General features: G+C 49.5%; 50 protein-coding genes and 2 tRNA genes (2 of these 52 cut by a window edge). 22 read left to right on the forward strand and 30 right to left on the reverse strand.

Annotated features, from left to right (window positions below; all coding sequences use genetic code 11):
* Window positions 1-817: the 5' portion of a hypothetical protein gene (locus M3P05_RS08325; RefSeq protein ID WP_249699062.1), read on the reverse strand. The gene continues 548 nt to the left of window position 1, outside the view; 817 of the gene's 1,365 nt are visible here — the first part of the coding sequence; its start codon is at window positions 815-817; the stop codon falls past the left edge of the window.
* Window positions 818-850: 33 nt separating this feature from the next.
* Between M3P05_RS08325 and M3P05_RS08330 the strand changes: the two genes are divergently transcribed.
* A complete protein-coding gene (locus M3P05_RS08330; RefSeq protein ID WP_249699063.1) occupies window positions 851-1,030 on the forward strand; it encodes a hypothetical protein in 180 nt (59 codons plus the stop codon).
* 1,477 nt (window positions 1,031-2,507) lie between these two features.
* On the opposite strand, the gene M3P05_RS08335 is transcribed toward M3P05_RS08330, so the two are convergent.
* Window positions 2,508-2,783, reverse strand: coding sequence for a hypothetical protein (locus M3P05_RS08335; RefSeq protein WP_249699064.1), 276 nt, complete (start codon window positions 2,781-2,783; stop codon window positions 2,508-2,510).
* A gap of 47 nt (window positions 2,784-2,830) precedes the next feature.
* On the opposite strand from M3P05_RS08335, the gene M3P05_RS08340 reads away from it, so the two are divergent.
* The 3 genes from M3P05_RS08340 (at window position 2,831) to hldE (ending at window position 7,822) form a co-directional block, all read left to right on the forward strand.
* Entirely contained in the window at window positions 2,831-4,198 is a 1,368-nt protein-coding gene (locus tag M3P05_RS08340) for a hypothetical protein (protein ID WP_249699065.1), read from the forward strand.
* Between the two features lie 232 nt (window positions 4,199-4,430).
* The gene (gene msbA / locus M3P05_RS08345; RefSeq protein ID WP_249699066.1) at window positions 4,431-6,260 is read left to right on the forward strand and encodes a lipid A export permease/ATP-binding protein MsbA; all 1,830 of its coding nucleotides are present in this window, start codon (window positions 4,431-4,433) and stop codon (window positions 6,258-6,260) included.
* Window positions 6,261-6,385: 125 nt separating this feature from the next.
* Complete coding sequence (hldE, locus tag M3P05_RS08350) at window positions 6,386-7,822, forward strand: bifunctional D-glycero-beta-D-manno-heptose-7-phosphate kinase/D-glycero-beta-D-manno-heptose 1-phosphate adenylyltransferase HldE (protein WP_249699067.1); 1,437 nt, start codon at window positions 6,386-6,388, stop codon at window positions 7,820-7,822.
* A 56-nt stretch (window positions 7,823-7,878) separates the two neighbouring features.
* On the opposite strand, the gene M3P05_RS08355 is transcribed toward hldE, so the two are convergent.
* Window positions 7,879-9,603 carry an AMP-binding protein gene (locus M3P05_RS08355; protein WP_249699068.1) on the reverse strand — a complete coding sequence of 575 codons (1,725 nt, stop codon included), beginning with the start codon at window positions 9,601-9,603 and terminating at the stop codon, window positions 7,879-7,881.
* A gap of 265 nt (window positions 9,604-9,868) precedes the next feature.
* On the opposite strand from M3P05_RS08355, the gene M3P05_RS08360 reads away from it, so the two are divergent.
* A complete protein-coding gene (locus M3P05_RS08360) occupies window positions 9,869-10,204 on the forward strand; it encodes a hypothetical protein (protein ID WP_249699069.1) in 336 nt (111 codons plus the stop codon).
* Window positions 10,205-10,228: 24 nt separating this feature from the next.
* Here the strand turns inward: M3P05_RS08360 and M3P05_RS08365 are convergent, their stop codons facing one another.
* A complete protein-coding gene (locus M3P05_RS08365; RefSeq protein ID WP_249699070.1) occupies window positions 10,229-10,744 on the reverse strand; it encodes a glycine cleavage system protein R in 516 nt (171 codons plus the stop codon).
* Window positions 10,745-11,063: 319 nt separating this feature from the next.
* Here M3P05_RS08365 and M3P05_RS08370 point away from each other — a divergent pair, with 319 nt between their 5' ends.
* On the forward strand, window positions 11,064-12,257 hold the full coding sequence (locus M3P05_RS08370; protein WP_249699071.1) for a class I SAM-dependent rRNA methyltransferase: 1,194 nt from the start codon (window positions 11,064-11,066) through the stop codon (window positions 12,255-12,257).
* A 126-nt stretch (window positions 12,258-12,383) separates the two neighbouring features.
* Here the strand turns inward: M3P05_RS08370 and M3P05_RS08375 are convergent, their stop codons facing one another.
* Window positions 12,384-12,695: a hypothetical protein gene (locus M3P05_RS08375; protein WP_249699072.1), complete on the reverse strand. Its 312-nt coding sequence runs from the start codon at window positions 12,693-12,695 to the stop codon at window positions 12,384-12,386.
* A gap of 405 nt (window positions 12,696-13,100) precedes the next feature.
* Between M3P05_RS08375 and M3P05_RS08380 the strand changes: the two genes are divergently transcribed.
* Window positions 13,101-14,102, forward strand: coding sequence for an AraC family transcriptional regulator (locus M3P05_RS08380; protein ID WP_249699075.1), 1,002 nt, complete (start codon window positions 13,101-13,103; stop codon window positions 14,100-14,102).
* Between the two features lie 12 nt (window positions 14,103-14,114).
* On the opposite strand, the gene M3P05_RS08385 is transcribed toward M3P05_RS08380, so the two are convergent.
* Window positions 14,115-15,257 carry an acyl-CoA dehydrogenase family protein gene (locus M3P05_RS08385; RefSeq protein ID WP_249699077.1) on the reverse strand — a complete coding sequence of 381 codons (1,143 nt, stop codon included), beginning with the start codon at window positions 15,255-15,257 and terminating at the stop codon, window positions 14,115-14,117.
* A 174-nt stretch (window positions 15,258-15,431) separates the two neighbouring features.
* Between M3P05_RS08385 and M3P05_RS08390 the strand changes: the two genes are divergently transcribed.
* Both M3P05_RS08390 and M3P05_RS08395 read left to right on the forward strand, forming a co-directional pair.
* The gene (locus M3P05_RS08390; RefSeq protein WP_249699078.1) at window positions 15,432-16,349 is read left to right on the forward strand and encodes a Dyp-type peroxidase; all 918 of its coding nucleotides are present in this window, start codon (window positions 15,432-15,434) and stop codon (window positions 16,347-16,349) included.
* A 67-nt stretch (window positions 16,350-16,416) separates the two neighbouring features.
* Window positions 16,417-16,731: an MGMT family protein gene (locus M3P05_RS08395; protein ID WP_249699080.1), complete on the forward strand. Its 315-nt coding sequence runs from the start codon at window positions 16,417-16,419 to the stop codon at window positions 16,729-16,731.
* On the opposite strand, the gene M3P05_RS08400 is transcribed toward M3P05_RS08395, so the two are convergent.
* The 3 genes from M3P05_RS08400 to M3P05_RS08410 all read right to left on the reverse strand — a co-directional run bounded on the left by M3P05_RS08400 (window position 16,713) and on the right by M3P05_RS08410 (window position 19,135).
* On the reverse strand, window positions 16,713-18,272 hold the full coding sequence (locus M3P05_RS08400) for an AmpG family muropeptide MFS transporter (RefSeq protein WP_249699082.1): 1,560 nt from the start codon (window positions 18,270-18,272) through the stop codon (window positions 16,713-16,715). The two genes, M3P05_RS08395 and M3P05_RS08400, sit on opposite strands and share 19 nt — an antisense overlap.
* 84 nt (window positions 18,273-18,356) lie before the next feature.
* Window positions 18,357-18,839 carry a YajQ family cyclic di-GMP-binding protein gene (locus tag M3P05_RS08405; protein ID WP_249699084.1) on the reverse strand — a complete coding sequence of 161 codons (483 nt, stop codon included), beginning with the start codon at window positions 18,837-18,839 and terminating at the stop codon, window positions 18,357-18,359.
* Window positions 18,840-18,925: 86 nt separating this feature from the next.
* On the reverse strand, window positions 18,926-19,135 hold the full coding sequence (locus M3P05_RS08410; protein ID WP_249699086.1) for a dodecin: 210 nt from the start codon (window positions 19,133-19,135) through the stop codon (window positions 18,926-18,928).
* 170 nt (window positions 19,136-19,305) lie between these two features.
* Between M3P05_RS08410 and glk the strand changes: the two genes are divergently transcribed.
* The 6 genes from glk (at window position 19,306) to M3P05_RS08440 (ending at window position 26,998) form a co-directional block, all read left to right on the forward strand.
* Window positions 19,306-20,259 (forward strand): glucokinase, encoded by a 954-nt coding sequence (glk, locus tag M3P05_RS08415; protein ID WP_249699087.1) that lies wholly within the window; start codon window positions 19,306-19,308, stop codon window positions 20,257-20,259.
* 51 nt (window positions 20,260-20,310) lie between these two features.
* Entirely contained in the window at window positions 20,311-21,225 is a 915-nt protein-coding gene (locus M3P05_RS08420; RefSeq protein ID WP_249699088.1) for a ketopantoate reductase family protein, read from the forward strand.
* A gap of 63 nt (window positions 21,226-21,288) precedes the next feature.
* The gene (locus M3P05_RS08425) at window positions 21,289-23,316 is read left to right on the forward strand and encodes an ATP-binding protein (protein WP_249699089.1); all 2,028 of its coding nucleotides are present in this window, start codon (window positions 21,289-21,291) and stop codon (window positions 23,314-23,316) included.
* Between the two features lie 39 nt (window positions 23,317-23,355).
* The gene (nadC, locus tag M3P05_RS08430; protein WP_249699090.1) at window positions 23,356-24,207 is read left to right on the forward strand and encodes a carboxylating nicotinate-nucleotide diphosphorylase; all 852 of its coding nucleotides are present in this window, start codon (window positions 23,356-23,358) and stop codon (window positions 24,205-24,207) included.
* A 19-nt stretch (window positions 24,208-24,226) separates the two neighbouring features.
* On the forward strand, window positions 24,227-25,249 hold the full coding sequence (gene galE / locus M3P05_RS08435) for a UDP-glucose 4-epimerase GalE (RefSeq protein ID WP_249699092.1): 1,023 nt from the start codon (window positions 24,227-24,229) through the stop codon (window positions 25,247-25,249).
* Between the two features lie 78 nt (window positions 25,250-25,327).
* Window positions 25,328-26,998 carry a hypothetical protein gene (locus tag M3P05_RS08440; protein ID WP_249699093.1) on the forward strand — a complete coding sequence of 557 codons (1,671 nt, stop codon included), beginning with the start codon at window positions 25,328-25,330 and terminating at the stop codon, window positions 26,996-26,998.
* Between the two features lie 91 nt (window positions 26,999-27,089).
* On the opposite strand, the gene M3P05_RS08445 is transcribed toward M3P05_RS08440, so the two are convergent.
* Window positions 27,090-27,566 carry a pilin gene (locus M3P05_RS08445; RefSeq protein ID WP_249699094.1) on the reverse strand — a complete coding sequence of 159 codons (477 nt, stop codon included), beginning with the start codon at window positions 27,564-27,566 and terminating at the stop codon, window positions 27,090-27,092.
* Window positions 27,567-28,026: 460 nt separating this feature from the next.
* Between M3P05_RS08445 and pilB the strand changes: the two genes are divergently transcribed.
* Both pilB and M3P05_RS08455 read left to right on the forward strand, forming a co-directional pair.
* Window positions 28,027-29,727: a type IV-A pilus assembly ATPase PilB gene (gene pilB / locus M3P05_RS08450; protein ID WP_249699096.1), complete on the forward strand. Its 1,701-nt coding sequence runs from the start codon at window positions 28,027-28,029 to the stop codon at window positions 29,725-29,727.
* Window positions 29,728-29,804: 77 nt separating this feature from the next.
* On the forward strand, window positions 29,805-30,923 hold the full coding sequence (locus M3P05_RS08455; RefSeq protein WP_249699097.1) for a hypothetical protein: 1,119 nt from the start codon (window positions 29,805-29,807) through the stop codon (window positions 30,921-30,923).
* Between the two features lie 22 nt (window positions 30,924-30,945).
* On the opposite strand, the gene M3P05_RS08460 is transcribed toward M3P05_RS08455, so the two are convergent.
* The 3 genes from M3P05_RS08460 to tsaD all read right to left on the reverse strand — a co-directional run bounded on the left by M3P05_RS08460 (window position 30,946) and on the right by tsaD (window position 32,891).
* Complete coding sequence (locus tag M3P05_RS08460; protein ID WP_249699098.1) at window positions 30,946-31,425, reverse strand: 2-amino-4-hydroxy-6-hydroxymethyldihydropteridine diphosphokinase; 480 nt, start codon at window positions 31,423-31,425, stop codon at window positions 30,946-30,948.
* Window positions 31,422-31,793 (reverse strand): dihydroneopterin aldolase, encoded by a 372-nt coding sequence (folB, locus tag M3P05_RS08465; protein ID WP_249699099.1) that lies wholly within the window; start codon window positions 31,791-31,793, stop codon window positions 31,422-31,424. The genes M3P05_RS08460 and folB overlap by 4 nt, the downstream gene beginning before the upstream one ends.
* 75 nt (window positions 31,794-31,868) lie before the next feature.
* Window positions 31,869-32,891: a tRNA (adenosine(37)-N6)-threonylcarbamoyltransferase complex transferase subunit TsaD gene (gene tsaD / locus M3P05_RS08470; protein ID WP_249699100.1), complete on the reverse strand. Its 1,023-nt coding sequence runs from the start codon at window positions 32,889-32,891 to the stop codon at window positions 31,869-31,871.
* A 335-nt stretch (window positions 32,892-33,226) separates the two neighbouring features.
* Here tsaD and rpsU point away from each other — a divergent pair, with 335 nt between their 5' ends.
* From rpsU to rpoD, 4 genes are all read left to right on the forward strand, one after another.
* Window positions 33,227-33,442 carry a 30S ribosomal protein S21 gene (gene rpsU / locus M3P05_RS08475; protein ID WP_249699101.1) on the forward strand — a complete coding sequence of 72 codons (216 nt, stop codon included), beginning with the start codon at window positions 33,227-33,229 and terminating at the stop codon, window positions 33,440-33,442.
* Between the two features lie 114 nt (window positions 33,443-33,556).
* The gene (locus M3P05_RS08480; protein WP_249699102.1) at window positions 33,557-34,009 is read left to right on the forward strand and encodes a GatB/YqeY domain-containing protein; all 453 of its coding nucleotides are present in this window, start codon (window positions 33,557-33,559) and stop codon (window positions 34,007-34,009) included.
* 148 nt (window positions 34,010-34,157) lie between these two features.
* Window positions 34,158-36,059, forward strand: a complete 1,902-nt coding sequence (gene dnaG / locus M3P05_RS08485; protein ID WP_249699103.1) for a DNA primase — start codon at window positions 34,158-34,160, stop codon at window positions 36,057-36,059.
* A 269-nt stretch (window positions 36,060-36,328) separates the two neighbouring features.
* Window positions 36,329-38,164 carry an RNA polymerase sigma factor RpoD gene (gene rpoD, locus M3P05_RS08490; protein ID WP_249699104.1) on the forward strand — a complete coding sequence of 612 codons (1,836 nt, stop codon included), beginning with the start codon at window positions 36,329-36,331 and terminating at the stop codon, window positions 38,162-38,164.
* Between the two features lie 404 nt (window positions 38,165-38,568).
* Here rpoD and pnp read toward each other — a convergent pair whose 3' ends face one another.
* The 15 genes from pnp to rlmE all read right to left on the reverse strand — a co-directional run bounded on the left by pnp (window position 38,569) and on the right by rlmE (window position 55,130).
* A complete protein-coding gene (pnp, locus tag M3P05_RS08495; protein WP_249699105.1) occupies window positions 38,569-40,668 on the reverse strand; it encodes a polyribonucleotide nucleotidyltransferase in 2,100 nt (699 codons plus the stop codon).
* A gap of 379 nt (window positions 40,669-41,047) precedes the next feature.
* On the reverse strand, window positions 41,048-41,317 hold the full coding sequence (gene rpsO / locus M3P05_RS08500) for a 30S ribosomal protein S15 (RefSeq protein ID WP_249699106.1): 270 nt from the start codon (window positions 41,315-41,317) through the stop codon (window positions 41,048-41,050).
* 260 nt (window positions 41,318-41,577) lie between these two features.
* Window positions 41,578-42,516 carry a tRNA pseudouridine(55) synthase TruB gene (truB, locus tag M3P05_RS08505; protein WP_249699108.1) on the reverse strand — a complete coding sequence of 313 codons (939 nt, stop codon included), beginning with the start codon at window positions 42,514-42,516 and terminating at the stop codon, window positions 41,578-41,580.
* A gap of 9 nt (window positions 42,517-42,525) precedes the next feature.
* Entirely contained in the window at window positions 42,526-42,921 is a 396-nt protein-coding gene (gene rbfA / locus M3P05_RS08510) for a 30S ribosome-binding factor RbfA (protein WP_249699109.1), read from the reverse strand.
* A 133-nt stretch (window positions 42,922-43,054) separates the two neighbouring features.
* Window positions 43,055-45,703 carry a translation initiation factor IF-2 gene (infB, locus tag M3P05_RS08515; RefSeq protein WP_249699110.1) on the reverse strand — a complete coding sequence of 883 codons (2,649 nt, stop codon included), beginning with the start codon at window positions 45,701-45,703 and terminating at the stop codon, window positions 43,055-43,057.
* A gap of 26 nt (window positions 45,704-45,729) precedes the next feature.
* Window positions 45,730-47,220: a transcription termination factor NusA gene (gene nusA / locus M3P05_RS08520; protein ID WP_249699112.1), complete on the reverse strand. Its 1,491-nt coding sequence runs from the start codon at window positions 47,218-47,220 to the stop codon at window positions 45,730-45,732.
* A 90-nt stretch (window positions 47,221-47,310) separates the two neighbouring features.
* Window positions 47,311-47,766 (reverse strand): ribosome maturation factor RimP, encoded by a 456-nt coding sequence (gene rimP, locus M3P05_RS08525; RefSeq protein ID WP_249699156.1) that lies wholly within the window; start codon window positions 47,764-47,766, stop codon window positions 47,311-47,313.
* A gap of 353 nt (window positions 47,767-48,119) precedes the next feature.
* Window positions 48,120-48,196, reverse strand: a tRNA-Met gene (locus M3P05_RS08530).
* Window positions 48,197-48,320: 124 nt separating this feature from the next.
* Window positions 48,321-48,406: transfer RNA gene (locus tag M3P05_RS08535), tRNA-Leu, on the reverse strand.
* Window positions 48,407-48,457: 51 nt separating this feature from the next.
* Window positions 48,458-48,922, reverse strand: coding sequence for a preprotein translocase subunit SecG (gene secG / locus M3P05_RS08540; protein WP_249699113.1), 465 nt, complete (start codon window positions 48,920-48,922; stop codon window positions 48,458-48,460).
* Window positions 48,923-48,925: 3 nt separating this feature from the next.
* Window positions 48,926-49,681, reverse strand: a complete 756-nt coding sequence (gene tpiA, locus M3P05_RS08545; protein ID WP_249699114.1) for a triose-phosphate isomerase — start codon at window positions 49,679-49,681, stop codon at window positions 48,926-48,928.
* A gap of 115 nt (window positions 49,682-49,796) precedes the next feature.
* Complete coding sequence (glmM, locus tag M3P05_RS08550; RefSeq protein ID WP_249699115.1) at window positions 49,797-51,134, reverse strand: phosphoglucosamine mutase; 1,338 nt, start codon at window positions 51,132-51,134, stop codon at window positions 49,797-49,799.
* A 122-nt stretch (window positions 51,135-51,256) separates the two neighbouring features.
* Window positions 51,257-52,111, reverse strand: a complete 855-nt coding sequence (gene folP, locus M3P05_RS08555; protein WP_249699116.1) for a dihydropteroate synthase — start codon at window positions 52,109-52,111, stop codon at window positions 51,257-51,259.
* A 121-nt stretch (window positions 52,112-52,232) separates the two neighbouring features.
* A complete protein-coding gene (gene ftsH / locus M3P05_RS08560) occupies window positions 52,233-54,209 on the reverse strand; it encodes an ATP-dependent zinc metalloprotease FtsH (RefSeq protein WP_249699117.1) in 1,977 nt (658 codons plus the stop codon).
* Window positions 54,210-54,509: 300 nt separating this feature from the next.
* Window positions 54,510-55,130: a 23S rRNA (uridine(2552)-2'-O)-methyltransferase RlmE gene (rlmE, locus tag M3P05_RS08565; RefSeq protein WP_249699118.1), complete on the reverse strand. Its 621-nt coding sequence runs from the start codon at window positions 55,128-55,130 to the stop codon at window positions 54,510-54,512.
* A gap of 188 nt (window positions 55,131-55,318) precedes the next feature.
* On the opposite strand from rlmE, the gene M3P05_RS08570 reads away from it, so the two are divergent.
* Window positions 55,319-55,627 carry a YhbY family RNA-binding protein gene (locus tag M3P05_RS08570; RefSeq protein WP_249699119.1) on the forward strand — a complete coding sequence of 103 codons (309 nt, stop codon included), beginning with the start codon at window positions 55,319-55,321 and terminating at the stop codon, window positions 55,625-55,627.
* A 97-nt stretch (window positions 55,628-55,724) separates the two neighbouring features.
* Here the strand turns inward: M3P05_RS08570 and greA are convergent, their stop codons facing one another.
* Window positions 55,725-56,201, reverse strand: a complete 477-nt coding sequence (gene greA, locus M3P05_RS08575) for a transcription elongation factor GreA (protein WP_249699126.1) — start codon at window positions 56,199-56,201, stop codon at window positions 55,725-55,727.
* Between the two features lie 24 nt (window positions 56,202-56,225).
* Window positions 56,226-57,671: the end of a carbamoyl-phosphate synthase large subunit gene (gene carB, locus M3P05_RS08580; RefSeq protein ID WP_249699127.1), read on the reverse strand. 1,773 nt of this gene lie beyond the right edge of the window; only the last 1,446 of its 3,219 coding nucleotides appear in the window; the start codon falls outside the window, past its right edge — the gene reads right to left on this strand; its stop codon occupies window positions 56,226-56,228.

Consider the following 57,671-nt stretch of genomic DNA (forward strand, 5'->3'; position numbering starts at 1 on the left):
GCATAGTTCTCCAGGCGTTTTCAGGCTTCCGGACATCAAAATGAGTAAAAACGCTGTTCATCAACTGTTCGATCTTCTCCGGCTCAATGTGCCGAAGATCTTTCTGAAATTCTTGCTGGCGGTAAGGCATGTGCAGCCGCACATCAAACTCATCACCACCATCCGGGATTTCCACAACGGAAGCCGAGTAGCTACTGACAGTCTGATCAGTCCCCATTGGCGGTGTGCGCATTAACGCTGCCAAGAAGGCGAATTGCCCATTATCCAACTCGGTTTTTACGAAGGACAACTTCGCAGCCAGGCAACCTTTATAAACATCGTGAAGCTTGTTTTTTTGAAAAGCTCTGGACAGCAGCATGTACCCTTTTCCATTCAATGGCTCTCCTTTGACTTTTGCAATATCGTCCGCATCCAGTCCTGAGCTTACAACAAGCCTATCAGCCGACATGTTGAGCTCTTTGCCCAGATAGAGCATTTGCTGATTAAGCTCCCGCTCTTCCAGCTTAATAACAAGATCATTCTCCCGTACCCGCTGCGCATTCTTCTTGTCGCCAACTTCATCCAGAAGATTGGCAAGGTAGTGGGAGGAGGAACCGTCTGCCACCTTGTCGCCTATAAGCCGGAGTAATAGATAAGATTTTTCTGATTCGCTATGGTTCTGGTTTTTCATCACACTGTCTATTTCTGACTCATCAACATTGGCGTAGAGAGCGGCCAATTTCATTGTCTGAGGAGAGGCTCGACGAGAAAGCATATCTAAATCCCCGATATCCAGAGTGTATTCAACCCCGCCCTGCTGCTTTTTTTGCCCTTGCATGGTGTGAATCACCAGCCTGGAGTTATTCCTGTCATGACTATCGTAATAGTGCATTATCAGAAGAAGATCTCCCGGGGGCAGCCCTTCCTTCTGGGAACTGTTGAGCACGACAGAATGCTCTCCTGTGCGAATGGCCGGATGGCTGAATTCAATGCTGTCTTCGCGGATATTCTCAACTTTAAAACCCATAACCAGCCCATGCCCAGCGGTTGACAAAGTGTAGCCATCCTGCTCCAGAGAACACGGCTGCCTGCCTTCGGGTTCAGCAGACTCGAGGGACATACCTACCTGCCCATCCTGCATTTCATTAATGCTCAGGTTTTCCATAAGCGATGTTATGTCACCGGCCGAGCTGTGAGCCCCGTCCGCAGGAAAACACCTCTCATTCTGGTACACCAGTGAGTGCTGCATTTCTGTTTTGCCGATATCGTCAATGGGAGACAAAACCATGACTTGTAATGTACCCGTTAAGTCTGATGCCATGGGTGAGCCGGATACCTGCTCCTCCGCACGGCTTTTGAGCTCAATATATCTTTGCGGCATTGTACTCAGGGGTTCGATCAGCAATGTATTCATCTGTTGACCGTCGCCTTCAGTGAGCTTAAACCCTTTATAATGCCGGGATGATGTTGGAACTTGACCTTCAAAACCTTCACATGTGTAGATAACCTCATCAGACGAATTCGATGCTTTTATCTTGACCACTATTCCTGCCAGCACGTTCGGGCATAACAGCATGGTGAGCAGCGCCACAAAAAAAAATCTGGCCAATTTCCCGGCAGGTATAAGCCTGTTGCTATTTATCACCTGTCTACTCCCGCAGTGAATACGATGCGTCGTTTATTGTGGCTGGGCCGCTGTGGGCCGCTGTAATGCAGTCAGCCTTCTTCGAGTCAACCTTCCAACGGTGTATCAGGTATTAGCTGGTCAATGTATTTTCAGCAAGTTCTGAAAAAATATATTTACAACAAAGCACAGACTAAAATTGTTTCTACACTAACTCCCCCTTTGTGGTTTCAGTTCAGTCAGTGGGAGGGAAAAATGGTACAAACGAAAAGCATCAGTCAATCGATAGTCATCCGCAGGATAAGGCAACTCAGGATTTGCTTTTTGCTGCTGTGGCTCGGCTTTGCCGGGAGCGCAATATCCGGCCAAAAAGTAGAGGGCGTAGATATAGCGACTCTCAGGGAGCATTTAACAAGACAACATATTCAAGATGCCCTGTTACCAAGAATCGCAAAAAATTCGAAATTAAATGAGGTTGATTTTCGAAGATTCTTGGAAAGCTGTAAGTTCTTTCAAGCGCGAACGAGAAACCCAGAAATGCTCATAATCATAAAGAAAGGAAATTTTCGTAATAAACTCGACAGGGGAGAAACCTTCAAAAACTTCATGGTACAGACACTCCGTTTGGAGATTGATGCCCTGGTAGAAGTTTTTCAGTTTTTGCTAAATGATGAGGCATTCAGACCGTTAGGGCTGGAATTAAAGGATTCTCTGGAAAAGTCTTTAGCGCAGAATAATTTCGACGATAACGAAAGCCATGTTCCAAGCCCAGCCCCCTCCGATGATGAATCCGACGAGATGGACTTGAAAGAACCTAGTTACCCCACCGCCCCCCCACCTCCTGAGGCACATCCAGCTCAGTCTAAACCCCAACCACCAGTGCCTTTACCACCACAGCCAGGAACTAGCCCATCATACCATCCCCAGGCCGGGCATCCCTATCCCCAGGCAGGGTATCCCCCACAACATCAAACAGGGTATCCCCCACAACATCAACCAGGGTATCCCCCACAACATCAAACAGGGTATCCCCCACAACATCAACCAGGGTATCCCCCACAACATCAACCAGGGTATCCCCCACAACATCAACCAGGGTATCCCCCACAACATCAAACAGGGTATCCCCGGCCTGGACACTTCCTGGCAGATACTTCCCATTCTCCCCAGCTATGGCCACCAACTTACCCTCCTAATCAATTCCCAGAGTACACACGCGCCCCCGTTGTGCCACCACTCGCAACAAACAGTGGTTCTTTATTTGACAGCGGGTTGAATAGACTAAAGGATATACAAGAGAGACGAAACGCAATAGATTTTGATCAGCAGCAGTTATTTTCATCCTTGGGTCACTCCGTCTCTGATAATCTTGAGACTTACCGCCTCTCATTACGGCCACTTGTAAAATCTTTATTCTCTCAGGCTAATGAGAATACAAAATGGCTGACTATAGGGATCGCATGGCTGCATGTGGGTGGAAATTATTCTGAGTTTTTTCAATTAATGAGCAGCACTCCAGCAAGGCGTCGCCACACTTTCCTGGGGATATGTACAGATGACAAACGAGTTGATGTACTGCTGAAATATATTGACCTATTGTACTTGGGGAGAGATGCTTCTCACCCACCAAAATTGGACGGCTTTGACCAACGAGTACATGCCATGATGCAAAATGAAGGCATTGATCTAACACGTTTAAGACAACTAGTTGAAAAAGAATACAAAACAAAACCGGAATATTTCAAAGTTCAGCCTGCCATCAAATCCTTTTTCGAGAATCCAAAAAATACACCTTTTTTTGAAGATGTTCAGATTAGTAACATACATCAATTAGTGGAAAAACTTGAGCATATGGGCCAAACCACGAACCCGCATACGAACTTTGAACTGGGTATTGATGAGAGTGATATTAGTGATTTTGCTAGTTTGATTACTGCATTAAAATATGCAATGCGAAGAACCAGTAACAGTCCGCTGTTTGGGATGCTTTTAAAAATTCTTTCAAAATCACAAGCCAACCCTGAGCTACAAGGAGGAGAAATAGGGTTTATTGGTTTATTGCAATTGTCAATACCAGGCAGCTCTGACCATGTTTATGAAAATGAAATGAAAGATGCAGTTTTGCGTGCACTGGAGCACGAAGACACACCTGATGCAGTCATTTACGCGGTTGTTTCTGTGACGAATGGTGCACTCATGCCTGACTTATCCCAACGATATGCCATGTCCGGTGCCACATCTGGAGCCTCAAAACTAACAGCCCCTGCTATCTTTACCCCTGTTAATTTAGGAGGCGGATATTGGACGGTTAATCTATTTGGTGACCCAAAAAAGAAAACATTTGCAGCCCAACAATTATATAATATATGGAGAAATGTTGCCCGGCTTAGCAAGCTCGAAGAGCATCTTATTTCTGAGTGTGATAGGTTAAATACTACAGTAGGAGGCTCTGAGGGAATTATGAAAATGATGTCTGCAGTCAGGGATGCGTGTGTGTCAGACGAAGATGCTGAACAAGTTTTATTGGGGGCTGTACTAGAGACACGCAGCGCGGGCATTGCCCAAAGAATATGGAAGAGTGAAGCTAAGAAATAAATCTGCCCTGCCTGTACAAATGCACCGTTACCGCACAGTTCAGCGATGTCTCTTTTGCCAAGTGACATCGCTGAACTGTGCGGTAACGTTCAGAGCTGCCCTTCCCACCTCAAGCGTTTCCTAAACACGCTACCGTTTATTTCATTCCTAACCTGGCGATATGTTATTATTGAGCGCTTACCCTGATTTGCATGATCGTTCTTAATTACCAATTTTCAGCAGGTTTCGATGTATGACCGAACAATCCCGCGCCGCTGACAGCGGTCTGGCGATTTACCTGCGCCTATTGGGCTATGTTCGTCCTTATTGGCCCTTTTTCGCGCTCAGCCTTCTGGGCTACATTATTTTTGCTGCCAGCCAGCCCATGTTTCCCAAGCTGGTTGACTACTTTACCACCGCTCTGATCGGTGATTCCCTGGAACCTGTAACAATCTGGGGGCTGGGTGAGGTTTCGCCATCCAGACTGGTTTTTCTGGTTCCTCTCGGAATGGTATTTATTGCCGTTTTCAGGGGGATAGGCTCTTTTATGGGGAATTATTACCTGGCCAGAGTCTCCCTCGGTGTGGTTCATGACCTTCGGGTACAGCTGTTTAACAGCATGCTGATATTGCCAAACCGCTTCTTTGACGAGAACAATTCCGGCCACCTGATCTCCCGAATTACCTATAATGTTGGCGGTGTAACCACAGCGGCGACCGATGCTATTAAAGTTGTGGTCCGGGAAGGCCTGACAGTTATTGCCGTTCTGGGTTACCTGTTCTGGACCAACTGGAAACTGACCCTGCTGTTTATCGCCATTATTCCTGTGATTGCCGGCGTGGTTACCATCACCAGTAAGCGCTTTAAGAAGTTGAGCAAAAAAATCCAGAACACGATGGGTGATGTTACCCATATTGCCTCTGAGACCATTACCAGCCATAGAGTAGTGCGCAGCTTTGGTGGTGAAAGTTATGAGAAAGGCCGCTTTTTCGCTGCCAGCACCGACAACACCCAGAAAGGCCTGAAAATGGTCAAGGTTGGTGCTGTCATGACACCGACCCTGCAGCTGATTATTCTCTGCGCCATGGCGGCACTGATGTATTCCGTGCTGTATCTCCAAAGTACCGGGGCAACTGCTAACACTCCCGGCCAGCTGGTTGGCTTTCTGACCGCTGCAGGCCTGCTGCCCAAACCTCTGCGTCAGCTCAGTGAAGTTATCCCCAATATCCAGAAAGGTATTGTGGCCGCCTGGTCTGTCTTTGAGCTGGTTGATGAGCAGCCAGAACAGGATCTGGGCACCAAAGAAGTTGAACGGGCCCAAGGTGCCCTGGAGTTCAAGAACCTCTCCTTTACTTATCCAGGAGCGGATAAACCGGCCCTGAAGAATATCAACTTCACCGCTAAGCCCGGCGAGGTTATTGCGCTGGTTGGGCGCTCCGGCAGTGGCAAAACCACCCTGGCCAGCCTGCTCCCACGTTTTTATAACCATAATGAAGGCGATATCCTTCTGGATGGCATACCGATCCAGGATTACAGGCTGCCTAACCTGCGTAAACAGATTGCCCTGGTCAACCAGCAGATAGCCCTCTTCAACGACACCGTGGCCAACAATATCGCCTATGGTGACCTACGGGATACTGACAAGGAAGATATTCGCCTGGCAGCTCGCGCGGCTTATGCGATGGAGTTTATTGAAAACCTGCCGGAAGGCTTCAGCACTCTGGTTGGCGAAAATGGCGTTCTGCTTTCCGGCGGTCAAAGACAACGCCTGGCTATTGCCCGGGCCATTCTGAAAGATGCCCCACTACTGATTCTTGATGAGGCGACATCTGCTCTGGATACTGAATCTGAACGTCACATTCAGGCAGCGCTGGACGGTATTATGAAAAGCCGTACCACTCTTGTTATCGCTCACCGTCTCTCAACCATTGAGAATGCTGACCGCATTCTGGTTATGGACAAAGGTCAGATTATTGAGTCTGGCAGCCATGATGAGCTGCTGGAGAAAGATGGTGCCTACGCCCGCTTGTACCGTATGCAGTTTCAGGAACAGGCCAAACTGGCATCCGAGGAAGTGGTTTAAACCACTTCCTCCATTCAGTTTATCTTTTTAAGAGAAACGACATCAGATTAACTGACCCCAGATAAACAAGGGGTGTCGTTTTAAAATCAATACAAGGCGCTATTTCAAAGTAAATAGAGAATAGAATGAAACTCACTCTGCCCCGTTTTGATAAAGCCCGCGTTGTTGTAGCTGGCGACGTTATGCTGGATCGCTACTGGCATGGCCCAACCCGTCGTATATCGCCGGAAGCACCAGTTCCCGTAGTGCGAGTGACTGGCTCTGAAGACCGCCCAGGTGGTGCAGGCAATGTCTCCCTGAATATCACATCTCTGGGAGCACCCGTCTGGCTGCTCGGAGCAACCGGTGATGATGAAGCCGCCGACAGCCTGACCAACAGTCTGGAAAGTGCCGGCGTCTTCTGTGACTTTATCCGCCATGAACAAGCCCCGACCATCACCAAACTGCGGGTTATCAGTCAGCATCAGCAACTGATGCGTCTGGATTTCGAAGAATCCTTTTCAGAGTCTTTCCAGGAACAGATTCCTGAGCACCTTGAGAAGCTGCTGGATAACGCAGATGCTCTGGTTCTGTCAGATTACGGCAAGGGAACACTGTCGGATCTGCAGTCCCTTGTTAAGCTGGCACGTTCCCGCAACATTCCGGTTCTTGCCGATCCCAAAGGTGCTGATTTTGAGAAGTACCGTGGTGCAACAGTTATCACTCCCAACCTCAGTGAGTTTGAAACCATTGTAGGCCCCTGCCCTGATGAAAAGACTCTGGTTGAGAAAGGCCAGAAGCTGCGCAGAGACCTGGAGCTGGATGCTCTGCTGATCACCCGCAGCGAAAATGGCATGACCCTGCTGCGCGAAGATGAAACCGAACTGCACTTCCCGGCCCAGGCTCGTGAAGTTTTCGATGTAACCGGTGCGGGCGATACGGTTATTGCTGTTCTTGCAGCCGCCATTGCCAGCGGCATGCCTATGCCTGAAGCGACAGCTCTGGCCAATATCGCAGCCGGTATTGTTGTTGGCAAACTGGGTACTGCGACTGTCAGCCTGCCTGAACTGCGTCGTGCAGTCAGCTCTGTTCATGGTGTTGAGCGTGGCGCAATGACTCGTGAACAGCTGGAAACCGTCATTGAAGAAGCAAAGAGTCATGGCGAACGCATTGTCTTTACCAATGGCTGTTTTGATATCCTGCATGCTGGTCATGTTGGCTACCTTGAAGAGGCGCGTAAGCTGGGTGATCGCCTGATTGTTGCTATTAACAGCGATGAATCAGTAACCCGTCTGAAAGGTGAAGGCCGCCCGATCAATTCTGTCGAGCGTCGTATGGCTGTACTGGCAGGTCTGGAATCCGTGGATTGGGTTGTACCTTTCCATGAAGACACTCCGGAAACCCTGCTGGAGATGTTTAAGCCGGACATTCTGGTAAAAGGCGGTGACTACACCATTGATCAGGTGGTTGGTGCTCCTATCGTTCATGAGCATGGCGGCGAGGTTGCTGTTCTGGAATTTTTGGATAACTGTTCGACAACAGCAATTGTTCGTAAAATTCGTAAAGAGAACGTGACAGCCTGATTCATAGCGAATAAAACAAAGGAGCCTGGCGGCTCCTTTGTTTTATTGCATCCTTTCTAAGATGCAGCTTTAACACCTTCCTGACTAAGTCGATACTCTTCCTTAAGTTCCTTCCTCAGAATTTTACCGACAGGCGTGACTGGCAGCTCATCACGGAAAACAACTTTACGTGGCACCTTGTAAGCTGTCATATGCTCACGACACCAGGCAATCACCTCATCTTCTGTCAGCGATGAGTCCGTCGGAATAATATACAACCTTGGGGCTTCACCGGTTTTTGGATCAGGTACGCCAATACAGGCACAGTTCACAACCTTGGAATGTCCGGAAACAATGCTTTCGATTTCGTTGGGATAAACATTAAAACCGGATACCAAAATCATGTCTTTTATTCGATCAACAATGCGAATAAAGCCGTCGTCTTCAACTTTTGCGACATCGCCGGTTTTCAACCAGCCATCTTCACTGATCACTTCGGCTGTTGCTTCAGCACGGCCCCAGTAACCTTTCATAACCTGAACGCCACGAACACAGAGTTCACCGGTTTCTCCCTGGGCAACTGCATTTCCTTCATCATCAACCAGTTTGATATCTGTAGAAGGGACTGGCAAACCTGCTGTTCCCGGTTGGGCCTGTGGGCCCATCGGGTTAACACTTACGACGGGGGAACACTCAGTCAATCCATATCCTTCTGTTACCCGGCAGCCTGTGACTTCTTCCCAGCGCTTGGCTACATCATCCTGAAGTGCGGTTCCTCCAGAAAGTGTGACTTTCAGATGACTGAAATCCAGCTTATGGAACTCAGGATTCTCCATAAGACTGACAAACAAGGTGTTAAGCCCTGCAAAGAAAGTAAAGTCCCATGATTTTATCGCCTTGATAAAAAGGTTACTGTCTCTGGGGTTGGCTATCAGGACACTGTGCTGCCCCTGATATGGGAAGAACATCAGGTTCATAATAAACGCGTATATATGATAGAGCGGCAGCGGGGCAATGGCGATTTCCTCACCCGCCTTGAGCCACAACTCTCCATCATCACGCGTCTGTCCAAGAGATGAACTTATCTGTGACATATTGCCCACCAGATTGCCATGAGTCAGCATGGCCCCCTTGGCTACACCCGTTGTGCCTCCCGTATACTGCAGTATGGCAATATCCTCTGAAGTACGGGAAACAGGGGTATAGCCAGAAGTTTTAGCGCCCATTTCCAGTGTTTTGCGAAAAGAAATCGCAGTTGGCAGGCTATAGGGAACCACCAGTTTCTTCACATACTTCACAAGGCTGTTAATGATCCAGCGCTTGGGCGCAGGCAGCACATCAGCCAATGCCGTACGAATCAGATATTTTACCGGCGTATCACAGACAACCTCTTCAACCATATGGCCGAAGTTATCCAGAAACAGAATCGCCCGCGCCCCGGAATCATTCAGCTGATGCTTCAGTTCACGGGCTGTATAGAGCGGGTTGGTATTTACGATAACAAGGCCGGCACGCAGTGCACCGTATGCAACAATGGGATACTGAAGCAGGTTTGGAAGCTGGATAGCAATGCGATCACCAGGCTTCAGATCGGTATGACTCTGAATCCAGGCCGCAAAGTTTGCACTTTGAATATCAATATCACGGTATGTCAGGGTATGACCTATACCGGTGAAGGCAGGGCGATCAGCAAACTGGCTAACAGCTTCATCGATCAGTTCAATCAAAGAGCCGTAATCCAAAGTCGGAGCCTGTGAAGGCACTCCCGAGGGACGCTTATCATCCCAGAAAGATGGATTCATACTGATACCTGTTTGTTATTTTTGTAATCGGGTTCAATACAATAAACCGTTGCCATGAGCAGATTCCGAATACCAGGCCTCAAACCACGATGCATCGTAATTCACTCATTACCGGCAACAAGCCACTGCATTATGACCGCTTAATACATATGCTGGCAATTATTGGCATTTTTAGTAGCAATACGGCCGAAAATATAGAAACGACTTAATCACTTATCAAGCACAATAAATCCAAGCAAAAAGAACTCTTTACAGAGTGGAAAACATGGGGCAATCTGCACATGTCTTATCAGTATCGGCATTAGCGAAGTTGGACATAGATTATCGGCTTGTAGCCTGCCAGGAGCGTTTCCGGCAAGTATCCCATCACATCAATATCCAGCAGCTTGTGGAAGATTTTAATCGCCTGCGCACAACTGCAAACCTCAACGGTATCGAAGCACGTTCCGAGACAATCAGTTTTATTGCTGATCAGCTGGACGTTCTCTCCGTTGTTGAAGACCTGGACAGCGGACTTGATGAGTCAAAGCAAATGCTGGCAGGGCTCATTAATGAACTCTACGACCTGAAGCTCGAACCCGATACCGCCCTGGCTGGATAAATCAGCCAAGGGAAATATGGCAGTCTACCCCGGACTGATATCCAGTATCAGTTCGGGAGAGAGTGACTCAATTCTCTCCCTTACAGTATCCACATCGGTACCATCTGGTGCGTAAAGGTGTGCCTGAATAGACTGAAGGTGCTCACCTGTATAAGGGGCGGGTATGGTATCCGTATGAATTTCACTGATTCGTATATGCTGTTCGCCCAGAAGCCGTGACACATCAGTGACCAGCTCAGGGGCCTCATCAGCGATTAAGTTCATCAGCAGATGACTTTCATGATCAGGAAGCGCAGCGGGATCCATCCTATCAAACTGAACTTTCACGCCATTGTTCTTCATAGACGTCAAATCACTTGTAAGCCCTTTAAGCTCTTCAGGTGACACGCTGATAAACATGATACTGGCAAAGCGCCCCCCCATATGTGCCATATGGCTGGACAGCGAACGGGCTTTATGTTGAGAAACAGTCCGGGCCAGAACATCCTCCATTCCGGGCAGGTCGGGGCCAGTGACTGTCAGTAATAAATTATTCGTCATCGATCAATACTCTGAACGGCTCAACAGATCAGCCAAAGTATGGACCCTGATGGCAGGAATCGCGGGAATATTTTCTTTAACTTCGGGACATTTTTTCTCAGCCTCTTATAATACCGCCCCCTTAGAGCCTATTCATAATCTTATCGCAGGCTGCAAATGCCGAATAAAAACACCTGTTTCTTCGCTTTTGCTCGTTACATAGAACCACTATGCGCCTCGTAAAACCAAAGAAACAGGCATTTTTCTCGTCATTTTCGCTATCTGCGAAAGATTATGAAAAGGCTCTTAACGCTATAGCAGCCACACTGCGGAAGAAATCATGAACCTGACAACCCTCAGCCTGAAAAAAAATGCCGAACGTCGCCTCAAGGCAGGCCACCTCTGGATTTACAGTAATGAAGTCGATACATCCAAGACTCCCTTGAGTGGCTTCGAGGCAGGCCAGCAGGCTGTTGTAGAAACAGCATCAGGTAAAGCCGTTGGTATCGCTTACATAAACCCCAACACCCTGATCTGTGGACGACTGGTCAGCCGCAACACCAAGCATGCCCTGACCCAGTCACTTCTGGTTCATCGCATCAAGATTGCCCTTAGCCTGCGTGAGCGCCTCTATGATCAGCCCTGCTACCGTCTCTGTTATGGTGACAGTGACAATCTGCCCGGCCTGGTCATCGATCGTTTCCATGATTACCTGGTAGTACAGATCGGTACTGCGGGTATGGAAGCCATGCGCGAAGACATAATCGCCGCACTTGTTAAGGTTCTTAAACCAGCAGGTATCCTGTTCCGCAACACCGGAGGCGTTCGTTCTCTGGAGAATCTGCCTGAATATATTGAAGCCGTTTATGGTGAAGTGCCCGATGAGCTGCCACTTATTGAGAACGGTACCAACTTCCTGGCTCCAGTAAGAGATGGCCAGAAAACCGGTTGGTTCTATGACCACCGCCCAGCCCGCGCCTTCCTGAACGGCATGGTCAAAGGACAGAGAGTTCTGGACGTATTCAGCTATGTTGGCGGCTGGGGCGTTCAGGCTGCCAACCATGGTGCCAGTGAAGTATTCTGTGTCGACAGCTCAGCTCTTGCGCTTGACTATGTGCATAAAAATGCCGAGCTGAATGGTGTCGCTGATAAAGTTGCCACCCTTGAGGGCGATGCGTTCTCCGCGCTGAAAGAGCTGCATACCGCGCAGGAGAAGTTTGATGTTGTTGTTATGGATCCTCCTGCCTTTATCAAGCGCAAGAAAGATATCAAGAATGGAGAGCAGGCTTACCGCCGGGTGAATGAAATGGCCATGCGTTTGTTGAAGAATGATGGCATTCTGGTCAGCGGTTCCTGCTCCATGCATCTACAGCGAGATAACCTGCTGGATATCCTGCGTGCATCAGCCCGTCATATCGACCGTGAGATGCAGCTGTTTGCTGAGTGCCATCAGGGCGCGGATCATCCGATTCATCCATCCATTCCTGAGACGGCTTATATTAAAGCGATGTTTGGCCGGATTCTTCGAGTGTAAAAAACAGAATAATGTCGTCTGTCACAAACTGATCAAAGTGAACGACATATTTATTGCATAAGAAAAGCCCCGCTATTTGCGGGGCTTTCGGATTGATGTTGAATAACTTCAATTCACCATTTGGCATCAAGCAGACTTGGGCAGCTCCCCCTTGCTGACCAAAGCACCAGTCAGGTCATAGACCTTGCATTCTGATGACTTCATCCACCCCTGCCTGTAGGCACGGTCAAGCTTTGGCACCCCAAAGCTTAAATCCTTTTTCACTCTACGGGATTCAACACCCAACTGATAAGCCGCTTGCTCAGCTCGCTGAGCCCAACCAAGACTTTTACTGTAGCTATTGTCCATCCTTGACATAACGCCAGCAGCATACATGGTCAAAATATCTTCAATTCGCTCTTCCATGGCATTCATCACTGATGTTTCACCCGCAATCATGAAGCAAGACCTCCAAAAAAAACCACTTAATAAAGTGTTGATTTGATAAGCAGACACACCTTTCTTCTTCTAATCAAAAGTTTGCATGTCTGTGTGATTATTTATACCGGTATGAATTTTTCAATGCTTGTCTGTAAGTGGACAGTGGCTTGATCAAAACTCTACTTTTTATCCACAGCCATGTCTCTCCATATATAAGTACTTTTCACTACTTATTTTGTTAACTTCTGTTCCAATACCGGTAAAATGGTGGTTTAATTTCACACGTTACATTCATCAGTTGTATCAGACAAGAAGTTGCCGTGGGAGTTCACGGTCAGAAAGTATGTCATATAAATGCTGCATCCTTTTACCAAGAAGATACAGCGCTGACACACATTGTCACCAGGGACCTGGAGCACACTGATGTTCAAAACCATGGATACGGATAATCATCCATCCGCTGATTCTCTGGATGTCTGGCAGAGATTCCTGAACCACCTTCAACCTGTTTCCCTCCAGCAGTTAACCGGTACCAACCCGGAAAATTTCAGGGGGCGACTTCGACTTGCTCATCTGGGTGATTTAAGGGTCAGTATTCTCCATGCCACAGAGCACTGCCTGAAAAACGAGCCCCCGGCTGTCTCAAGCAAACCTCGAAAAGAATATGCACTGATTCTGCCAATGAGCGGGAACATGATTATTCGTCAGGGTCGGGATGATATACCTTTAATTCGGGATAACATTATTCTGGTTAACCTCAGTTACCCCGTAGAAACGGTTTATCTGACGCCAGCCACCTGCATGCAAATCATGATTCCTGAGGCCCGTCTGCGTCATCTCACCAAACTGCTGCCAGACAGCAAACCCTGTTCACTTGAGAGCGAAAAAGGCTTGGGGCTGATTTTGCGTAACCAGTGCCTGGGGCTTATCAATGGTCTGACTGATATAAGCAACGAGAAGTACTGCCACGCCCTTGGCGAGATGCTTATCAATATGCTCAGCCTGGTAATTAACAGCGCAGCCTCCTCAGGTCACAAGAAATCCCCGGAACTGAAAAGGCTGGCGGACATTCTTACCGCCATAGACCGGCAGCTGGAAGACCCGAATATCAGTACTGATACAGTGGCTAATGCAGCCCATATATCAAGAGCTTACCTGTTCAAGCTTCTCAAGCGGCATCACACCAGCTTTCGCCAGGAGGTGCTCAGCCGCAGGCTGGAGAGAGCTAAAACCCTGCTCCATGACCCGGCTCTTGCCCATCTGCCGGTGTCAAACATCGCCTGGCGCCTTGGGTTCAATAGCCACAGTCACTTCAGCCGAAGCTTCCAAAAGGCTTCAGGAGTAAGCCCTACCGACTTCCGCAAACTTTCCACCGATAAGAAGAGCGAGGTCCGCAACCAGAACCTGGAACTGGACCTTTCCTGATATACTCAGATTTCACAGCCCCATCTGCTTGGAAATAATCTCATTCATAATCTCTCGGGTGCCCCCACCGAGAGATAGAATGCGATTATCACGATAAAGCCGCTCAACCATACACTCCTGCATAAAGCCCATCCCACCAAACAGCTGAACAGCCTGATAGGTCAGTTTATCACTGCAATCTGTTGCGAAATTCTTGGCCATGGATACTTCCCGGATCACGCTCTTGCCCTTGTTCATGGCATCGGCCACCTGGTAGGTCAGAGCTTCACTGGCCTGAAGCATGGTCGCCATATCGGCAAGCTTATGGCGGGTCACCTGGAACTTGGCGACCGGACGACCAAAGGCTTCACGTTCACGCACATAGGCCAGTGACTGTTCCAAAGCCAAACGAGCAGTCATGTTCGCCATAATCGAAAGCATCAGGCGCTCACTCTGGAAGTTGCCCATGATGGCCGCGAATCCCTGATTCTCTCCACCAATCAGGTTTTCAGCTGGAACCATACAGTCATCAAAGAAAAGCTCGGCTGTATCAGAACAGCGCCAGCCCATCTTTTTGAACTTCTTGCCAACTGAGAAACCAGGGGTGCCCTTTTCAACCATAATCAGGCTGATTCCACCAAAACCTTCACCACCGGTTCGAACGCCTACCGTGTAAAAGTCAGCCCGGCAACCACTGGTAATAAACGTTTTGGAACCATTCAGCCGATAACGATCCCCTTCCCTGACAGCCCTGGTCTGCAGATTGGCAACATCTGAACCGCCACCGGGTTCAGTAATGGCGAGAGCTGCAACTTTCTCTCCCCTTAGCACAGGAGGAACAACCTTTTCTTTCAAAGCCTGAGAGCCAAGGCGAACAATGGGCGGTATCCCAATATCATGGGAACCCAGACCAGCAGCCAGACCACCGGAACCGGCACGCATAATCTCTTCGGAAAAAACAACACGGTGAAACTGATCGCCACCATTTCCACCCAGCTCTTCGGGATAGCCAATACCCAGAAAACCTGCGTCACCTGCCTTCTTGTACAGTTCCAGAGGAAACTCTTCAGCCTCTTCCCATTCATCAATATAAGGAAGAACATCCCGCTCAACAAACCGGCGAACAGATTCCCGCAGCAGGCGATGAGTGTCGTCAAAAAACTGATCAGTGAGCATAAGCGCATACCATTATTGTTTTTATGATGATGCAAGACTAAACAAGCGCTTGCTTGGTTGGCAAGTTTTTCCTGACAGCAAAAATCAGTGATTTTTTTCTTAGTCGTTTATTCTGTACAACCTGATCCCAGTCGCTTATTAAAAACGTGATACTCGAATAATATGGACAACAAAATGAGCACACCGCAGTCAGGCATACTCCCGGAAGCTAACACTGATGCCACTTTTCTTGTGCTGCTTCTCCAGAATGATCAGAAAAGTCTTCAAACTGCCCGACAGTTTTCAGGCAGCTTTCCATCACTGGTTGATGGGTTAGCTGCCAAATATCCCGACAGCAAACTGTCTGCAACCCTGAGTTTCGGAAGCCGGGCCTGGAAGATGCTGTTCAAAGATCAGTCTTATCCACAGGAACTTGCTCCATTCAAATCACAGCGTGATGGAGAGCGTCTGGCACCTGGTACCCCTGGAGACATTCTTGTTCATATCCGCTCCGACCGGAAAGATATTAACTTCGAGCTAAGCCGAATGGTTATGGCCAAACTTGAAGACAGCGCTCTGCTGGAAGAAGAGGTTTCAGGCTTCCGATATCTGGAATCTCGCGATATAACCGGGTTTGTGGACGGAACAGAAAACCCTGAAAGAGATAACCGAGCTGCTGTTGCCCTGGTTCCAGAAGGCCAACCACTGGCTGGAGGCAGTTATATTCAGTGTCAGCGGTACATACACAATATGCCTGCCTGGGAAAGCTGCCCTGTCCATCATCAGGAGCAGGTCATTGGTCGCAGCAAACAGGACAATGTTGAGTTTTCCAGTGAAGAAAAGGCTCCCATTGCTCATATCAAACGGGTCAGTCTGAAAGAAGATGGCAAGAGCCTGGAAATCCTTCGTCACAGCATGCCTTACGGTGACAGTCAGGAACACGGCTTATTCTTCATTTCCTACTGCCATGCAGCCCGCCACTTTGATCTGATGCTGGAGGAGATGATTCATGCTGATGGTGACGGGCATTATGACCATCTCATGAACTTTACCCAGGCTGTAACAGGTAATGCGTTCTTTGCTCCAAGTCGCGACTTTCTTGAAACGCTTTAGGGGCGTTATGAAAGTACCTGCGAAAGACTGTTACTATAAAGCAGAATTTTTGGCAGGATCAAAGTGAGTGGAAGACCTCAAGGCTAACCAAAAAATCTGGCTGGTCGTCAGTCAGATACCGGAAGGCAAAGTTGCAACATATGGCCAGATTGCAGATATGGCCAAGATGCCAAGGCGGGCAAGGCTGGTCGGTAATGTCCTGAGCCAGCTTCCCGCTGGCTCAACACTCCCCTGGCACAGGGTTATTAATGCCAAGGGAGAGTTATCCTTCCCAAATGGAACCCCTCGCTACCAGAAGCAGAAAGAACTTCTGGAAAGCGAAGGCGTTGTTTTTATCAATGCCAGGATAAGCCTTTCAACCTATCAATGGGAAGGCGAGTGAAGCGTACGTTTACCGACGTATGTCACCAGCAGCAATACAGGTAAACCAATCACAGCTGTCATAATAAAGAAGGCCGGATAACCCATACCATCAACCATGGAACCGGAATATCCGGCCAGCAGCTTCGGCAACAGCGTCATCAGGGAAGCGAATATCGCGTACTGCATAGCGGTAAAGGCGCGATTGGTCAGGCCTGACAGATATGCAATAAAGGCAGCTGAAGCCAGACCACTACTCAGGTTATCAGCAGCAATCACACCTGCCAGCATCCAGGACTCAGGCTCGGAAACAGCCAGAAGGGCGAACAGCAGGTTACTGACAGCCGACAGGAAAGCACCCAGCCAGAGTATTTTGATCACACCATAGCGGATCGCCATGACCCCGCCCAGGAAACCGCCACCAATTGTCATCAGCAGGCCAAATGTTTTGGTGATCGCGGCTATCTGCTCCTTGGTGTAACCCATATCATCGTAGAAGACATTGGCTACGGCTCCCATGACGATATCGGAAATACGATAAGTGCCCACCAGCAGAAGAATATACAGGGCCAGCTTGCCATAGCGGCTGAAAAAATCCCTGAATGGAGCAACATAAGTCTCATCAACCATCCCCGGAGAGACCAGGTGAAGTTTCACCATACTCCAGGCACCAATAAGTGCAGCAGCCAAACTGATAAATAAACGGCAGGCTTCAGAAACAAAGGACGCTACCAGCTTATCAACTCCAATATTCATCAGAATCTCGGAAAAGCCGGACATTGCGTTTGAAACAAGCATGAAGACAGTGGCAAACATGAGAGTGGCAACAATAAACATACCCAGGAAGCGAGCATAATCTTTGGTACCATATTTGGTTTCGACAGTTTCCTTCGCCCGTTCCGGTTCACGTATACAGAGCGTTGTCACCAGCCCGACAATCATCGCCCCTGCCATGAACATATATGTCTGAGACCAGGCGGTGTAGTTATAGCCTTGTCCGTCACCGGATCCAAGCCAGCTTGCCAGCGCAAGAGCTCCGGCTCCAGCCACCAGCATACCTATCCGATACCCGGCAATATAGGCAGAGGACATCAGCGCCTGCCATTCCTCATCAGCTGCCTCAATCCGATAGGCGTCTATCACAATATCCTGGGTAGCCGAAGAGAAACCCAGCATGACCGCACCAATCGCAACAAGAGCCAGACTCTCCTGCGGATCATGCAGTGCCATGAAGAACAAAGACCCGACAATAGCCAGCTGAGCCAGCATTAACCATGCCCGGCGTCGACCAAGCAGCCCCGACAAAACAGGAAGCGGTAGCCTGTCAACCAATGGTGCCCAGACAAACTTGAAGGAGTAACCCAGTGCAGCCCAGCTGAAAAACGTGACTGTCGCTCGGGCAACTCCCGCCTCTCTAAGCCAGAGAGAAAGACTGCTGAAAATAAGAAGAATGGGGAGACCGGCAGAAAAGCCGAGAAACAACATGGTAATGACGCGCCCTTGAAAACAGGCTTTAAACGCTTCACCCCATGATCGTTGAGTAACCGGGCTTGGGTTGTTCATCCAAGAGTCCCTTCATTTTGCCATTCGGCATTTGTTGTATAAATCAAAGTTGGGAACCCAATATCATCAGACTCCCAAAAACAATCAATCTCTGAAGTTATCGAACTGCAGCGGCATGTCCAGCTCAGCTTCCTTCAGCATGGCAATTGCAGTTTGCAGATCATCACGCTTTTTACCGGTGATGCGAACTTTCTCACCCTGAATGGAGGCCTGTACTTTCATCTTGCTTTCTTTAACAAGCTTGGTGATCTTTTTGCTGAGATCTTTATCCAGCCCCTGACGTACAACAGCTTCCTGCTTAACCTGCTTGCCGGAGGCATAATGATCCTTCACTTCCATGCATTTTATATCAATACCGCGCTTGACCATTTTGCCCTGCAGCATTTCAATCATCTGACGCAGCTGGAAATCCTGGTCTGCAGTCATGGTAATGCTTTCATTCTTGTGCTCGAAGCTAGCTACAACACCACGAAAATCATAACGTGTGGTCAGCTCACGGTTCGCCTGATCGACCGCATTGGTCAGCTCATGCATATCCACTTCAGATACGATGTCAAAAGAAGGCATCAGCCCGTCTCCATTCGTAAGTTCCGTTTATAATTGGGACGATTTTAGCCGATCTGGCGAATCATCACAGCCACCTATCAGCAATATCAGTCTTCCAGACGGAAACCAATCTTCACCGTTACCTGATAGTGGGCAATCTTTCCATCAACGATATGACCGCGCTGTTCAACAACTTCATACCAGTCCATATTTTTTATAGTTTCTGATGCCCGTGAAATGGCATTGCGAATCGCATCATCAGTACCAGTGGTTGAACTCCCAACCAGCTCAATCTTCTTGTAAACGTGAGCGCCCATTCCAGCTATACCCTCTGTGTTTTCATAATACCGTCCCAGTATATGACTAATGCTGGTTCAGACGCGATAAATAATGAAAAGCTTTTCACCTGACCTGGATACAGAAAACCAGTTGCCTTTTCATGATAAATTTTGCCGATAAAAACTGATTTACCTGGATCGATTGTTTTATGTCCCAGAAGGAACATTTGTCACTTATTGGCGATATCGGTGGAACCAATGCCCGCTTTGCTCTGGTCTCATCCGGTACTCTTGATATCAAGAATATTCAAACCCTGCCCTGCGCAGACTTTGCCGGGCCAGAACAGGCAATACGCGCTTATCTCTCAGACTTTGCAGACGGGTGTCAGCCTGAACGGGCTCTGCTGGCTTTTGCCTGCCCGGTTCACAATGATTTTGTTAATGTCACCAACAATCACTGGGCTTTCTCCCAGGCTGAACTGAAAAACTCTCTTGAGCTTCAGGAACTCCGTCTGGTGAATGACTTCTACGTGCAGGCAATGGCGATGCCTTACCTGAAAGCTGATGAAAAACTCATCCTGCGCGAAGGCACAGCAAACCAAACAGCTCCCCGAGTCGTTATGGGACCAGGCACAGGTCTGGGGATGGCAACACTGGTTCCAAATGGAGAACGCTGGCAGACCCTGCCCGGTGAAGGCGGTCATACCAACCTTCCGGTTCGTAACGATCTTGAAGGACAGATTGCCAGTTATCTGCGGAACAAGTTCGGCATCGCAACCTGTGAACATGTTCTGTGTGGCCCCGGGCTGGAAAACCTGTTCGAAGCCTACAGTGCAATTCACGAATGGGGGCTGCAGCTTAAGGCTCCGGAAATTACATCCGGTGCACACTTCGGTGACGAAAAATGCCTGACCGTAATTAATCACTTCCTTGACTGGATGGGTTGTGTTGCCGGCAATGCGGCTCTGGTAACCGGTTCCCTTGGCGGTGTTTATCTGGCAGGTGGTGTTCTCCCCCGGATGAAAGAACTGCTTCAGTCGAGCACTTTCCTGGATGCATTTAACGACAAAGGATGCATGCGCAGTTTTACCAGCAATATTCCCGTGACCTTAAACCTGCACTCACAATCCGGATTACTGGGTGCGGCTGCAGCTCTGCTGTAATACTATCTGACCAGATGTCATATTCAGGAATAACAGCAGGAATAGTAAGTCGTGGGAAACACTGACTCTCCTCACTGGCATGTTCTGGGAGCCGGATCAATTGGCTGTCTCTGGACCAGCAAATTACTGCAGAGTGGTTTTGCCTGCACGGTATTACTGCGTCCAGAGAAGCTCGACGCCCTTGGTTCATTTTCCCATGATCTGATTCTTACCGAGAACGGAAACACCACAACTCACACCGTTTCCCTGGAAGCCGCCGGAACATCTGGTCAAATTGATAATTTGATCGTTACTACCAAGGCTTTTAATGCTCTAAAAGCTGTCCGATCTGTTGCAGGGCAGCTCTCACCCAGTGCCACAATTGTCCTGCTACAAAATGGGATGGGCAGTCAGCAAGCCATTGCCGAGACCTTTCCTGAACATTCGGTTTATGCCGGTTCTACTACCGATGGAGCCTGGCTGGAAGATTTTCTAAAAATACAACGAGCCGGGAGCGGTAAAACCTGGCTGGGGTCAATTTCCACAGAACCCTCTTCATCCATCTCCATGCTGGCAGGACTGCAGGATATGGATATTGAGCTGACTACAGATATCCAAAGCAAACTGCTGGCAAAACTGGCAATCAATTCGGCGATTAATGGCCTGGCGGCATTGCAGAACTGCAGGAATGGTGACCTTCTGCTCTCTGATAACTTCCGGACAGTGACCCAGTTATGCAAGGAGACAGAAGAAATACTTTTAGCATCAGGTTTTAGAGATAACACGAACCTGCTTGACGTTGTAAAACAGGTACTCATTTCTACCGGTGACAATATCTGTTCTACTCTTCAGGACGTCCGCCACCAGCGACCTACCGAGCTTGCATGGATTAATGGCTATCTTCTTGGCTTGGCTGAGACATTGAATATTGAGGCTCCGGGACATCATCGCCTGATGAATGACCTTGCCAGACAAGGGATTCAGTAAAAACCTTTCGTATACGGCAAAGCCGTTGTAATCTGGACGTCAGTCTGACAAAAGCGGAAGCCAATGAACGGACTACAGGATTATCTGTCCCGCCTTTCAATAAGCCGCAAACTTGTTTTTGTCATGCTTGGCGTTGTGCTGGGTGTGGCATTTGTTTCCTGTGCCGTTCTGATTGTTTCCGCCTATCTAGTGTCCCGAAATAACTTTGTTCCGGCCAATATTCAGGCTGTTTCTCGAATACTGACTGAACCGACTGTTCTCAACACTCTTCTGTCTGATCAGGATGAAGCGAAAAAAATCCTCCAGGTTGCCAGTGAATATTCACAGATTCAGGCCATCGCCATTTATTCCAGCGACAACCGTCTCTACGCCAGCTTTACCCACAAAGAGTTACCGATTTCTGAGGAAGCTCCTTCTGCAGCCGAAGATGAGACTCAGTACCTGAAAAGGGTTATAACCGGTGATGACCGCAGAATAACTCTCTTTATTCAGGCAGACCCATCTCTGCCCATCGACTTTTATGTGGGCATGACCATCGCGGTCATTATCATTCTGGTATTTATTCTTTTATTCAGCAGTCTGGCTGCGGGGATGATCAGGCGTTTTATTACTCAGCCGGTTCTGCACCTGATCAGTATTGCCAATACCGTTTCCATAGAGGAGAACTACGGAGTCCGGGCCCAGAAGTTCTATCACGATGAAATTGGCATACTGGCGCAAACCTTCAATACCATGTTGAGCCGGATAGAAGCCCGGGATCAGCTTCTCACCAATGCCCGTGATAAAGCAGAACAGGCCAGCCTTAAGGCACAGGCTCTGGCTATTGAAACTCATATGAGTAATAAACAGCTGGAACAGGAAGTTCGCAACAGAAAGCAGACCGAGCGCCAGCTGACCCGTCTGCAAAGCCATCTGAACAGCATCGTTGACTCCATGCCTTCAGCCCTGGTGGCCGTTGATCAGGAGCTTGCCGTCGCTCAGTGGAATCGGGCCGCGACTGTGCTGACAGGTATTGATCATGATCGGGCTATGGGTGCTTATCTTGGGGATGTGATGCCGTTCCTGTCTGATTCATTGGAGCAGGTTCAGGATGCCCTTGATAATGAATCAGCCGTCCAACTGGAAAAACTATCCCTGATTCTTCCCGGCGGTGAACGCAAGATGGACCTGATGATCTATCCGCTGACCGATGCTGACCAGCATGGCGCCGTTATCCGTCTGGACGATATAAGCCGCCGCCTGCAGCTGGAAGAGATGATGGTTCAGACGGAAAAAATGATGTCTGTGGGTGGACTGGCTGCTGGTATGGCCCATGAAATCAACAATCCGCTGGGAGCCATTCTGCAAAGCATTCAAACAATTCAGCGCCGAATGACACCAGAACTGGAAGCAAACCAGAAAACAGCCCGTGAGCTGGGTGTCTCTCTGGACTCAATCAATGCTTACTTCCGCACCAGAGACATCAACAAGTTCCTGGATAATATTCAAAGTGCAGGAGTGCGAGCCTCGCAGATTGTCTCCAATATGCTGCAGTTCAGCCGACGGGACAGCCGAATCCTGACTCCAACCGACCTGGATGACCTGATTCATAAAACCCTGGAAATCGCGGCTTCAGATTTTAACCTGAAACAGGGTTTCGACTTTATGCGCATCTGTATCCAGCAGGATTTTGAAACTGATATGCCCTCCGTTCCCTGTATCCCCAATGAAATACAGCAGGTCTTACTGAACCTTCTAAAGAACGCAGCCCAGGCTATCAGCAAACGTAAAGAACCCGATTGGCAGGGACATATCACCATTCGCACCCGAAAAGAGGGTGGTAAGGCTTTGATATCAGTTGAAGATAACGGCACAGGAATGACCGAGGATGTCAGCCGGAGAATCTTTGAACCATTCTTCACAACCAAGGATATTGGCTCAGGAACCGGCCTGGGACTGTCTGTCTCTTACTTTATTATCACCAACAACCACAATGGAGCCCTGACGGTCAGCTCAACACTCGGTGTTGGAACCACCTTCACCGTCATGCTGAACCTTGACGAGAGTTTTACCGACTCAGGTGCTGCACTAAGTCCTGACAGGCTGATATAATTCCGGGCTCGCCTAACAATAACAGATCAGATCTCTTCTATGGCAGCATCCCTTCAGCAGGCGGTCATTAATAATGTCCGGCAGGCTTTGGCCGAGGATATCGGCTCGGGTGATATCACCGCGCAACTGATTCCACAGGAACAGCACGGGACTGCCAGAGTGATCACCCGCGACAAAGCGGTGATCTGTGGCCAGCCCTGGGTCAATGAAGTTTTTCGTCAGGTTAACCCTGAAATTGTTGTGGACTGGCAGGTTCCGGAAGGTGGCCAGGCTGATGCCGGTACAACCCTGTTTACAGTTTCCGGTCCGGCACAGGGACTGCTCACAGGAGAGAGAGCGGCTTTGAATTTCCTGCAGCTACTCTCTGGCACTGCAACCTGTTGCCAGGTTTATGCTTACCAGGTTGCGGGGACAGGGGTCAAACTGCTTGATACCCGAAAAACCATCCCCGGACTGAGACTGGCGCAAAAGTATGCTGTCCGTACAGGTAGCTGTCATAACCACAGAATTGGTTTATATGACGCTTTCCTTATTAAGGAAAATCATATTACCGCCTGCGGAAGTATTGAAGCCGCTGTCACTTCAGCCCGCCAGCTGGCACCTGGAAAGCCTGTAGAAGTTGAGGTTGAGTCTTTAGAAGAATTGCAGCGAGCTCTGGAGTGCGGCTCAGATATTGTCATGCTCGACAACTTTTCACTGGATGACCTGAAGCAGGCTGTCCATATCAACCAGACTGATTTCAATGGGAAGGCTCAGCTGGAAGCATCTGGCGGAATTACCTTTAACACCCTGCGTCCCATTGCCGAGACTGGGGTGGATTACATATCCATAGGAGCCCTCACCAAAAGTTGCAGGGCCATTGATCTTTCCATGCGATTTACCAGCATGTGATATGCAGGACGAGATAACCATGAAAAAGACAATTCTTGTCACAGGTGGAGCTGGCTATATCGGCAGCCACACTTGTGTTGAGCTCCTGAAAGGGGATCATGACGTTGTTGTACTGGATAACCTGTGCAACAGCTCCCCGGAAGCCTTGAAGCGAGTGGAGAAAATCACCGGACGTGGCGTGACCTTTGTAGAAGGAGATATTCGGGATCGTAATATCCTGAAGGAACTGTTCAGCAGTTATGAGTTCGATTCCGTTATTCACTTTGCAGGGCTGAAAGCTGTCGGAGAATCCTGCTCTATTCCACTGCACTACTACGACAACAACGTCAGCGGCACCGTTATCCTGTGTCAGGAAATGGCTAACCACGGTGTTTTCAATATCGTATTCAGCTCTTCTGCCACCGTTTACGGAGATCCTGCCAGTCTGCCTATCCGTGAAGACTTCCCCCTGTCTGCCACCAACCCTTACGGCCGTTCAAAGCTGATGGTCGAGGAAGTGCTGGGTGATCTTTACAAGTCTGATAACCGCTGGAATATAGCCCTTCTCCGTTACTTCAATCCGGCCGGTGCTCATGAATCCGGTCTGATTGGCGAAGACCCCAATGATATCCCCAACAACCTTATGCCCTATATCAGTCAGGTAGCTATCGGCATGAGAGAACAACTCTCTGTCTTCGGTGGTGATTACCCGACTCCTGACGGCACTGGCGTGCGTGACTACATTCATGTCGTTGATCTGGCCATCGGCCACGTCAAGGCCATTGAAAAGCTGCGTACTGGCTGTGGTATCAAAGCCTGGAACCTTGGTGTTGGCCAAGGCCAGAGTGTTCTGGAAATGGTTTCTGCTTTTGAGAAGGCTTCGGAGCGCCCTGTTCCCTATCAGATCGTTGATCGTCGCCCTGGCGATATTGCGGAGTGCTGGGCAGACGCGGCCCTCGCAGCAGAAGATCTGGGCTGGAAAGCAGAGAAAAGCCTGGAAAATATGATGGCCGATGCATGGCGCTGGCAGTCACAGAACCCTAACGGCTACCGCGATGCCTGAGCTGGTGTAGCAAGATAAACAAAATGCCTGATAGCCTCTGCCGATAAGCCTTTCATTGAATGCTGCCAGGGGCTTGTTATGTTTCGCTTATTTTCCTTTATTTTTCTCCTATCCCTCAATCACTTTGCTCAAGCCGAGTGCAAAGACATTCCTCAAGAGCAGCTGCAGCAGGAACTTGATGCGCTGCTACAGGCCATTTCATTTAACAACAAACGCTATGAAGCTGGAAAACCGGCCATTAATGATGATGAGTATGATGCCCTGATCAAACAGCAGCGCTCTCTGAGCCGCTGCCTGAAAAAATCTTCCGAGATAACAAGCGAAACAACACCACCGCTGGATAACAGACATAGATTCCCCATGGGCAGCCTGAACAAAGCCGAAGGCAAAGGTGATGTGGTCAGTTTTCTTGAACGGGCCAAAAGGCTGGGAACCCCTGTTATTGTTCAACCGAAAATTGATGGTATCGCCATCGAACTGGTCTATCACAAAGGAAGCCTGGTTCAGGCTTTGAGCCGGGGCCAGTGGCGGAGCGGCCAAGGCCTGGACCTGCTGACAAAAGTGAAGCAGATTCGGGCTGTACCAGACAATATTCCCAGCAATCTGACAGAAGTGGTTATTCATGGAGAGCTGTACGCCTTCCCCTCGAATGAGGAAGCCCAGAAGTCGGCCTCATCCAGGCATTATGTGGCAGGGCTTATGAACCGCCAAAAAGCTCCAAGGGAAGAACTGGAGAAGCTGCAGTTTTTTCCCTGGCACTGGGTAAACAGCCCAAGTGCCTCCCTGCGCAGGAATTCAAGTCAGCTTGAAGAGTGGGGGCTGGCCAGCACATCCGGTTATATCCATCTGGTTCAGGATCTGGATGATATTGCTACCCTTCGCCGAAGCTATGACCTCAAAAATCAAAGGCTGGAGCTACCTCTGGATGGCATTGTCATCAAAATGGATAACCAGATCATCCAGAAGAAACTGGGTCATAACGATGGAACTCCTTACTGGGCTATAGCCTGGAAATTCCAGCCTCAGGCCACGGCTACAAAGGTCTCTGATATCCGCTGGACTATTGGCCGGACCGGGCAAATAACTGTTCTGCTGGATATTGAGCCTGTTACCCTTCAGGGCATTGATATAGAAACGCTCAATGCTGGCCCAGTCGAATATGTCCAGACACTGAATATTGCCAAATCTGATACCATAACGATTGCGTTAAAAGGCTCAAGTACTCCCGTTATGGGGAAAGTCATCGTCCGCCCTTCAAGCCGTGAACTCGCGGAATTACCAGATCAAGCTCACTACAATGGACTGACCTGTCTCCAGCTCTCCACGGCCTGTCAGAAGCAATTCATAGCCCGGGTGAAGTGGCTCACAGGGAAGCATGGCTTAGATTTACCCAACTTTAATCAAAACCATATTGAAGAATTGGTTGATAAAGGAAGGCTGAAGAAGATAAGCGATATTTTCTCTTTAAAAGCTCCTGAAGATATCTCTGCAGAAGCTGAGAAAATTCTAAGTAAGCCAGACCTCTCTCTTTCACAAACAATTCGGGCACTTAGCATTCCTGAAGTTGGCCGCAAAAAATCATTATGGCTTGCAGAGAAGGCCAAGAACTGGAATACCATTCTTGATAGCAGTCCAAACCAAATACAGTTATGGTTAAAAATGACTCAGAATGAAGCTAGAACCGTAATAGAATACTTAAACAACAAGGAAGTTCACTCGGTGTTAAATCGCCTTAATATAAGCCACTAGGTTGCGACAATTTCTTATTAAGGCAACAAATCAGAACCTATAAAAAAACCGGGATATAATCCCGGTTTTTTATACCTCTAAGAGGTGCTTATTATCTGCAGTTAGCAGGCAGATAGTTAGAAGCCACACCATTCGTTGCAGCAGCCTGGCAAGTCCAGGCAATCGCACCTGAAGAAACTGTTGCAAAAAGATCTAAGCCGTTGTTTGTACCATCCACTTTGCTGTTATAAACAATAGCGATTTTCGCACAGCTAGTAGCGCTGTTAGGGCAGCCAGTTGTTTCAGAGCTGACTGTTACGCTAGTCACAGCATTACCTGAAATGTCGGTAGCACTTGCAATACCTGCATCTGAGTTACTGGTTGGCCAGGAACCTTCTGATGAGTAAAACTCAGTTACAGCGCCTTTTGCACCAGAGGCAAGACTTAGACCTTCAGATACGTGAGCACGCTTGGTGTAATCCTGATAGGCCGGTATGGCAACCGCTGCCAGAATGCCCATGATTGCCACAACGATCATCAGTTCGATCAATGTGAAGCCTTGTTGTTTACCTGTCGCATTAAATTTCATAATTCACTCCTTTGAATTATTTTTCAGACCCAACTCAATAGTAGCAACTAATAAGCCAATTCACCTATTGATTTCCAAACACTCTTCACCGGTTGGTAATTATCACTTTATGGAGTGAAAACAGCCCAATTAAGAACTTTTGAAATAAAATCATTGGTTATAAATAACAAAACGCAATATTAGGAAGAAGCATCCACTTTAAAAAATGTCAGCTTTCAACACTTAAAATGGAGAAAATGACAAATCAAATGCAAATCAAATGCAAATCAAAGGGCAAATAAAAATCTGAGATAATTCAAAAACCAAACATTTATATAGAGATAGAAACTTGCGCTTGATTACAAAGTCAATTAGATACCGTCAACCACAAGATTCATCCCTTTTATAGCTGACTGAGTAAGCGCATATGAATAAGCGCATATATCATTTTTATAAATGATATCGAATCCAAACATATCCAATGAGTGAAAGTCCGCTTCCCGGTCTGGCCCGCAGATTAATCACAGAAGGGCTGATAGATGAGAAAACTGCCAGGGTCGCAGTTAAAGCCGCTCATATTAATAAAACCCCTCTAATTACTCATATTGTTCGCAGTGAACTTGTAAGCGGATACGCCATAGCGAAGCTTAATTCTGAGATATTTGGTATACCAATTATTGATATTGATGCTATCGAACTGGAACATGTCCCTCACGATGCCATCAGCGAAAAACTGGTGCGCCAACACAGAACAATTCCTTTATTCAAGCGTGGTAACAAATTGTTCGTAGGGGTATCAGACCCAACCGACGAAAAGGCTATTGAAGAGATTCGCTTCAGCAGTGGCAATATCGAGCTGATCCTTGTCGAAGAAAACAAGCTCAGCAACGCTGTCGAAAAGACACTTGAAACAGTTACTCAGGATCTTGGCGATCTGGATGACGAAGAGCTGAACAACCTAGATATTGACCACATGGGCAAAGAGCACGAGGAGGATATCGAAGCCAGAAATGAAGATGCTCCAATTGTTAAGTTCGTGCATAAGATGCTCCTTACTGCCATTAAACTCGGTGCATCCGACCTTCACTTTGAGCCTTACGAAAAGAGTTATCGTATTCGCTTTCGCATTGATGGCGTCATGCAGTCCGTTGCTCAGCCCCCTATTGGGCTGGCTCCCAAACTGTCTTCACGTCTGAAAATCATGTCTAACATGGATATTTCCGAGCGCCGCAAGCCTCAGGATGGTCGTATCAAGCTTAAGCTTTCTAAAACAAAAGCAATTGATTTTCGGGTCAATACACTTCCTACTCTGTGGGGAGAAAAGATTGTACTTCGTATTCTTGACCCTTCCAGCGCCAAAATGGGCATTGATGCCCTGGGGTACGAAAAAGACCAAAAGAAAATGTATCTCAAAGCGCTCGAACAGCCCCAGGGAATGATCCTGGTAACCGGTCCAACAGGCTCTGGTAAAACAGTATCTCTTTATACGGGTCTAAATATTTTGAATACGGTTGAAAGGAATATATCTACAGCAGAGGACCCGGTGGAAATCAATTTGGAAGGTATCAACCAAGTTAATGTGAATCCCAGGCAAGGTATGGATTTTACCCAGGCCCTGAGAGCATTCCTTCGTCAAGACCCTGATATCATCATGGTGGGTGAGATACGAGATATTGAAACTGCCAACATCGCTATAAAAGCAGCCCAGACTGGCCACATGGTGATGTCGACCCTGCACACCAACAGCGCGCCAGAAACACTTACCCGTTTATTAAACATGGGAGTGGCAGCTTTCAATTTGGCTACTTCAGTTAACCTGATAATTGCCCAGCGCCTGGGAAGAAAACTCTGCAACTCCTGCAAAATCAAACAAGATATCCCTGTTGAAACTCTGCTTGAACAAGGTTTTACCACCGATCAAGCATCAAGTGCCACCATTTATACCCATGATCCCAGCGGGTGTGACAAATGCAACAGGGGCTATAAAGGTCGGGTAGGTATTTATGAGGTTGTTGAGATCACTCAAAATCTGCAGAAAATTATTATGGAAGAAGGCAATGCAATGCAAATAGCAGAACAAGCTCAGAAAGAAGGCTTTCTTAACCTTAGACAAGCAGGGCTTTTAAAAGTACTGAAAGGCACAACCAGCCTGGAGGAGATAAACCGGGTTACTCTGGATTAACCGATTTTCAGAACCATTCTATTTCAACTCTTGGTACACTTCTCTTTTATTTCCCTAAACCGTTCATGGATGTCAGTGTGGGTATACAAACATACCTGGTTGGTGGTGCCGTTCGCGATGAGCTTCTGGGGCTCCCGGTAAAAGATAAAGACTGGGTTGTCACAGGCGCCACACCCGAAGATATGATCAAGAAGGGGTTTCGCCCTGTAGGGCAGGATTTCCCGGTATTTTTACACCCAAAAACCAAAGAAGAATATGCGCTGGCCCGTACAGAAAAGAAGTCGGGTCATGGCTATGCCGGGTTTACCTTTTTTACCTCTCCAGATATCACCGTTGAAGAAGACCTCCTGCGCCGGGATCTCACAATCAATGCCATAGCCAAGGACGATCAGGGAAACCTGATTGACCCATATCGCGGCCAGAAGGATATTCAAAAGAAATTGCTGCGTCATATTTCCCCAGCATTCCGCGAAGATCCTCTGCGCATCCTGCGTGTAGCACGGTTTGCTGCACGCTTTGCTCCCTTGGGATTTCAGGTGGCAGATGAAACTCGTGAACTAATGCGGGAAATGGTTCAGGAAGGAGAAGCAGCCTGGCTTGTTGCCGAGCGAGTCTGGCAGGAAACTTTGAGAGCACTGGGTGAGAATGATCCTGCACGATACTTCTTTGAACTGATCGAAGCCGATGCCCTTAGCGTTGTTATGCCTGAAATTGCCAGCAACTTTCAAAGTTTATCGTCAGTGCAGGCAAAAGCACTGACTCTTGCCCAAAAAGATAATGCCGAAGCAGAAATTCGTTTTGCCTGTGCAGTTAACTCTGCAGCCCAATCAAACTTCGATAATGTTCAGTCCCTTTGTACTCGAATGAAGACACCAAAGCAGTTCAAAGAGGTTGCCGAACTATCAGCAAAATTACTGGCTATCTGGCAGGAAGAACCTTTTTCACCTGAAGTACGTTTGAGTATTCTTCAGCAAGCAGACGGGTTTCGTCGTAAGGATCGTTTTTTCCTTATTCTTAGAGCCTGCTCATTTCTCTGTGAAGCTGCTGATAAGAAAGCCTTTCCGAAGGATCAATTAATTTCAGACTTGGAAAAGTGCACCCAGATCGCAGTGAAGGCATTTGTTGATCAAGGATTAAAAGGCAAAGAACTTGCCGAAGCTATTCAGGCAGAAAGATTAAGAGTCATTTCACTTTAAGATAACAGGCAGCCTGAAAGTATCAGGCTGCCTGCAAATGAACTGTATCCAACCCAATTAAGCGTCCATCCGGCAAAGCCATTTGAACACCTTCAGGTATATCTGAAACCTGCTTGCTGCATAACCCCAATTGGTCAAGCACACTGTCAGCCTGGGGCTGGTAGTATGACTCTTCAACAAACAGCTGGGCATAAGTCGGCTCTGGCTGATCCCAGCATGCCAGAATATCGATATCTGCAGCACAGTATACTGATGGCCGCACACGCCCAAGCTCATATTCAATGCGCTTGCACTCTTTACGAAACTCACGGGGTGATAAAGCGCTGGTCAGGCTGGCAACTGCATTGAAGTAATCCGGCCCATAGCCAACGGTAGACGTCGTTTTACAAACCGGGCTTAGCCAGATTTCTTCAAAGCTCTCAAGTAAAGCACCAATCATGGCGGGAAATTTCTTTTCCGCTTCATAATTACTGCCAAGCCCGATCACATAGCGATATTTCACTGACAGGGAATTCCCATTTGCTCACGAGTGCGATAACACTCAATTCCAGCAACAGCATCACGCAATGCATGAGGCTTACGGATTTTCAGCTTAACATCCGTGACCGGAAATTCTGCAAGAATAATTTTTACAACGTCACCTGCCAGTCGTTCCAGCAGGTGAAAGCGGCTTTCCTGACAGAAAGTTTTTACGCGACGGCTCAGAGCTGCATAGTCAAGCACATCATGAATTTCATCACTGGTAAAAGCATTAGTGAAATCTGTACCGAGTTCCAAGTCCAAAACTAAAGGCTGTGGCTCTTCATGCTCCCAGTGATAAAAGCCAATAATTGCCTCCACATATAAATCACTAATCAGAACCTTATCCATACCTGCCTCGAATAATGCCAACCAAGAAAAACGAAAATGACAGGCGCGCGATCACGCGCCCGGTTTGAATCTATGTTATACCGCTTCCAGCTCAGACATAGGCCAACGGGGAACTGGCCGGATGCCTTCTTCATCAACCTGCCCCGCCTGTAAACGACAACTGCCTGCATAAGCGATCATGGCACCGTTATCGGTGCAGAACGCCGGACGAGCATAGAACAGCGAGGAGCCTTCTCCTACAACCATCTTATCCAGTTTGGCCCGCAATCTTTGGTTGGCACTCACACCACCAGCAATTACCAATTGCTTAAGGCCTGTCTGACGCAAAGCGCGGCGACATTTAATCGCCAGAGTATCAACAACGGCTTCTTCAAAAGCCCGAGCTATATCCGCTTTGGTCTGTTTCTCACAATCTTCGCCTCCATGCTCTGCAACTGTATTGCGGGTGAATGTTTTCAAACCACTGAAACTGAAATCCAGTCCGGGGCGATCTGTCATTGGACGAGGAAATTTAAACCGTCCACTTGTTCCCTTTTCAGCCAGAGCCGCAATACGGGGGCCGCCTGGGTAATCAAGTCCCAACATCATAGCGGCCTTATCAAAAGCCTCACCAGCAGCATCGTCAACGGACTCACCCAGAAGCGTGTATTCTCCCTGGCGCTGCACTTCCACTAACTGGGTATGACCGCCTGAAACAAGCAGGGCAACAAAAGGAAACTGTGGAGGATTCTCTTCAAGCATCGGGGCAAGCAGATGGCCTTCCATATGGTGAACACCAATTGCGGGGATTTCCCAGGCCCAGGCAATGGATTTAGCCACAGAAGCTCCAACCATCAGTGCTCCAATCAGGCCTGGCCCCCGGGTGTAGGCGATGGCTTCAATATCGCTCTGAGAGCAGCCTGCCTCCTTCATTACTTCATTAATGAGAGGAAGAACCCGGCGCACATGGTCGCGGGAGGCCAGTTCCGGCACCACACCACCATAATCATTATGCATATCTATCTGGCTGTAGAGCGTATCTGCCAGCAGCCCATGCTCTGTGTCATAGATTGCAATACCGGTTTCGTCGCAGGATGTTTCGATGCCAAGAACCTTCATGGGGCGGGATATTCTCGTATAGCTCAGTCCAGAGGGACGCAATAATAGTGTGATGAAGGTGGCGAGTATACATGCTGAAGGAAAGCGAAACACTAGGTAGGTTTTCCTTCCTATATATATGTTGTGTACTACCTAAAATTACCGTTCCCTGCGTCAAATACCCGTCCTCCCTGACCAATATGACAGAACTACTTGACAGGCGGCTATTGACCCACTCCTCCTTGACCTCTAAAATTCGCGCCTTTGCGGATACCCTTCTATCCTGTTGGGTAATTTGCTCGGTCACTTACGACCACATTTAAACACTTGATATATATAAGGAAGGTGAGGCCCGCATGCCTGCTGTCAAAGTTAAAGAAAACGAACCCTTTGATATTGCCCTGCGTCGTTTTAAGCGCTCCTGTGAAAAAGCCGGTATTCTGTCTGAAGTTCGCCGTCGCGAACATTACGAGAAGCCGACTGCAGTGCGCAAGCGCCAGGCAGCAGCAGCAGTCAAGCGCCACCTGAAGAAATTACAGCGCGAGCAGCGTCGTCGCGAGCGTCTGTATTAATTCAGACCGGGTTAACCGGATCTCTCATTGCTGGCCTGGAGTCTGTTTCAACCGTGTTGACTGACGGGTGACTCCAGTCTGAATCTTCAATACACCCGATCAGGGATGGCTTACATGTCTGCCAACAACCTGAAGCATCGCCTCAATGAGGCCAAAAAAGATGCAATGCGTGCCAAGGATAAGGATCGCTTATCTGTGGTTCGCATGGCATTGGCCGAGTTCAAGCGGGTCGAGGTGGATGAGCGTATTGAAGTGGATGACTCTCGAGGACTGGCTCTGCTTGACAGGATGGTTAAGCAGCGGAGGGAATCTGCGTCCCAATATGCCCAGGCAGAACGCCATGATCTTGCCTCAAAGGAAGAGTTTGAGATAAGCGTTCTGCAAGGGTTCCTACCCCAGCCCCTAACCGATGATGAAATCAACGGTTTGATCGAATCTGCGATTACAGAAACCGGTGCCAGCTCCATAAAAGAGATGGGACAAGTCATGGGCATCCTCAAACCCCAGGTGCAAGGTCGCGCCGATATGGGTGCAGTCAGCAAAATGCTGAAAGCCAAATTGAGCTGAAACAGGTTTTCAGACAGATTTATCCCCTCCAATCTGTGATACCTTTTTACTTCGGACACAACCACCCGAGATATTTGTCTGCCTCCCAGTTTGCGGCAAACAAATCATTTTTATTTTCTTAACACCCAAATAAGCTGTTTCAGACACTATGGCCGGACTGATTCCACAAAGCTTTATCGACAACCTGCTTGCCCGGACAGATATTATCGAAGTGGTCAGTGACCGCATCACCCTGAAGAAAGCTGGCCGTAATCACCAGGCTCTGTGCCCGTTCCATAAAGAAAAGTCCCCCTCATTCAGTGTCAGTCAGGACAAACAGTTCTATTACTGTTTTGGTTGTGGTGCCAGTGGCAACGCCGTGGGCTTTGTCATGGATTATGACCATATCGGTTTCCCGGAAGCTGTTGAACTGCTGGCCCGACGTGCGGGACTGGAAGTTCCCCGTGAAGGCGGTGCCAAACAAAAGCGCGAACGTTATGATACGCTCTACCAGATCCTGGAAAAGTCTGCCGAATGGTATTCCGGTCAGCTGCGAAGTCATAGCAGCGCCAAAATCGCCCAAAATTATCTCCGGCAAAGAGGCCTTGATGGCCGGATAGCGAAACAGTTCCAGATTGGATATGCCCCTCCCGGCTGGGACAACCTGATGGAAACTCTGGGCAGTACTCCCGAACGCAGCCAGCTTTTGCTAGACGGCGGACTTGTTGTTGAAAATGAAGAACGCAAGTCAACCTACGACCGCTTCCGCAATCGCATCATTTTCCCAATTCGCGATTTGCGTGGCCGCACCATTGCTTTTGGTGGACGTGTACTGGGTGATGATAAGCCGAAGTATTTAAATTCCCCCGAAACTCCGGTTTTTCACAAAGGCAGGGAACTTTATGGTCTCTATGAAGCTCGTCAGGCCAACAGATCTCTTGAGCAGATTCTGGTCGTTGAGGGCTATATGGATGTTATTGCCCTGGCCCAGCAAGGGATCACCTGCGCTGCTGCCACCCTGGGTACTGCCACAACATCCGATCACCTGAATCAGCTGTTTCGCCATACCAGCCAGGTCATCTTCTGTTTTGATGGTGACAACGCTGGTCGCCAGGCTGCCTGGAGAGCTCTGGAAAATGCCATCCCCGGAATGGACGACGGCAGGCAGATACGCTTTCTGTTTCTCCCTCAAGGGGAAGACCCTGATTCACTGGTTCGAAAAGAAGGCCCTGATGCATTCCTGTTCCGGTTAAAGGATAAAAGTCAGGCACTGCCATTTGATGATTATTTTTTCCGCCATTTCGAGCAGGAGATTGATACCAGCACCCTCGATGGCAAAGCTCGCCTGGTTCATATCGTCACCCCATATATTCACAAGCTTCCGGAAGGGACATTTAAAAGCCTGATGCTGAAAAAGCTTGGCGATATCAGCGACCTTGGAACAGAAGCTGTCTCATCAATTATTGAATCCAAACCGGAACCGCAATCACCATCAATTTCTCAGCAAGAACATGCTGCCACTGAATCCTATGAAGAATATTCAAACCGATTCAATGCAGGTGATACCCAGCCAGCATATGCGCAGCCATGGTCTCAGCAACCGGGAAGGCATAAATTCAAACGACAGGGGCAAGCTGTTCCTGTTCCGGGTATTCGATTAAAACCTGCAAAAAGAGCTCTTCGCCTGCTGCTGGCCCAACCAAGACTGGCAGAAATGATTGACCCGGCCAAACTGGATATCGCCAGCCCCGACGAAGATGTTCGTCACCTTATTGCTTTGACTGAATCTCTGCGAAAAACTCCTGCGGATAGCACTTACGGTCTGCTGGGCAGCTGGTTTGGTACCCGCCTCGGTGAACGGCTAAATGAGCTGCAGAAAATCGATATGCCGATTTCCAATGCAGAACATGTTATTAAACAGTGCTTTAAACAGTTATCCACTGACGTACAAAGTAAAAAAGATTCACTCAGTGCAAAAGAACGATTATTGCAAGCTACCAAAAAAGGCAAAAAGGGCTGGCTTGTTGATCGCCAGGAGCAACAACAAGAAGCAAACTCAACAAAAGACTGATACACTCCCTTGAAAAACTGGCAGCGAATCCCCAAATAAAAACATTCCCGGCAATGTCGCCTTCCAGACACAGGGATAACAAGGCTGCCTTTTGTCTATTAATGCTCTGGCACAGGAACGCCAAGCCATCCCAAAATGGTCATAGATTTACCGGATTGTCGCATTCAACGTATGGCATACGGCAAGGCCTGTACGCTATAATTGGCCGCTTAACATTCAAGCGCCGGGAACATTTCGTTGTGAAAAGGTCTCGCTGTTAAAGGGTTGATATGTCCGCAAATTCTCAACAACAATCCCGACTGAAAGAACTGATCAGCCGCGGCAAGGAACAGGGCTACCTGACCTATGCGGAAGTCAACGATCACTTGCCGGATGATATTTCCGATCCGGAACAGGTCGAAGACATCATTCGCATGATCAACGACATGGGGATCAAGGTCTGTGAGACCGCCCCAGACAGCGACTCTTTGCTCCTGAATGATGGTGATGGTAATGAAGCTGCTGACGAAGATGCAGCCGAAGAAGCCGCAGCTGCACTTGCTGCAGTAGAGCAGGAAGCTGGCCGTACAACTGACCCTGTACGCATGTATATGCGTGAAATGGGTACTGTAGAGCTGCTGACCCGCGAAGGCGAAATTGTGATCGCCAAGCGTATTGAAGAAGGTCAGCGTGAAGTGATGACAGCACTGTCTCACTTCCCCGGAACCGTTGCCATGGTTCTTAATGATTATGACCGAATCGTTGAAGAAGAAGGTCGTCTGAGCGACCTCTTCAGCGGTTACATTGACCCTGAGCCTGAAGAAGAGCCAGAACCAGAGGTTGCCGAGGACGAAATTCCTGAAGACGCCCTGGAAGATGACGATGACGATGATGACGAGGAAGAGGCGAATACCGGACCAGATCCTGAAGAAGCCAAGATCCGTTTTGGCGAACTGCGTGAATGTTTCCAGGAAACATTAACAGTCATCGAGACTTACGGTCGCAAAACTCCAGAAGGCAAGGCAGCCCTCGCCAAACTGGCTGAGCTGTTCGTCACCTTCAAGTTGGTTCCGCGCATTGCCGACTTCATGGTTTTCCGTGTTCGTAACGCTCTGGATCAGATTCGCTCCAACGAACGTAGCGTTATGCAGCTGTGTGTTCGTCGCGCCAAGCTGCCACGTAAAACCTTCCTGTCCCGCTTCCCAGGCAATGAAACCAACCTGGAATGGCTGGACACACTAATCAGTGAAAATCCCGGGCAAGCAGAAGCTCTGGAACTCCAGCGCATTGAAATTCTTCGTGCCCAGCGCAAACTGAGAGCTGTTGAAGAAGATATCAACCTGCCACTGGTCGAAATCAAAGAGATCAACCGTCACATGTCCATCGGTGAGGCCCGCGCCCGCCGAGCCAAGAAGGAGATGGTTGAAGCCAACCTTCGACTGGTTATCTCTATCGCCAAGAAATACACCAACCGCGGCCTGCAGTTCCTGGATCTGATTCAGGAAGGCAACATCGGCCTGATGAAGGCCGTAGACAAGTTCGAATACCGTCGTGGTTACAAGTTCTCCACCTATGCAACCTGGTGGATTCGTCAGGCGATTACCCGCTCTATTGCTGACCAGGCACGAACCATCCGTATTCCGGTTCACATGATTGAAACCATCAACAAGCTGAACCGTATTTCTCGCCAGATGCTACAGGAAATGGGTCGCGAGCCTACTCCTGATGAACTGGCAGAGCGCATGGAAATGCCGGAAGACAAGATCCGCAAGGTTCTTAAGATCGCCAAAGAGCCCATCTCTATGGAGACTCCAATTGGTGATGATGAAGACTCCCATCTGGGTGACTTTATCGAAGATACTGCGATCCACTCTCCAGTGGATTCTGCAACTTCTGAAGGTCTGCGCGAAGCAACCCGCAATGTACTTGGCGGCCTGACAGCCCGTGAAGCCAAAGTCCTGCGTATGCGTTTCGGTATCGACATGAACACTGACCATACCCTTGAGGAAGTGGGCAAGCAGTTCGACGTTACCCGTGAACGTATTCGCCAGATCGAAGCGAAGGCACTGCGCAAGCTGCGCCATCCAACCCGCTCCGACCATCTGCGTAGCTTCCTGGACGAGTAATCATCTCCTCCAATCGAGATAGGGTGGAGCCTCACAGCTCCACTCCTCCCACAACACCCACATACGGATCCGTACTGGGCGTTTCGGTCAGTTGAGCGTCTACTATTACCACAAACATGGTAATAGTAGAGTCCGTGATACGAGACAACTGCTCACCACTCTCACTCTGTACCGTTCAGGCCTTCACTGACCAAGGTCAACTACTATGCCGTCTGCTGATTTTCCTGAACCCCCAACACTTCCAGAAATGGAAATAGACCCAGTTCCAGCTGAGGCCAGTTAAAAAACCCCACGCTTTATCAGGATGGGGTTCTGCAGCGTCTTAATCACCCTGGAATCACCATCAGGACTCCCAGAGCATTAACGGAGAGGGATGCCATCCCTCTCTCTCCCAGCAATCAGGATTATTCCTGATCCTGCATGTTAGCCAGCTCTTTGATGCTCAGCTTGATACGGCCGCGGTTATCCACGTCCAGAACCACAACCTTGATCTTCTGACCAACCTTCAGGTAATCATTTACATCGTTCACACGCTCTTCAGCGATCTGGGAAATGTGAACCAGACCATCCTGACCAGGCAGGATGTTAACGAATGCACCGAATTCTACGATACGTGCAACAGTACCTTCGTAGATCTTGCCAACTTCCGCTTCAGCAGTAATGCCGTGAACCTTGTCGTATGCAACCTGACAGGCGTCCTTGTTTTCACCGTAGATCTTAACAACACCATCATCAGTGATATCAATAGAGCAGCCAGTCTCTTCACACAGACCACGGATAGTAGAACCACCCTTACCAATAACATCACGAATCTTGTCGGGATGAATTTTCAGAGTCATGGTCATTGGTGCGTTTTCGTTCAGCTCGGAACGAGGTGCAGCAATAACGCGATTCATCTGCTCAAGGATGGTCATTCGGGCAGCCATGGCCTGCTCGAGTGCAATTTCCATGATTTCTTCAGTAATACCCTGAATTTTGATGTCCATCTGCAGGGCAGTAACACCTTCAGAAGTACCGGCAACCTTAAAGTCCATGTCGCCCAGATGATCTTCATCACCCAGAATATCGGTCAGAACAGCAAAACGATCACCATCCTTGATCAGACCCATGGCAATACCGGCAATAGGAGCCTTCAGAGGCACACCGGCATCCATCAGAGCCAGGGAAGTACCACACACGGAAGCCATGGAGCTGGAACCGTTAGATTCAGTGATCTCAGACACAACACGCAGTGTGTATGGGAACTCTTCTTCGGTTGGCAGCAGCGCAGACACACTGCGGCGAGCCAGTCGACCGTGACCAATTTCACGACGACCAACACCACCCATACGACCACACTCACCTACAGAATAAGGAGGGAAGTTATAATGCAGCATGAACGCATCGCGACTTTCACCTTCCAGCGCATCAATCAGCTGCGCATCACGAGTAGTACCCAGAGTGGTAGTTACCAGCGCCTGAGTTTCACCACGGGTAAACAGTGCAGAACCGTGTGTTTTTGGCAGAACGCCAACTTCAATATGAAGAGGGCGAACAGTTTTGGTGTCACGACCATCAATACGCAGATTACCGCTGAGGATAGAGTCACGAACGTGAGCTTTTTCCAGTTTAGCGAACAGGCCAGAAACTTCTGCAGAAGAAGGACCTTCTTCTGCAACAAACTGCTCAACCGCCGCATTGCGAATTTCGGCCAGGACAGTGTTGCGAGCCACCTTGTCATGGGTTGTATATGCAGAAGCGATCTTGTCACCGAAGGCAGTAGACAGAGCGCTCATCAGCTCAGTGTTAACTTCTGGCACACTCCACTCACGAATAGGCTTGCCAGCTTCAGCAGCGAACTCTTTAATTGCAGTAATAGCAGACTGGTAACCCTCATGGGCAAACAGAACAGCGCCCAGCATTTCATCTTCTGTCAGCTCCTGAGCTTCGGATTCAACCATCAGAACAGCGCTGTCAGTACCAGCAACAACCATGTCCAGCTCAGATTCTTTCAGCTCTTCGAAAGACGGGTTAAGCATGTAGCCACCCTTCTCTTCGTTAAAGCCAACTCGTGCAGCACCGATAGGGCCTGCAAATGGGATACCGGAGATAGCCAGAGCAGCAGAAGTTGCCAGCATACCCAGCATGTCAGGATCATTCTTCTTGTCAGTAGACATGACAGTAATGATGACCTGAACTTCATTCATGTACCCCTTAGGGAACAGTGGACGAATAGGACGATCGATCAGACGGGAAGTCAGAGTCTCTTTTTCGCTGGGACGACCTTCACGCTTCAGGAAACCACCAGGGATTTTACCGGCAGCATAGGTTTTTTCCTGGTAGTGAACAGACAGAGGGAAGAAGTCCTGACCTTCACGGGCAGAGCTCGCACCAACAACAGTTGCCAGCACAACCAGGTCACCCATGGTTGCCAGAACAGCACCATCAGCCTGACGAGCAACACGACCAGTTTCCAGAGTGACCGTCTGATCACCAATTTCAAACGACTTAGTTACAGGATTCACATTTATTTCCTTTCAACAATCAAATAAATCTGATTGATAACAATGCCGCCTCTTACTGGGATGCAATCCGGAATACGGCTACTCATTCCGCACTCGGGATTGCACCCAAATGTGTATCAGCCTGTATCAATCAGCTCTTATTGGTTGTAAAACCCCCTTGGCTCTACACCCTCAACCCACCAAGGGTAAACCTTTTGATGGGATTTTTATAACAAAACACCGCTGCTTTAATCCTTTTGCCTTAAAGCTCAGGATTGCAGCAGCGGTGCTTGCGGCTACCCCCCCACTCTGGAGGCCAGCACACCGGAAACGTCAGCCTCCGGCTTTAATCTCATATCTGCCAGCAAAAAAAACCAACCGATGAGAGATAACCAGAATCTTAGCGACGCAGGCCCAGACGCTGGATCAGAGAACGGTAACGCTCAACGTCCTTCTTCTTCAGGTAGTCCAGCAGGCTACGACGCTGGTTTACCATGCGGATCAGACCACGACGGGAGTGGTGATCGTGGATGTGAGCCTTGAAGTGAGACTGCAGACCTTCAATGTTAGCAGTCAGCAGGGCAACCTGTACTTCAGGGGAACCAGTATCGTTCTCACCACGGCCAAAGTCTTTAACGATCTCAGCCTTGCGCTCAACAGTCAGGGACATTCTATTAACTCCAAAAGAGAATATGCATTTAACAATCAAGGAATGGCCGCGCATATTAACAGCCACCCTCGTTACAACTACTCTTTACAAAGAAAATGCAGCCAAGGCTACAATTTCAACAAGAGCGTTCCGGCAAAAGGCGTATTCTAACCCCATATTCAGGATTATTCACCCGGGTTTTTCGCCCTTTACATGATGAAAGCGCCAACACGCCTTCAACTCATGGATGTTTCTCTCAAGGCAACCCAGCGAAAACCGAATCAGTGGTTAGACTGGGCTACCAGCCTGCGTGGTGCAACCAGGCCATCATCCTGAATCTCACCTATGCCCAGGAAAACATTAGGTTCACCCTCAACACTTCGGTAGATACGGACAAAACCGGAAGTCGGCGCACGCGGAACCTGAACAGGCTGCCCCTGGGTTACATAGTGGCTGCTATTTGCACCCAGAAGAACGGAAGGCCAGTGACTGACCGCCGAATCCTGAGCCAGCAGAATGTTATCCAGCGCAACATGGCCGCCACCATCACGGATCTCTTCGAGCTGTTCCAGAGTATAGGACTGCTCTTCCTCATAAGGACCAGCTTTCAGGCGACGAAGATCGGCAACATGGGCACCACAGCCCAGCATTTCACCGATATCTTCCACCAGGGTACGAATATAGGTGCCTTTGCTGCAGTCCACTTCCAGCACCATTTCATCACCACGAAACTCCAACAAAGTCAGGCGATAAATATTGACCTTGCGAGCCTCACGCTCAATTTCGATACCCTCACGGGCATACTGATAGAGCGGCTTACCCTTATGCTTCAGGGCAGAGAACATGGAAGGAATCTGCTCAATCGGGCCGCGGAACTTGGCTAGGACGGGCTCAAGATCGGATTGTGTAACAGCAACCGGACGCTCCTTGACAACCTCACCTTCAGCATCGCCAGTGTTGGTACGAATACCCAGTTTGGCAACTGTTCGGTAGCTCTTGTCAGAGTCCAGCAGATACTGGGACAACTTAGTTGCTTCACCCAGGCATACGGGAAGAACCCCCGTTGCCAGAGGATCAAGACTGCCGGTATGGCCAGCCTTGGCCGCACCATACAGTCGCTTCACTCGTTGAAGCACATCATTGGAGCTGCCACCGGCAGGCTTATCAATAACAACAATACCGCTGACCGGACGGCCGCGAAAACGTCTACGACGAGACATAACTCTTTCTTACTCCTGACCACCACTGTTTTCATCAACAGACGTCTTATCGTCAGCAACCGCCTCATCAATCAAAGACGACAGACGACGTCCACGCACCAGACTTTCGTCATAGCGGAAACGCAGCTGCGGGGTAAAACGCATACGCATGCGCCGGGACAACTCGGTACGCAGATAGCCTGCTGCTTCGGTTAAAACCTCAACAGCTTCGTTAATGGCTTTCTCACCATCTATACCGAGAAAAGTCACATGGACAGTGGCAAAAGCCATATCTCGACTAACATCCACACCGCTCACGGTCACCATGCCGAGGCGGGGATCTTTCATTTCCAGCTGCAGAACAGTGGCCAGCTCTCTTTGGATCTGGTCGCCCACGCGCTGGGTTCTACTAAATTCTTTTGGCATAACACGCGCTTTGAATGAAGTACGTCCGCATTTATGTTGCGCCATTGTCCGGCAGAACATTACGGGCGGCAATAATAAAAAAGCGCACGGAAGGAATAAACCTGCCGCGCGCCTTGCCAGTTCAGCGCATCACTTACAGTGAGCGTGCAACCTCAACAGACTTATACACTTCGATCTTGTCGCCGATCTTGACGTCATTGTAGTTCTTAACGCCAATACCACATTCGTGACCCTTGGCAACTTCCTTGACGTCATCCTTGAAGCGACGCAGGGATTCCAGCTCACCTTCGTAGATAACAACGTTTTCACGCAGTACGCGAATACGCTCGCTGCGATAAACGGTGCCTTCGATAACCATACAACCGGCGATCGCGCCAATCTTAGGTGCACGGAAGACATCACGAACCTCGGCCACACCGACGATTTCCTCACGGAATTCTGCTTTAAGCATACCGGTCAAGGCTTGCCTTACATCGTCAATGATGTCGTAGATTACACTGTAGTAGCGTAGATCCAGACCTTCATTCTCAACGATGCGACGGGCAGAAGCATCAGCACGAACGTTAAAGCCAACCAGAACAGCATTGGAAGCCAGGGCCAGGTTAGCATCGGTTTCAGTCAGACCACCAACACCGCCGAAGATAACCTTCACATCAACTTCGTCATTACCCTGTTCATGCAGTGCTGCTGTAATTGCTTCCAGAGAACCACGCACATCGGTCTTCAGTACAACCTTGAGGGTACGCTTCTCTGCTGAGCCCATGTCCTTGAACATGTTTTCCAGCTTGGCAGCCTGCTGGCGGGCCAGTTTGACCTCACGGAACTTACCCTGACGGAACATGGCAATTTCACGAGCTTTACGCTCATCCTGAACAACCAGCATTTCATCACCGGCATCCGGCGTTCCATCAAGACCAAGAATCTCAACTGGAATAGATGGGCCTGCAGTATCAATAGTCTTACCGTTCTCGTCGAGCATGGCACGGATGCGACCGTACTGCTGACCAACAAGCACGTTATCACCACGGTTCAAGGTACCAGCCTGCACCAGCACAGACGCAACAGGACCACGACCTTTATCCAGACGGGATTCGATAACCACGCCCTTGGCAGAACCTTCAGCAACAGCTTTCAGCTCCAGAACTTCAGACTGCAACAGAACGGATTCCAGCAGCTCATCAATGCCCTGACCAGTGTGGGCAGATACATGTACAAACTGGGTGTCACCGCCCCACTCTTCAGGGATAACCCCCTGAGCGGACAGTTCATTCTTAACACGATCCGGATCAGCCGCTTCCTTATCCATCTTGTTCACAGCCACAACAACCGGTACACCGGCGTCCTTGGCATGCTGGATAGCTTCTTCAGTCTGAGGCATCACACCATCGTCTGCCGCTACAACCAGGATAACGATATCGGTGGACTTGGCACCACGTGCACGCATGGCGGTAAACGCCGCGTGCCCAGGAGTATCCAGAAAAGTGATCATGCCGCGATCAGTGGTCACATGGTAAGCACCGATATGCTGGGTAATACCCCCGGCTTCGCCAGACTGCACCTTAGCCTTACGAATGTAGTCAAGCAGGGAGGTCTTACCATGGTCAACGTGACCCATAACGGTAACAACCGGTGCACGGGAAACTTCTTCACCCGTGGTTTCGCCTACTGCATCTTCCAGAGACTCTTCCAGAGCATCAGCGTTAACCAGCTTAGGTTTATGACCCATCTCTTCAACGACGATAGCCGCTGTATCCTGGTCAATGACCTGGTTAATGGTCACCATAGTGCCAAGCTTGAACATGTACTTGATCACTTCGGCAGCCTTAACCGCCATCTTGTTAGCCAGTTCGCCAACAGTGATGGTTTCCGGAATAGCTACTTCACGTACAACAGCGGCAGTCGGCTTGGTAAAGCCATGCTGCTCAAGCTCTTTGGACTTGAACGGCTTGCGGGACAGCGGCCTGTTACGGCCATTACGATCATCACGACCACCACGGGCATTCTTACCACCCCTGCGACGACGGTCACCATCACCACGATCATTGCTCTCGCCTTTCTTCTTGGCAGGGCGACGACGGCGACGATCATCATCAGCCGGTGGTGGTGGCGGTGCAGCCGGATTCACGCCAGGAGCCGCAGCTGGGCGGCGATCATCACCTGCACGCGCCGGACGACGGTCATCACCTGCACGAGCTGGGCGACGGTCATCACCTGCACGTGCCGGACGACGATCATCACCTGCACGAGCTGGGCGACGATCATCACCTGCACGAGCTGGGCGACGATCATCACCTGCACGTGCCGGACGACGCTGCTCGTTTTCTTCAGTCTTGCGACGGACTCCGTCCTTGCGGCGGGCATCCTCTTCGCCACGACGAGCCTTCTCTTTTACACGAGTCTCGTCTTCTTTCTTGCGACCATCAGTACGACGCTTCTTTTCAGCCTCGATATCTTCATTCGCTTCTGGCTTAACATAAGTACGCTTTTTGCGCACTTCCACGTTAACAATCTTGTTCTTACCGGAACCACCAGACACTTTCATCTGGCTTACGGTCTTGCGCTTCAGGGTAACCTGCTTGGGTTCAGCGACAACTGGCTCAGCCGGTGCGCTTTCACCGCTATGGGAACGACGAAGGTGAGCCAGCAAAGCGGCCTTCTCTGCGTCTGAAACAGGTTGATCTGCCTTTTTATGGGACAAACCCGCGTCATTCATCTGCTTAAGCAGGCGTTCAACCGGAGCTCCGACCACCTCGGCAAGTTGTGATACCGTTACATCTGCCATATAAACTTCTCCTCTCAGTGGCCAGCTCAGTCTTCTCCGAACCAGCAGATATTCCGTGCCTTCATGATCAGCTCACCAGCTTTCTCAGCATCCAGGCCGTCAATATCTTCCAGTTCATCGGTTGCCTGCTCGGCTAGGTCTTCCAGGGTACGAACACCCTTGGCAGCCAAATCGTATGCCAGTTGCTGCTCCATGCCTTCCAGAGCGAGGAGATCTTCGGTCGGCTTTTCGCCTTCCAGCTTCTCTTCGTTGGCAATGGCCAGAGTTAGCAGGCGGTCCTTGGCGCGCTGGCGCAGCTCGTTGACCACTTCTTCATCAAAACCTTCGATCCCCAGCATCTCTTCCAGGGGAACATAGGCAACCTCTTCGAGGGTGGAAAACCCTTCATCAACCAGGGTGCGGGCCAGGTCAACATCAACATCAAGATGCTCAACAAACACATTGGCTTGCTTGTCAGCTTCCTGTGACTGCTTGGCTTCTGCATCAGCCTCAGTCATTACGTTCAGACTCCAGCCGGTCAGCTCACTGGCAAGACGTACGTTCTGACCACCACGGCCGATAGCCTGGGCCAGATTATCTTCAGCAACAGCAAGGTCCATGGAGTGATTTTCTTCATCAACAATGATGGAAGCCACTTCCGCAGGCTGCATGGCATTGATCACAAACTGAACAGGGTTATCATCCCAGAGCACGATATCAACACGCTCATTACCCAGTTCGTTGGATACCGCCTGAACACGGGAGCCACGCATACCAACACAGGCACCAACCGGATCAATACGACCATCATTGGTTTTTACTGCAATCTTGGCACGGGAGCCCGGATCACGGGCCGCTGCCCGGATTTCAATAACCTCTTCAGCGATTTCCGGAACCTCAATACGGAACAGTTCGATCAGCATTTCAGGACAGGTCCGGCTCATCATCAGCTGAGGGCCACGATTCTCTTCTGAAATAGTGTGCAGGAGAGCGCGAACATGAGTACCGATCCGGAAAGTCTCCCGGGGGATAATCTGGTCCTTGCGCAGCACAGCTTCAGCATTACTACCAAGATCAACGATCAGGGAGTCACGGTTCACCTTTTTAATAGTGCCGTTGATCAGCTCGCCCAGCTTGTCGCGATAAGAGTCCACCATCTGGCGGCGCTCTGCTTCACGCACCTTCTGGACGATAACCTGCTTGGCGGTCTGAGCTGCAATACGTCCGAACGCGATGGACTCTACAGGCTCTTCCCAGATATCACCAATTTCCAGGCTTTCGTCGTTTTCCTTCCCTTCGTCGAGAGTCAGATGGGCGCCGGGGATTTCAAAATCCTCGTCAGCCACGACTGTCCAGCGGCGGAAAGTATCGTATTCACCGGAAGCTCGATCAATCGCGACGCGAATGTCGACTTCAGTCTCGTATCGCTTTTTTGTAGCCGTCGCCAGGGCAATCTCAATCGCCTCAAAGATAACTTCGGGCGGCACTCCCTTTTCATTGGAGACGGCTTCAACGACGTTCAGAATCTCTTTACTCATGCTCTGCCTCGCGCATCGTTAAACCGGTTCTTCCCTCTCGGACCCGCCCCATAACTTACATAAAAGCTATGGAAGCTCGGCGGGCAGGCATCAGAACTGCGGTATCACATTCGCTTTATCGATACTGTCAAAGGGGAACAAATATTCGTGATCATCACAGACGATAACGACTTCATCACCCTCAACCCCTCGAATGACACCCTGGTACTTCCGGCGCCCTTCAAAGGGAGCCCGCAGGCGCATATTGACCTGACTACCGGTATAACCGGCAAACTGCTCCAGTGTGAACAGCGGACGATCCAATCCCGGTGAAGACACCTCAAGGGTATATTCACTGGCGATGGGGTCTTCAACATCAAGCACAGCGCTCAACTGCCGACTGACCTTTTCACATTCCTCCAGGCCTACGCCGGATTCCTGATCAATAAACACCCGCAGCTTGCTCTGCTTACCCTGCGACATGAACTCTATCCCCCACAGTTCGCATCCAAGCGATACGACCACAGGTTCAACAAGTTCGTGCAGTACTTCCAGCTTGCCTGCCACTTCACGCCCTCGCACTGAATAACTGCCAAATCAGAAGCCTACGCTCCTGATAGCAATAAAAAATGGGCTAAAAAGCCCATCCACAACCAGCACATCGGATGGTCACCCACCCACTGTGCTTTTGGCTCAAGTATCCCGAATGGCTCTGAACGCTAAAGCTCAGAGAGTGTATCTAGACAATTTGAACCTGAATAATATCCGGATCCTCTCGGATTCCTTTTGGCAGCCTGCTACCAGCTTCCGGTTACATCAAGACCTATGCCCCAACAGTTTAATCCGCCAAATCAAATGCGCCGATCAAAATTTTTTTGATCATAGCAAAAAGCCCCTACACCGAGGGGCCTTTTTAAAATTGGTAGCGGGGGCCAGATTTGAACTGACGACCTTCGGGTTATGAGCCCGACGAGCTACCAGGCTGCTCCACCCCGCACCAAAACTCTTACCAGCAACAAATGCTGAAAATCACGAAGAAGTATATTGCCTGAGATAACAACCCGTCAAACAGGTTAGACTCATTGGCAATCATACCTGCCTTAAACAGATATACTGAAAACTGGTGCCCAGGGCGGGACTTGAACCCGCACGAGCATAGCTCACCACCCCCTCAAGATGGCGTGTCTACCAATTCCACCACCTGGGCTTCAGATACTACTGATACAACTTCCAGCGACCCCAATACCAATAAAGGCCATCACTCAGAAGCGCTTATGGAAGACTCAGCATCAGCTGTTTTCCCTTCGGAAACAACAGCTTTTGCGGTGTCACCCTCAGCAGACGCGGTAGAGTCTAACACAGGGGCTTCCGAAGAATCTACTGTAGAATCACTCACTTCCGGAACATCGGAAACAGGAGCAGGAATCTCAGCCGCTGGCGCGGAAACCTCAGTCGGAATACCAGTTACAGTACCTGTGGTCAGAGCATTAGCCTTGTCTTTGGCGATCATGGCCAGACCAATACTGGTCAGGAAAAAGACAGTCGCCAGAATAGCAGTAGTACGGGTCAGGAAGCTTCCGGATCCGCTGCTGCCGAATACAGTCTGAGAGGCACCAGAACCAAAAGACGCACCCGTCTCAGCCCCCTTACCCTGTTGGAGCATGATCAGACCAATCAGACCCAGTGCAACCAATACATGAACTATTAGAATCAGTGTTTCCATTCTTTAACTCGCAGCGCGACAAATTGTAAGGAAGTCCTGCACATCCAGAGAAGCACCGCCAACCAGGCCACCATCCACGTCAGCACCTGTAAAGATCTCTGCCGCATTAGAGCCCTTGACGCTACCACCGTACAGAATACGTGTACGGGCAGCCATGTCCGCATCATGTTCAGTCAGAAGCTGACGAATGGCGGCATGTACTTCCTGAGCCTGCTCAGGAGATGCAGTCAGACCAGTGCCAATTGCCCAAACAGGCTCATAAGCAATAACCAGCTTTTCCAGGTACTCAGACTGAATCTCATTCAGAACAACCTGCACCTGACGGGCAACCACTTCCATGGTCTTGTCAGCTTCACGCTCTTCCAGAGTCTCACCCACACAGAGAACCGGGATCAGGCCAGCCTTACCGGCATGACGCACTTTAGTCACAACTTCCGCATCAGTTTCACCATACAGTGAACGACGCTCAGAGTGACCTACCAGAATCATTTCACAACCAAAATCCTTGGCCATGGAAATGGAGATTTCACCAGTGAAAGCACCCTTTTCTTCAGTGCAGATATTCTGAACACCCCAGGCAATTTCGCCGGAAGACAGGGTATCAGCTACCCGCTGAACAAAAATGGAGGATGGGAAGACTGCAACGTCTACCTTACCAGCCAACTCCGCAGCGCCGGACTTCAACCCTTCAGTCAGTGCCGCAACTGACTCACGGGATCCATTCATTTTCCAGTTACCGGCTACTAGCTGCTTGCGCATCACAAAACCTCACTAAAGGGGCGGAATGTTAGCGCACCGCCAGCCGTCCTGACAATACGCATGACAAAAGGGGCGCACATTAAATGGCACCCCGTATAACCTGACAAATCAGGCATTAACCAGCTTCAGCTTCAACAACATCTGCCAGGGAACGACAGCGAGTGGACACTTCATCCGCATCCTCGCCTTCAATCATGACCCGGATAACCGGCTCAGTTCCCGATGTTCGCAGAAGAACACGTCCTCGCCCGGCCAGCTCAGTTTCTGTTTGCTGAACCGCCTCAGAAATCGCCTTATTGCTATCAGGATCGACTCGCTCAGACATGCGTACATTAATCATGGTCTGAGGATATTTGACCATATCGCCACACATATCGCTCAGGCTTCGCCCTGTCGCAACCATTGCACGCAGAACCTGAAGGGCTGCAACAATACCATCTCCAGTGGTAGAAACATGGCGGCAGATCAAGTGACCGGAGGATTCTCCTCCCAATTGCCAGCCTTTTGCCTGCATCATCTCAATGACGTAGCGATCACCCACTTTTGCACGGGCAAATGGAATACCTGCACCTTCCAGCGCTTTTTCCATTCCCAGGTTGGACATCACCGTGCCAACCACCCCGCCGGCCAGTTCACCCTGACTGTGACGGTGACGGGCAATGACATAGAGAAGCTCATCACCATCCACTTGGTGCCCGGTGTGATCAACCATCAAAAAACGGTCGCCATCGCCATCAAAAGCAATACCAATATGCGCCTTCTTTTCAAGAACCGCTTCTTTCAGGGTTTCAAGATAGGTGGAGCCAACACCCTGATTGATGTTCAGACCATCCGGGCTGACACCAATAGTATCCACTCTGGCGCCCAGCTCACGGAAAACTTCCGGACCAACGTGGTAGTTGGCACCATGGGCCGCATCCACAACAATATGCATTCCGGAGAGATCCAGATGCGGGCGAACAGTCGCTTTGCAGTATTCGATATAACGGCCAGCAGCATCATCAACACGCTTGGCACGACCAAACTTGGCAGGATCAGCAACCACCATCTCCTGATCCATCATCTCTTCAATAGCAAGCTCAACCGAGTCGGGGAGTTTGGTTCCTTCAGAAGAGAAGAACTTGATGCCGTTGTCGTAATAAGGGTTATGGGACGCGCTGATCACAATACCGGCATTGGCATTAAATGTGCGTGTCAGATAAGCAATGGCCGGAGTTGGCATAGGCCCAAGCAGCCAGGCATCCACACCCGCCGCAGATAAACCAGCCTCAAGGGCAGACTCAAACATATACCCGGAAAGGCGAGTATCCTTACCAATAATGACCCTGTTGGCTCCATGACCAGCAAAAACCTGCCCGGCAGCCCAACCTAGTTTCATAACAAATTCAGGCGTAATAGGAAACTGGCCGACCAGCCCTCTCACCCCATCGGTACCAAAATATTTACGGCCCATACAAAATTCCTTCTCAGCTTTTTACATGGAAATGCCCACAAGCTTTCTCAATTTCTAGGGGAGGGCATTTTACCCATAGGGCACATAGCCCGCTCATGGCTGCTCCAGTCACTTCCAGCTTCTCAAGCTGCAGCCACTGCATTTGCTATTTTCAGCACATCTACTGTCTCCTTCACATCGTGAACCCGAATAATCTGGGCTCCCGCCTGAGCAAGAAGAAGTGCCACTGCCAGACTGGCAGACAGGCGCTCGTCAGCTGTATTCTCCAGGACTGCACCAATAAAAGATTTTCTGGAAACCCCAGCCAAAACCGGATATCCAAGGCGATGAAACTCAGAGAAACGCTTAATCATCTGCAAATCAAAAGCTGGCGTTTTTCCGAACATCCCTCCCCCAAACCCCGGATCCAGGATTATTTTTTCTTTTGCGATTCCGGCTTTCTGACATAATTCAGCGCGAGATGCCAGATAACCGGAAACTTCATCAACGACGTTTTCATACGCAGGCACAAAACCGGATTCTGGCTGCTCAACCAGGGAGTGCATCAGGATGACCGGCACCTGACTTGCCGCCGCAGCCTCGAGAGCTCCAGGCCGACACAAAGCACGAACGTCATTCACAATGCCCGCACCAGCAGATGTCGCTTCACGAATCACAGCAGCAGAGCTGGTATCAACGGAGACAACAATATCAAACTCTTTGCTGATAGCCTCAATAACCGGCACAACCCGGTCTACCTCTTCAGCTTCCGAGATAATCTGGGCACCCGGACGGGTGGACTCACCACCGATATCAATAATACCAGCACCAGCATCCACCATCTCACGGGCGTGCTGAAGCGCTCGGTCAAAGGTGTTGTAGCGCCCGCCATCAGAGAAAGAGTCCGGGGTTACATTGAGAATACCCATCACATTTGGACGACCCAAATCCAGCAGACGCCCAGCACAGTCGAGGCTTTTATTAACAGAGTTGTTCATGGTTGTGTACAACCAGCTCCACGATTCAGCAGCGGGGGAAGTATAAGACGTGTCAGGCTCTGTTGACACAAATACGACAACAAAGGGAGCCGCAGCTCCCTTTGATTATCACTAACAAGCTTTAGTGCTGGCCGGCAGGTCCACCGACAGGCTTATCACCCTGCTCGTCCGAGTCAGAATCCGTGTCATCCACCTTGGGAGCATCAGTTTCTGCCTCTTCCTCAGCACCCTCAGCCTTGGCACCAGAATCACCGGAACCACCATTTTCATTCCAGTCCTTTGGCGGCTTGGGCTTGCGGCCTTCCATAATGTCATCAATCTGCTCAGTATCGATGGTCTCATACTCCATCAATGCATCCTTCATCAGCTCCAGCTTATCTCGCTGTTCTGTCAGGATGGCTTCAGCAGCCTTGTAACAGTGTTCAATGATATCCCGCACTTCCTGATCAATCAGTTTGGCAGTTTCACCGCTGACATTCATATGGTGAGAACCCTGACTCTTACCCAGGAAAACTTCGCCTTCCTCTTCTCCATAAAGGAGAGGGCCAAGCTTATCGGACAGACCCCACTTGGTCACCATGTTGCGAACCATCTGGGTAGCCTGCTGAATATCATTGGAGGCACCGGTAGATACACCATCCTTGCCGTATAACAATTCTTCTGCGATACGACCGCCATACATGGAAGCCACACGACCTATCAGGTAACGGCGGGAGTAGCTGACCTTATCTTCTTCCGGCAGGTACATGGTGACACCCAATGCACGACCGCGAGGAATAATCGTAACCTTGTAGACCGGATCATGTTCGGGCATCAGACGTCCGACAATGGCATGACCAGCCTCATGATAAGCGGTCATCTCCTTGTCTTTCTCACTCATCACCATGGACTTACGTTCAGCGCCCATCATGATCTTGTCTTTGGCTTGATCAAACTCAAGCTTGCCAACTGTGCGCTTGTTGGAACGCGCTGCAAACAGGGCGGCTTCGTTGACAAGGTTGGCAAGATCGGCACCGGAGAAACCTGGGGTACCACGGGCAATCACGCTGGCTTTCACATCATCACCGCAAGGCACCTTGCGCATGTGAACCTTGAGAATCTGCTCACGGCCACGAATATCGGGCAGGGGCACAACAACCTGACGATCAAATCGACCAGGACGCAGCAATGCAGGGTCAAGTACGTCTGGGCGGTTAGTTGCAGCAATTACAATAATGCCGTCGTTCGCTTCAAAACCATCCATTTCAACCAGCAGCTGATTCAGGGTCTGCTCACGTTCATCGTGACCACCACCAAGACCGGCACCACGGTGACGACCGACTGCATCAATCTCATCGATAAAGATAATGCAGGGAGCCTGCTTTTTGGCCTGCTCAAACATATCGCGGACACGGGACGCACCCACACCCACAAACATTTCCACGAAGTCCGAACCGGAGATAGTGAAGAACGGTACCTTGGCTTCACCGGCAATAGCTTTTGCCAGAAGAGTTTTACCGGTACCGGGAGAACCGACCATCAGGACACCGCGGGGGATTCGACCACCGAGGCGCTGGAACTTGCCTGGATCTTTCAGGAAGTCCACCAACTCCTGAACATCTTCTTTTGCTTCGTCAACACCCGCCACATCGGAAAATGTCGTTTTGATCTGATCTTCAGAGAGCAACCGCGCCTTGCTCTTGCCAAAGCTCATGGGGCCACCTTTGCCGCCGCCACCGCCCTGCATCTGGCGCATGAAGAACATGAAGACTGCAATGATGACCAGAATCGGGAAACTGGCAACTAACAGCTGGGACCAGATACTCTGCTTTTCAATGGGTTTCGCTTCAACCTGAACCCCACTGCGAAGCATGTCGTCCATCAGCTTGTCGTCACGTACAGCCGGAGGGATATTGACTTCAAAGCGTTCGTTATTGGTATAAGCTCCGTTCACAGTGTAACCGTCGATCAATACGCGACTGACCTGACCTTGCTCAACCTGTGTTACAAAATCGGAGTAGTTGACCTTCTGGGTAGAGGTCTGCATGCCGTCAAAGTTCTTGAATACCGTCAACAGCACCAGGGCGATTATCACCCATAAGATCAGATTTTTTGCCATGTCATTCAAATGTGTACCCTCACCGAGCGCATTCGGTACGGCTTAAATCGAAGAGGAAATCTGCACTTTTTACCCAAGGAGCATGAAGCCCGCTCATGGCCGTTTAATGCAGTTACTCAATCGTCACCTTACTACAGATCGACAGCTATAAACAGCGCGTTTCGCCTATCGATTCCGTAACCGAATCTATCACCTGCATGCAAAAAAACACTCCTTGCACAGGCTTAGGAATGCATATTGGGGCTCGCCCTGCACTTTACAACCGGGAAGACCGTATATTTACAATTTTTAACTCCAGCTTTACCCCTTAAACTGGCGTCCTAAAAGATAGGTTTCACGGGATCGGGCTCGTGAGGCACCCGGCTTACGAGTAGCAACACTGCCAAAACTGGTACGCATATCTTTCAGATATTCATCAAAGCCTTCACCGTGGAAAATTTTCACCAGAAATGAGCCACCCGGCTTCAGAACCTGACGTGCCAGATCCAGCGCAAGTTCGACCAGGTACATAGCCCGTGGTTGGTCTGATGCTTTTACGCCACTCATATTAGGAGCCATATCAGAAATCACCAGATCTACCTGATCATCTCCAATCGCCCGCAGAATTTCGGCCAGTACTGAATCTTCAGTAAAATCGCCCTGAACAAACGTTACGTCTGCAATGGGATCCATAGGCAGGATATCAGAAGCAACCACACGCCCTTTTTCACCGATTTTCTCACCTGCAACCTGGGTCCAGCCACCAGGCGCTGCTCCCAGATCCACAACTGACATCCCAGGGCGGAACAGTTTGTCCTTCTCAGCCATTTCCAGCAGTTTATAGCTGGCACGGGAGCGATAGCCGTCTTTTTGGGACTGCTGAACATACTGATCATCAAAATGTTCTTTCAGCCAGCTGGCGCTACTTTTTGATCTCGCCACAGATAAGATTCCTCAAACAGCCATTTACCGGAGTATTCGGCAAAAAGTAGCGTATATTACCCAAACCTCTTCATGCACCCAATCAGTGAGAGCCGCTGACGGCAAATACAGCCCTGCCTGCCTCTTGCATCCGAAGTCGGGGGAGTTAGAATGCGCCACCTTAATTTATTCCACCCGGAGATTGTGACATGGCGCTGAACGCCGAAAAAAAACGGGAATTACGTGCCATCGGGCACAAACTGAAGCCGGTCGTTATTGTTTCTGAAAACGGCATCACTGAAGGCGTTGTTGAAGAAACCCTGCGCGCTCTGGGTGACCATGAACTGATTAAAGTAAAATTTGCCGTTCTAGACCGCGAAGCCAAGAAGCAGCTGATGGCCGAACTTTGCGAAGCCTGTGGCGCTGATCTTATCCAGACCATCGGCAAAATTGCGCTGATTCTCAAGCCTGCCAAAGAACCAAACCCTCGCCTTTCCAACCTGCTGCGTGTGCTGTAAGCCACAACTTCCAAAAGGTTAGAAACAAAAATGCCGAACAACCTCCATAAAGAAGCGTTCGGCATTTTTGTATGTTCAAATCAAACTGATGCAAGCATCAGATGTGCTGAACCTCTTCGATTTCATACTCCATCTGGCCGCCAGGAGTATGAACAACAACCACATCACCTTCTTCCTTGCCTACCAGAGCCCTGGCGATAGGAGAGGTAACAGACAACTTGCCTTCCTTAACATCAGCTTCATCTTCGCCAACAATCTTGTAAGACACCTGACTATCGTCATCGGTATTAATCAGGGTTACAGTGACCCCGAAGATAACCTTGCCGGTATTCTCAATAGTGGTTACATCAATAACCTGAGCGTTGGACAGTTTACCTTCCAACTCCTGTACACGACCTTCATTAAAACTCTGCTGCTCGCGGGCCGCGTGATACTCAGCATTCTCTTTCAAGTCGCCCAGTTCACGAGCTTCCGCAATCGCCTCAGCGATTTTGGGGCGTTCCTTGCCTTTTCTAAATTGGAGTTCCTCGCGGAGGGCTTCTTCACCCTCCACGGTCATGGGAAATCGCTGCATGCCTATTAATACCTTATTGAGTACCTAGTGTGTACTTTGGTGCAAATCCTGTAGTCGTCTGACACTTCGCTCGGGGCCAAAGCTGATTGCCTGGGCAATAGCGATAGCTCCTGCCATTGTTGTGGTATAGAGAACTTTGTGCGTCAGTGCTGATCGACGGATTGTAAAGGAATCAGCTATCGCCTGACGACCCTCTGTAGTATTAACCACTAGCGTAATTTCGCCATTCACAATCATATCGACCAGATGAGGGCGACCTTCCTTCACTTTATTCACCACAGGAACATAGACACCCTCTTCAGCCAAGGCTGCAGCTGTTCCCCTGGTAGCAAGCAGCTCAAAACCGGCAGTATGCAGTATTCCTGCGAGCTCAGCCACTCGCTTCTTGTCGCGATCCCGGATACTGAGGATAGCCCGCCCCTCGGAAGGCAGCTGCATTTTCACTGCCAACTGGGCCTTGGAATAGGCTTCAGGGAATGAATCACCGGCTCCCATAACCTCACCGGTTGATTTCATTTCCGGCCCAAGAATTGGATCAACACCCGGGAATTTGTTGAACGGGAAGACAGCTTCCTTGACGTAGCAGGTTTTGGGGATGATCTCTTTGGTAAAACCAAGTTCCTGCAGGGAAGACCCTGCCATAACCCTTGCGGCCACTTTCGCCAGAGAAACCCCGATACACTTCGAGACAAACGGAACAGTTCGCGAAGCCCTGGGATTCACCTCGATAACGTAGATATCACCATCCTGAACAGCCAGCTGAACATTCATCAGGCCGACAACACCAAGCTCAAGCGCCATGGCTCTCACCTGGCTTCTGATTTCATCCTGAACATCATCCGGAAGATCATAGGGAGGCAGGGCACAGGCCGAATCACCGGAATGAATTCCTGCCTGTTCAATGTGCTGCATGATGGCTCCAATCACAACATCTTTACCATCACAGACAGCATCAACATCCACTTCAACAGCATGGGTCAGATAGAAATCCAGAAGCACCGGACTTTCATTAGAAACCTGTACCGCTTCATGCATATAGCGGTTTAGATCTTTTTCATCAGTGACTATTTCCATGGCCCGACCACCCAGCACATAGGATGGGCGAACCACCAGCGGATAACCGATCTCAGCGGCCTTGAAGATCGCTTCCTGCAGGCTTCGAGCCGTGGCATTGGGAGGCTGCATCAGTCCGAGTTTATGGATCATTCTCTGGAAACGCTCGCGATCTTCAGCCATATCAATCGCTTCCGGGCTGGTACCAATAATCTTGACACCGGCAGCTTCCAGGTCGAGAGCAAGCTTCAGCGGGGTCTGTCCGCCGTAGTGAACAATCACACCATCTGGTTGTTCGACATCAACAATAGCGAGAACGTCCTCAAGAGTAACCGGCTCAAAATAGAGGCGATCTGATGTGTCATAGTCAGTTGAAACCGTTTCGGGGTTACAGTTGACCATAATGGTTTCGTAACC

This window comes from Parendozoicomonas callyspongiae, from assembly GCF_023502345.1.
In the GTDB taxonomy this organism is placed as follows: Bacteria; Pseudomonadota; Gammaproteobacteria; order Pseudomonadales; family Endozoicomonadaceae; genus Sansalvadorimonas; species Sansalvadorimonas callyspongiae.

Excerpts from the sequence above, each read along its gene's own strand:
- tsaD (WP_249699100.1), bottom strand. The coding sequence starts at position 32,891 with ATGAAGGTTCTTGGCATCGAAACATCCTGCGACGAAACCGGTATTGCA.
- M3P05_RS08380 (WP_249699075.1), top strand. The coding sequence starts at position 13,101 with ATGTTCAAAACCATGGATACGGATAATCATCCATCCGCTGATTCTCTG.
- secG (WP_249699113.1), bottom strand. The coding sequence starts at position 48,922 with ATGGAAACACTGATTCTAATAGTTCATGTATTGGTTGCACTGGGTCTG.
- dnaG (WP_249699103.1), top strand. The coding sequence starts at position 34,158 with ATGGCCGGACTGATTCCACAAAGCTTTATCGACAACCTGCTTGCCCGG.
- rpsO (WP_249699106.1), bottom strand. The coding sequence starts at position 41,317 with ATGTCCCTGACTGTTGAGCGCAAGGCTGAGATCGTTAAAGACTTTGGC.
- M3P05_RS08375 (WP_249699072.1), bottom strand. The coding sequence starts at position 12,695 with ATGATTGCGGGTGAAACATCAGTGATGAATGCCATGGAAGAGCGAATT.
- folB (WP_249699099.1), bottom strand. The coding sequence starts at position 31,793 with ATGGATAAGGTTCTGATTAGTGATTTATATGTGGAGGCAATTATTGGC.
- M3P05_RS08570 (WP_249699119.1), top strand. The coding sequence starts at position 55,319 with ATGGCGCTGAACGCCGAAAAAAAACGGGAATTACGTGCCATCGGGCAC.
- M3P05_RS08390 (WP_249699078.1), top strand. The coding sequence starts at position 15,432 with ATGAGCACACCGCAGTCAGGCATACTCCCGGAAGCTAACACTGATGCC.
- greA (WP_249699126.1), bottom strand. The coding sequence starts at position 56,201 with ATGCAGCGATTTCCCATGACCGTGGAGGGTGAAGAAGCCCTCCGCGAG.
- M3P05_RS08425 (WP_249699089.1), top strand. The coding sequence starts at position 21,289 with ATGAACGGACTACAGGATTATCTGTCCCGCCTTTCAATAAGCCGCAAA.
- nusA (WP_249699112.1), bottom strand. The coding sequence starts at position 47,220 with ATGAGTAAAGAGATTCTGAACGTCGTTGAAGCCGTCTCCAATGAAAAG.
- M3P05_RS08370 (WP_249699071.1), top strand. The coding sequence starts at position 11,064 with ATGAACCTGACAACCCTCAGCCTGAAAAAAAATGCCGAACGTCGCCTC.
- rpsU (WP_249699101.1), top strand. The coding sequence starts at position 33,227 with ATGCCTGCTGTCAAAGTTAAAGAAAACGAACCCTTTGATATTGCCCTG.
- M3P05_RS08365 (WP_249699070.1), bottom strand. The coding sequence starts at position 10,744 with ATGACGAATAATTTATTACTGACAGTCACTGGCCCCGACCTGCCCGGA.
- M3P05_RS08355 (WP_249699068.1), bottom strand. The coding sequence starts at position 9,603 with ATGAATCCATCTTTCTGGGATGATAAGCGTCCCTCGGGAGTGCCTTCA.
- M3P05_RS08440 (WP_249699093.1), top strand. The coding sequence starts at position 25,328 with ATGTTTCGCTTATTTTCCTTTATTTTTCTCCTATCCCTCAATCACTTT.
- M3P05_RS08330 (WP_249699063.1), top strand. The coding sequence starts at position 851 with ATGACTATCGTAATAGTGCATTATCAGAAGAAGATCTCCCGGGGGCAG.
- M3P05_RS08405 (WP_249699084.1), bottom strand. The coding sequence starts at position 18,839 with ATGCCTTCTTTTGACATCGTATCTGAAGTGGATATGCATGAGCTGACC.
- nadC (WP_249699090.1), top strand. The coding sequence starts at position 23,356 with ATGGCAGCATCCCTTCAGCAGGCGGTCATTAATAATGTCCGGCAGGCT.
- galE (WP_249699092.1), top strand. The coding sequence starts at position 24,227 with ATGAAAAAGACAATTCTTGTCACAGGTGGAGCTGGCTATATCGGCAGC.
- pilB (WP_249699096.1), top strand. The coding sequence starts at position 28,027 with ATGAGTGAAAGTCCGCTTCCCGGTCTGGCCCGCAGATTAATCACAGAA.
- hldE (WP_249699067.1), top strand. The coding sequence starts at position 6,386 with ATGAAACTCACTCTGCCCCGTTTTGATAAAGCCCGCGTTGTTGTAGCT.
- folP (WP_249699116.1), bottom strand. The coding sequence starts at position 52,111 with ATGAACAACTCTGTTAATAAAAGCCTCGACTGTGCTGGGCGTCTGCTG.
- rpoD (WP_249699104.1), top strand. The coding sequence starts at position 36,329 with ATGTCCGCAAATTCTCAACAACAATCCCGACTGAAAGAACTGATCAGC.
- tpiA (WP_249699114.1), bottom strand. The coding sequence starts at position 49,681 with ATGCGCAAGCAGCTAGTAGCCGGTAACTGGAAAATGAATGGATCCCGT.
- ftsH (WP_249699117.1), bottom strand. The coding sequence starts at position 54,209 with ATGGCAAAAAATCTGATCTTATGGGTGATAATCGCCCTGGTGCTGTTG.
- M3P05_RS08385 (WP_249699077.1), bottom strand. The coding sequence starts at position 15,257 with ATGCTCACTGATCAGTTTTTTGACGACACTCATCGCCTGCTGCGGGAA.
- glmM (WP_249699115.1), bottom strand. The coding sequence starts at position 51,134 with ATGGGCCGTAAATATTTTGGTACCGATGGGGTGAGAGGGCTGGTCGGC.
- M3P05_RS08480 (WP_249699102.1), top strand. The coding sequence starts at position 33,557 with ATGTCTGCCAACAACCTGAAGCATCGCCTCAATGAGGCCAAAAAAGAT.
- glk (WP_249699087.1), top strand. The coding sequence starts at position 19,306 with ATGTCCCAGAAGGAACATTTGTCACTTATTGGCGATATCGGTGGAACC.
- rbfA (WP_249699109.1), bottom strand. The coding sequence starts at position 42,921 with ATGCCAAAAGAATTTAGTAGAACCCAGCGCGTGGGCGACCAGATCCAA.
- M3P05_RS08410 (WP_249699086.1), bottom strand. The coding sequence starts at position 19,135 with ATGGGCGCTCACGTTTACAAGAAGATTGAGCTGGTTGGGAGTTCAACC.
- infB (WP_249699110.1), bottom strand. The coding sequence starts at position 45,703 with ATGGCAGATGTAACGGTATCACAACTTGCCGAGGTGGTCGGAGCTCCG.
- M3P05_RS08445 (WP_249699094.1), bottom strand. The coding sequence starts at position 27,566 with ATGAAATTTAATGCGACAGGTAAACAACAAGGCTTCACATTGATCGAA.
- M3P05_RS08360 (WP_249699069.1), top strand. The coding sequence starts at position 9,869 with ATGGGGCAATCTGCACATGTCTTATCAGTATCGGCATTAGCGAAGTTG.
- msbA (WP_249699066.1), top strand. The coding sequence starts at position 4,431 with ATGACCGAACAATCCCGCGCCGCTGACAGCGGTCTGGCGATTTACCTG.
- M3P05_RS08400 (WP_249699082.1), bottom strand. The coding sequence starts at position 18,272 with ATGAACAACCCAAGCCCGGTTACTCAACGATCATGGGGTGAAGCGTTT.
- truB (WP_249699108.1), bottom strand. The coding sequence starts at position 42,516 with ATGTCTCGTCGTAGACGTTTTCGCGGCCGTCCGGTCAGCGGTATTGTT.